General features: G+C 73.9%; 52 protein-coding genes (2 of these 52 running past the window's edge). 23 read left to right on the top strand and 29 right to left on the bottom strand.

All coding sequences use genetic code 11. From position 1 onward, the window contains the following. The 7 genes from nikE to ABD220_RS12340 form a co-directional block, all read right to left on the bottom strand. On the bottom strand, positions 1–1,244 hold the 5' portion of the coding sequence (gene nikE, locus ABD220_RS12370; protein ID WP_344123006.1) for a nickel ABC transporter ATP-binding protein NikE. It extends 385 nt beyond the left edge of the window; the window shows 1,244 of its 1,629 coding nt (coding positions 1–1,244); its start codon is at positions 1,242–1,244; the stop codon falls past the left edge of the window. Beyond that, positions 1,237–2,079 (bottom strand): ABC transporter permease, encoded by an 843-nt coding sequence (locus ABD220_RS12365; protein ID WP_344123004.1) that lies wholly within the window; start codon positions 2,077–2,079, stop codon positions 1,237–1,239. Before ABD220_RS12365 ends, nikE begins: the two co-directional genes overlap by 8 nt. Then, the gene (locus ABD220_RS12360) at positions 2,072–3,013 is read right to left on the bottom strand and encodes an ABC transporter permease (protein WP_344123002.1); all 942 of its coding nucleotides are present in this window, start codon (positions 3,011–3,013) and stop codon (positions 2,072–2,074) included. The genes ABD220_RS12365 and ABD220_RS12360 overlap by 8 nt, the downstream gene beginning before the upstream one ends. Before the next feature lie 43 nt (positions 3,014–3,056). After that, positions 3,057–4,574: an ABC transporter substrate-binding protein gene (locus ABD220_RS12355; protein ID WP_344123115.1), complete on the bottom strand. Its 1,518-nt coding sequence runs from the start codon at positions 4,572–4,574 to the stop codon at positions 3,057–3,059. A gap of 373 nt (positions 4,575–4,947) precedes the next feature. Then, the gene (locus tag ABD220_RS12350; protein WP_344123001.1) at positions 4,948–6,171 is read right to left on the bottom strand and encodes an aminotransferase-like domain-containing protein; all 1,224 of its coding nucleotides are present in this window, start codon (positions 6,169–6,171) and stop codon (positions 4,948–4,950) included. Further along, positions 6,168–7,241 (bottom strand): agmatinase, encoded by a 1,074-nt coding sequence (gene speB, locus ABD220_RS12345; protein ID WP_344123000.1) that lies wholly within the window; start codon positions 7,239–7,241, stop codon positions 6,168–6,170. Before speB ends, ABD220_RS12350 begins: the two co-directional genes overlap by 4 nt. 70 nt (positions 7,242–7,311) lie before the next feature. After that, positions 7,312–7,878: a helix-turn-helix domain-containing protein gene (locus ABD220_RS12340; protein WP_344122998.1), complete on the bottom strand. Its 567-nt coding sequence runs from the start codon at positions 7,876–7,878 to the stop codon at positions 7,312–7,314. A 175-nt stretch (positions 7,879–8,053) separates the two neighbouring features. On the opposite strand from ABD220_RS12340, the gene ABD220_RS12335 reads away from it, so the two are divergent. From ABD220_RS12335 to ABD220_RS12290, 10 genes are all read left to right on the top strand, one after another. Then, complete coding sequence (locus tag ABD220_RS12335) at positions 8,054–9,523, top strand: sodium:solute symporter family protein (protein WP_344123113.1); 1,470 nt, start codon at positions 8,054–8,056, stop codon at positions 9,521–9,523. Beyond that, positions 9,520–11,004, top strand: a complete 1,485-nt coding sequence (locus tag ABD220_RS12330; RefSeq protein ID WP_344122997.1) for a purine-cytosine permease family protein — start codon at positions 9,520–9,522, stop codon at positions 11,002–11,004. Before ABD220_RS12335 ends, ABD220_RS12330 begins: the two co-directional genes overlap by 4 nt. Then, positions 10,991–11,647, top strand: a complete 657-nt coding sequence (locus tag ABD220_RS12325) for a cyclase family protein (protein WP_344122995.1) — start codon at positions 10,991–10,993, stop codon at positions 11,645–11,647. Before ABD220_RS12330 ends, ABD220_RS12325 begins: the two co-directional genes overlap by 14 nt. 92 nt (positions 11,648–11,739) lie before the next feature. Beyond that, on the top strand, positions 11,740–13,161 hold the full coding sequence (locus ABD220_RS12320) for an NAD-dependent succinate-semialdehyde dehydrogenase (protein WP_344122993.1): 1,422 nt from the start codon (positions 11,740–11,742) through the stop codon (positions 13,159–13,161). A 59-nt stretch (positions 13,162–13,220) separates the two neighbouring features. Beyond that, entirely contained in the window at positions 13,221–14,804 is a 1,584-nt protein-coding gene (locus tag ABD220_RS12315) for a thiamine pyrophosphate-binding protein (protein WP_344122991.1), read from the top strand. Positions 14,805–15,226: 422 nt separating this feature from the next. Further along, the gene (locus ABD220_RS12310) at positions 15,227–15,700 is read left to right on the top strand and encodes a hypothetical protein (protein ID WP_344122989.1); all 474 of its coding nucleotides are present in this window, start codon (positions 15,227–15,229) and stop codon (positions 15,698–15,700) included. Positions 15,701–15,806: 106 nt separating this feature from the next. Next, positions 15,807–17,228: a sensor histidine kinase gene (locus ABD220_RS12305; RefSeq protein ID WP_344122987.1), complete on the top strand. Its 1,422-nt coding sequence runs from the start codon at positions 15,807–15,809 to the stop codon at positions 17,226–17,228. Further along, positions 17,228–17,932, top strand: coding sequence for a response regulator transcription factor (locus ABD220_RS12300; RefSeq protein WP_344122985.1), 705 nt, complete (start codon positions 17,228–17,230; stop codon positions 17,930–17,932). Before ABD220_RS12305 ends, ABD220_RS12300 begins: the two co-directional genes overlap by 1 nt. Beyond that, the gene (locus tag ABD220_RS12295; protein ID WP_344122983.1) at positions 17,929–18,819 is read left to right on the top strand and encodes a hypothetical protein; all 891 of its coding nucleotides are present in this window, start codon (positions 17,929–17,931) and stop codon (positions 18,817–18,819) included. Before ABD220_RS12300 ends, ABD220_RS12295 begins: the two co-directional genes overlap by 4 nt. A gap of 69 nt (positions 18,820–18,888) precedes the next feature. After that, a complete protein-coding gene (locus ABD220_RS12290) occupies positions 18,889–20,214 on the top strand; it encodes an MFS transporter (protein WP_344122981.1) in 1,326 nt (441 codons plus the stop codon). Between the two features lie 32 nt (positions 20,215–20,246). On the opposite strand, the gene ABD220_RS12285 is transcribed toward ABD220_RS12290, so the two are convergent. After that, complete coding sequence (locus ABD220_RS12285) at positions 20,247–21,278, bottom strand: NAD-dependent epimerase/dehydratase family protein (RefSeq protein ID WP_344122980.1); 1,032 nt, start codon at positions 21,276–21,278, stop codon at positions 20,247–20,249. Between the two features lie 26 nt (positions 21,279–21,304). Continuing rightward, entirely contained in the window at positions 21,305–21,568 is a 264-nt protein-coding gene (locus ABD220_RS12280) for a DUF3072 domain-containing protein (RefSeq protein WP_344122979.1), read from the bottom strand. Positions 21,569–21,743: 175 nt separating this feature from the next. Between ABD220_RS12280 and ABD220_RS12275 the strand changes: the two genes are divergently transcribed. From ABD220_RS12275 to ABD220_RS12265, 3 genes are all read left to right on the top strand, one after another. Then, positions 21,744–22,280, top strand: a complete 537-nt coding sequence (locus tag ABD220_RS12275; RefSeq protein WP_344122977.1) for a hypothetical protein — start codon at positions 21,744–21,746, stop codon at positions 22,278–22,280. A gap of 4 nt (positions 22,281–22,284) precedes the next feature. After that, positions 22,285–23,085, top strand: a complete 801-nt coding sequence (locus tag ABD220_RS12270; protein ID WP_344122975.1) for a RibD family protein — start codon at positions 22,285–22,287, stop codon at positions 23,083–23,085. Between the two features lie 610 nt (positions 23,086–23,695). Further along, positions 23,696–24,862, top strand: a complete 1,167-nt coding sequence (locus ABD220_RS12265; protein WP_344122973.1) for a glycerate kinase — start codon at positions 23,696–23,698, stop codon at positions 24,860–24,862. A gap of 950 nt (positions 24,863–25,812) precedes the next feature. Here the strand turns inward: ABD220_RS12265 and ABD220_RS12260 are convergent. After that, complete coding sequence (locus ABD220_RS12260) at positions 25,813–28,161, bottom strand: coiled-coil domain-containing protein (RefSeq protein WP_344122971.1); 2,349 nt, start codon at positions 28,159–28,161, stop codon at positions 25,813–25,815. Positions 28,162–28,602: 441 nt separating this feature from the next. Here ABD220_RS12260 and ABD220_RS12255 point away from each other — a divergent pair, with 441 nt between their 5' ends. Both ABD220_RS12255 and ABD220_RS12250 read left to right on the top strand, forming a co-directional pair. Beyond that, on the top strand, positions 28,603–29,106 hold the full coding sequence (locus tag ABD220_RS12255) for a hypothetical protein (RefSeq protein WP_344122969.1): 504 nt from the start codon (positions 28,603–28,605) through the stop codon (positions 29,104–29,106). Between the two features lie 119 nt (positions 29,107–29,225). Continuing rightward, a complete protein-coding gene (locus ABD220_RS12250) occupies positions 29,226–29,531 on the top strand; it encodes a DUF6907 domain-containing protein (RefSeq protein WP_344122968.1) in 306 nt (101 codons plus the stop codon). Here the strand turns inward: ABD220_RS12250 and ABD220_RS12245 are convergent. The 3 genes from ABD220_RS12245 to ABD220_RS12235 all read right to left on the bottom strand — a co-directional run bounded on the left by ABD220_RS12245 (position 29,518) and on the right by ABD220_RS12235 (position 32,623). Then, positions 29,518–30,225, bottom strand: coding sequence for a response regulator (locus ABD220_RS12245; RefSeq protein ID WP_344122966.1), 708 nt, complete (start codon positions 30,223–30,225; stop codon positions 29,518–29,520). The two genes, ABD220_RS12250 and ABD220_RS12245, sit on opposite strands and share 14 nt — an antisense overlap. Beyond that, positions 30,219–31,655, bottom strand: coding sequence for a sensor histidine kinase (locus tag ABD220_RS12240; RefSeq protein WP_344122964.1), 1,437 nt, complete (start codon positions 31,653–31,655; stop codon positions 30,219–30,221). The genes ABD220_RS12245 and ABD220_RS12240 overlap by 7 nt, the downstream gene beginning before the upstream one ends. An 83-nt stretch (positions 31,656–31,738) precedes the next feature. After that, positions 31,739–32,623, bottom strand: coding sequence for a lysylphosphatidylglycerol synthase domain-containing protein (locus ABD220_RS12235; protein WP_344122962.1), 885 nt, complete (start codon positions 32,621–32,623; stop codon positions 31,739–31,741). 93 nt (positions 32,624–32,716) lie between these two features. On the opposite strand from ABD220_RS12235, the gene ABD220_RS12230 reads away from it, so the two are divergent. Next, positions 32,717–33,484, top strand: coding sequence for a CDP-alcohol phosphatidyltransferase family protein (locus ABD220_RS12230; RefSeq protein WP_344122960.1), 768 nt, complete (start codon positions 32,717–32,719; stop codon positions 33,482–33,484). Here the strand turns inward: ABD220_RS12230 and ABD220_RS12225 are convergent. The 5 genes from ABD220_RS12225 to ABD220_RS12205 all read right to left on the bottom strand — a co-directional run bounded on the left by ABD220_RS12225 (position 33,477) and on the right by ABD220_RS12205 (position 37,638). Beyond that, positions 33,477–34,343 (bottom strand): methyltransferase domain-containing protein, encoded by an 867-nt coding sequence (locus ABD220_RS12225; RefSeq protein WP_344122958.1) that lies wholly within the window; start codon positions 34,341–34,343, stop codon positions 33,477–33,479. The two genes, ABD220_RS12230 and ABD220_RS12225, sit on opposite strands and share 8 nt — an antisense overlap. Next, positions 34,340–35,569: a glycosyltransferase family 4 protein gene (locus tag ABD220_RS12220; protein WP_344122956.1), complete on the bottom strand. Its 1,230-nt coding sequence runs from the start codon at positions 35,567–35,569 to the stop codon at positions 34,340–34,342. The genes ABD220_RS12225 and ABD220_RS12220 overlap by 4 nt, the downstream gene beginning before the upstream one ends. A gap of 5 nt (positions 35,570–35,574) precedes the next feature. Beyond that, positions 35,575–35,994: a 6-pyruvoyl trahydropterin synthase family protein gene (locus tag ABD220_RS12215; protein ID WP_344122954.1), complete on the bottom strand. Its 420-nt coding sequence runs from the start codon at positions 35,992–35,994 to the stop codon at positions 35,575–35,577. Positions 35,995–36,023: 29 nt separating this feature from the next. Then, a complete protein-coding gene (locus ABD220_RS12210; protein WP_344122952.1) occupies positions 36,024–37,025 on the bottom strand; it encodes an MDR/zinc-dependent alcohol dehydrogenase-like family protein in 1,002 nt (333 codons plus the stop codon). A gap of 133 nt (positions 37,026–37,158) precedes the next feature. Then, positions 37,159–37,638 (bottom strand): MarR family winged helix-turn-helix transcriptional regulator, encoded by a 480-nt coding sequence (locus ABD220_RS12205; RefSeq protein ID WP_344122949.1) that lies wholly within the window; start codon positions 37,636–37,638, stop codon positions 37,159–37,161. 74 nt (positions 37,639–37,712) lie between these two features. Between ABD220_RS12205 and ABD220_RS12200 the strand changes: the two genes are divergently transcribed. From ABD220_RS12200 to ABD220_RS12190, 3 genes are all read left to right on the top strand, one after another. After that, on the top strand, positions 37,713–38,360 hold the full coding sequence (locus ABD220_RS12200) for a maleylpyruvate isomerase family mycothiol-dependent enzyme (RefSeq protein ID WP_344122947.1): 648 nt from the start codon (positions 37,713–37,715) through the stop codon (positions 38,358–38,360). Positions 38,361–38,432: 72 nt separating this feature from the next. Further along, complete coding sequence (locus ABD220_RS12195) at positions 38,433–38,966, top strand: alpha/beta fold hydrolase (RefSeq protein ID WP_344122945.1); 534 nt, start codon at positions 38,433–38,435, stop codon at positions 38,964–38,966. Positions 38,967–39,351: 385 nt separating this feature from the next. Beyond that, complete coding sequence (locus ABD220_RS12190) at positions 39,352–39,960, top strand: hypothetical protein (protein WP_344122943.1); 609 nt, start codon at positions 39,352–39,354, stop codon at positions 39,958–39,960. Between the two features lie 2 nt (positions 39,961–39,962). Here ABD220_RS12190 and fmdA read toward each other — a convergent pair whose 3' ends face one another. The 7 genes from fmdA to ABD220_RS12160 form a co-directional block, all read right to left on the bottom strand. Then, on the bottom strand, positions 39,963–41,216 hold the full coding sequence (fmdA, locus tag ABD220_RS12185) for a formamidase (protein WP_344122941.1): 1,254 nt from the start codon (positions 41,214–41,216) through the stop codon (positions 39,963–39,965). 33 nt (positions 41,217–41,249) lie between these two features. Further along, on the bottom strand, positions 41,250–41,534 hold the full coding sequence (locus tag ABD220_RS12180; protein WP_344122939.1) for an FmdB family zinc ribbon protein: 285 nt from the start codon (positions 41,532–41,534) through the stop codon (positions 41,250–41,252). A 176-nt stretch (positions 41,535–41,710) separates the two neighbouring features. After that, positions 41,711–43,141 (bottom strand): FAD-binding oxidoreductase, encoded by a 1,431-nt coding sequence (locus tag ABD220_RS12175; protein ID WP_344122937.1) that lies wholly within the window; start codon positions 43,139–43,141, stop codon positions 41,711–41,713. A gap of 110 nt (positions 43,142–43,251) precedes the next feature. Further along, positions 43,252–45,108, bottom strand: a complete 1,857-nt coding sequence (locus ABD220_RS12170; protein WP_344122935.1) for a M23 family metallopeptidase — start codon at positions 45,106–45,108, stop codon at positions 43,252–43,254. 263 nt (positions 45,109–45,371) lie between these two features. Continuing rightward, positions 45,372–46,922 (bottom strand): M23 family metallopeptidase, encoded by a 1,551-nt coding sequence (locus ABD220_RS18095; RefSeq protein ID WP_425552558.1) that lies wholly within the window; start codon positions 46,920–46,922, stop codon positions 45,372–45,374. Between the two features lie 574 nt (positions 46,923–47,496). Beyond that, complete coding sequence (locus ABD220_RS12165) at positions 47,497–48,021, bottom strand: mycothiol transferase (protein ID WP_344122933.1); 525 nt, start codon at positions 48,019–48,021, stop codon at positions 47,497–47,499. Between the two features lie 124 nt (positions 48,022–48,145). After that, positions 48,146–49,663, bottom strand: a complete 1,518-nt coding sequence (locus tag ABD220_RS12160; protein WP_344122931.1) for an MFS transporter — start codon at positions 49,661–49,663, stop codon at positions 48,146–48,148. Positions 49,664–49,785: 122 nt separating this feature from the next. On the opposite strand from ABD220_RS12160, the gene ABD220_RS12155 reads away from it, so the two are divergent. Then, positions 49,786–50,331 carry a TetR/AcrR family transcriptional regulator gene (locus ABD220_RS12155; protein WP_344122929.1) on the top strand — a complete coding sequence of 182 codons (546 nt, stop codon included), beginning with the start codon at positions 49,786–49,788 and terminating at the stop codon, positions 50,329–50,331. Positions 50,332–50,340: 9 nt separating this feature from the next. On the opposite strand, the gene ABD220_RS12150 is transcribed toward ABD220_RS12155, so the two are convergent. Both ABD220_RS12150 and ABD220_RS12145 read right to left on the bottom strand, forming a co-directional pair. Continuing rightward, entirely contained in the window at positions 50,341–50,937 is a 597-nt protein-coding gene (locus ABD220_RS12150; protein WP_344122926.1) for a uracil-DNA glycosylase, read from the bottom strand. After that, entirely contained in the window at positions 50,934–52,181 is a 1,248-nt protein-coding gene (locus ABD220_RS12145; RefSeq protein WP_344122924.1) for an FAD-dependent oxidoreductase, read from the bottom strand. Before ABD220_RS12145 ends, ABD220_RS12150 begins: the two co-directional genes overlap by 4 nt. Positions 52,182–52,396: 215 nt before the next feature. Here ABD220_RS12145 and ABD220_RS12140 point away from each other — a divergent pair, with 215 nt between their 5' ends. Beyond that, a complete protein-coding gene (locus ABD220_RS12140; RefSeq protein ID WP_344122922.1) occupies positions 52,397–52,954 on the top strand; it encodes a dihydrofolate reductase family protein in 558 nt (185 codons plus the stop codon). A 21-nt stretch (positions 52,955–52,975) separates the two neighbouring features. Here the strand turns inward: ABD220_RS12140 and ABD220_RS12135 are convergent, their stop codons facing one another. Beyond that, the gene (locus ABD220_RS12135; protein ID WP_344122920.1) at positions 52,976–54,697 is read right to left on the bottom strand and encodes a RecQ family ATP-dependent DNA helicase; all 1,722 of its coding nucleotides are present in this window, start codon (positions 54,695–54,697) and stop codon (positions 52,976–52,978) included. Positions 54,698–54,713: 16 nt separating this feature from the next. Beyond that, positions 54,714–54,950 carry a hypothetical protein gene (locus ABD220_RS12130; protein WP_344122918.1) on the bottom strand — a complete coding sequence of 79 codons (237 nt, stop codon included), beginning with the start codon at positions 54,948–54,950 and terminating at the stop codon, positions 54,714–54,716. A 132-nt stretch (positions 54,951–55,082) separates the two neighbouring features. Between ABD220_RS12130 and ABD220_RS12125 the strand changes: the two genes are divergently transcribed. Together ABD220_RS12125 and ABD220_RS12120 are read left to right on the top strand one after the other, a co-directional pair. Next, a complete protein-coding gene (locus ABD220_RS12125; protein WP_344122916.1) occupies positions 55,083–55,826 on the top strand; it encodes a TSUP family transporter in 744 nt (247 codons plus the stop codon). A 127-nt stretch (positions 55,827–55,953) separates the two neighbouring features. Beyond that, a protein-coding gene (locus tag ABD220_RS12120; RefSeq protein WP_344122914.1) for an FG-GAP repeat domain-containing protein crosses the window boundary here: on the top strand, positions 55,954–56,253 show its 5' end (the start). It continues 987 nt past the right edge of the window; only the first 300 of its 1,287 coding nucleotides appear in the window; it begins with the start codon at positions 55,954–55,956; its stop codon lies beyond the right edge, outside the window.

Here is a 56,253-nt window from a genome sequence, read left to right as displayed (position 1 = left end):
CCGGGATATCTGTCCAGCAGCCCGGGCTCCAGGCCCACCTCCCGCACGACCTCGTGGATGCGTGCACGCCGTTGCTCGGGCGTGCCGTTCCGGTGCCGCAGCAGCGGGGCCTCCAGACTGGTGCGCAGGCGCATGCGGGGGTCGAAGGAGTCGTGCGGGTCCTGGAAGACGAGCTGCACGTGCGAGCCCGCCGCACCGGTGCCACCGCCGCCCGGGGGGCCGGTGACCCGACCGCTGTCCGGTGTCTCGAGCCCGACGATCAGCCGCGCCAGGGTGCTCTTGCCGGAGCCCGACTGCCCCAGCACCCCGAGGATCTCGCCTTCCCGCACGTCGAGGGACACCCGGTCCACGGCGGGACGGGCCTTCCGCCGGTTCGGGCCGAACCGCTTGGTCAGCTCGTCCAGCACCACGACAGGGCGCGCCCCGTCGGTGGCGCGCGGCCTCTCCCTGGGGGTGAGGGCCGCCGCCTCCAGGAGGGTCTTCGTGCACGGGCTCCGTGGGTCGTTGAGCACGGTGCCGGCCGGCCCGGACTCCTGCACGCGTCCGGCGTCCATCACCACGACCCGGTCGGCGTAGGCGGACACCGTGGCCAGGTTGTGGGTGATGTAGAGGACCCCCAGTCCCCGGTCGCGCCGTTCGCGGTCGATGAGCTCCAGGATCTGCCGCTCGAGCACCGTGTCCAGGGCTGACGTCGGCTCGTCGGCCAGCAGCAGCCCGGGGCGGCCTGCCAGGGCCAGGGCCACCATGGCCCGCTGGGCCATGCCGCCCGAGAGCTGGTGGGGATGGGCCCGGGCGCACCACTCGGGGTCCTCGAACCCCACTTCGGCGAGCAGTTCCAGCGTCCGGGCACGGGCCCGCGCGCCGCGGAGCCCGGCATGGAGCCTCAGCGGTTCCCGGAGGTGGTCGCCGATGGTCCGGCGCGGGTTGAACATCCGCTTGGGCTGCTGGTAGAGCATGCCGATCCGGCCGCCGCGCACGCGGGTCAGCTCGGCCTCGCCGGCCCGGGTGAGGTCCGTCCCGCCCAGCCGGATCGTCCCGGCGTCCCGGTGCACCTGGGCGGGCAGCAGGCCCAGGACGGACATGGCCGTCAGGGTCTTGCCGGACCCGGAGGCGCCCACCAGCGCCACGAACTCGCCCGGGGCCACGGTGAGGTCGACCCCGGACAGGATCGGGCGGCCGCCGGCCCCGGGACCGGCCGGCCGGTGGCTGAGATGCAGGTCCTCGACGACCAGGGGCTCAGTCATCCCGTTCCGTCCGCGCCGACGCCGGCAGCAGCATGCGCGTGCTGCTCATGTGGGCCAGCCGCTGGCCGATCAGGGTCACGCACAGCGCGACGGTGAAGACCACCAGGCCCGGGGCCAGGATCGTCACCGGCGCCCTGGCGGCGTACGGCTGGGACGCGGCCAGCATCGCCCCCCAGTCCGACTGCGGCGGCTGCACCCCCAGCCCCAGGTAGGACAGGGCGCCGACGGTGATGAGGAACTGACCGAACCGCAGTGCGGCCTGCCCGAGCAACGGTCCGGCCAGGTGCGGCAGGATGTGCCGGAGGACGACGAAGGACGGCGAGCACCCCAGCACGCGGGCGGCCTCGATGAAGCCGCGGGCCGAGACGTCGTAGGTCAGCGCCCGGGCCAGCCGGGCGAAGGGCGTCCAGCCGGTCACGGTGAGGGCCAGCAACAGGCTCAGGTGGCCGGGGCCCAGCACGGCGACCAGGAACAGGGCCACCACCATCTCCGGCAGCGCCAGCAGGACGTCGTTGGTGCGCGTGAGCAGCTCGTCGAGCCAGCCCCGCCGCCGGGCGCTCAGCACGCCGATCCCGGTGCCGACCGTGGCGGTCAGCGCGGTGGCCGCCGCGGCGGTCACCAGGGAGAACCGGCCGCCGTCGAGCAGCCGGCTCAGGACGTCGCGGCCCAGGTGGTCCGTGCCCAGCCAGTGGTCCGGGCCGGGCGGGGCGAGCCGGGCACCCAGGTCCTGGTCGGCAGGCGGATACGGTGCGATCCAGGGCGCGACGGCCACGGACAGCACGATCAGGGCCAGGACGGCCGCCGCCGCCCAGACGAGCACGGGCCGCCTACCCAAGGTGGCCCCTGAACCGGGGATTCAGCAGTCCGTGCACCAGGTCCGCCGCGGTCGTCAGCGCGACCGCCAGCCCCACGACCACCACCACGCCTCCTTGGGCCAGCGGGATGTCGCTGTTGAGGACGGCGTCGAACAGCAGCCTCCCCATGCCCGGGATCGCGAAGACGACCTCCACGATGACCGACCCGCCCAGCAGCCCGGCGAACCACACGGCCATCAGCGTGGTCAGGGGCAGCAGACCGTTGGGGATCACGTGACGCCACACGGCCTGCGGGTAGCTGAGCCCCCGGGCCCGGGCGGCGACGACGTGCTCGGCGCCCAGCGCCTCGAGCATGCCCTCGCGCACCGCCGAGGTGAAGTAGCTGATCGGGCGCAGGGCCAGGACCGCCACCGGCAGCACCGCGGATGCCGGGCTCGCCCAGCCGGCGGAGGGCAGCAGGGACAGCTGCAGGGCGAAGACCAGCACGAGCATCGGGGCCAGCCAGTACTCCGGCATCGCGATGAAGGCCTGGGTGACCGTGGTGATCACCCGGTCGGCCGGGCGCCCTTCCTGCAGGGCGGCGACGATCCCCAGCACCACGGACACCGCGGCAGCCACCCCGAGGGCCATGACCACCAGGCTCAAAGTGATCCACAGGGCGGGCAGCACCTGCTCGATCACCGGTGTCCGGCTGGCATAGGACAGGCCCATGTCACCGCCGGCGAGCCTCCCGAGCCATCGCAGGTACTGCACCGCCAGCGGATCCTCGAGTCCCAGCTCGAGCGCCAGCCCCTGTGCGGCGGCGTCGTCGACCACCTCTCCCGCGACCCGCGACCGGATGATCTTGCGCACCGGGTCCCCCGGTGTGACGTAGGGGATGAGGAAGACCACGAAGGATGCCAGGAGGACGGTGACCCCAAGGGTCGCCGTCCTCCTGGCGAAGAACGCCGTCATCGAGGCCCCTGTGCTCTCGGGTCGCGGCTGGTGCGGGTCGTGCTCACGAGCCGGACTTCGCCGTCTCCGCGCGCAGCACGTACCGCGAGAGCGGGTCCTGCACGTAGTCCTGCAGGTCGCTGCGCACCGCGTCGATGGCCTGCTCGTTGACCAGCCAGACGTTCACGGCCTGCTCCTCGAGGATCTGTCCCGCCTCGGCGTACAACTGGTAGCGCTGCTCGGTGTCGGCCGTCTCGGCGGCCCGGGCGATCAGCTCGTCGTAGTCCTCGTCGCAGAAGTGGCTGAGGTTGTAGCTGCCCTCGCAGGTGTAGTCGGCGGTGAGGAACCCGATCGGGTCGGCGATGTCGATCAGGCGGTTGCGCTGGCTGAGCACCATGTCGTAGTCCCCGGCCAGCAGGTCCGGCTCCACCGCGGCATACTCCTTGGTGGTGATGGTGACGGGGACGCCGACGCTCTTCAGGTTCTCCTGGATCACGGTCGCCACGTCGGCGAACTCCGCCCGCTCCACGATCGCGATGATCTCCAGCGGCCGCTCGGCGGTGTAGCCGGCGGCGGCCAGCAGCTCCTTCGCCGCCTCCGTGTCCTGCTGCAGTGTCCCGGCCTCCTCGGCCGCCCAGGGCTCGGACGGGGCGAAGGGCCCGGAGCTCGGCAGGGCCGCGCCCTCGTAGACGCTGCCGGCCAGGGCATCCAGGTCCAGCGCCGAGCGGACGGCCTTGCGGAAGTCGACGTCGTCGAAGGGCGCCCTGCTGTTGTTCATGTACAGCGTCGCGGTCCGCGGGGACTCGGCCTTGAGGACCTCGACCTCGGGGTCGGCCTCCAGCGCGGACAGGTTGGCGACGGGAATGGACAGGGAGACATCGGCCTCGCCGGTCTGCACCTGCGTCGCACGCGTCGCCCCGTCCGTGATGAACCGCACCTCGGCTCCGGCGAGCTGCACCGGACCGCCCCAGTAGTCCTCGTTCCGGTCCAGGGTCAGGGACTGCTTGGGCTGCTCCGAGACGGGGGTGAACGGCCCGGTGCAGTGCCCGAACGGGTCCACCCTCTCGCCCTCGAAGGCGGCGGTGGCCAGGATTCCGGTGTTGACACTGGCCAGGCGGTAAGGCACCAGAGGGCTCTCCGTCGGGGTGGTGACCCGCACCGTGCGCTCGTCGACGGCCTCGACGCCGCTGACGACGGTCGGGCTGAAGGCTCGCGCGGGGACCTCCGCGTCCAGGACGTTCTGCAGCGAGGTCACCACCACATCGGCGGTGAGCTCGGTGCCGTCCTGGAACTGCACGCCGTCCCGCAGGGTGAAGTCCCACTCCGTGGGCGAGACCTGGCGCCACTCCGTGGCCAGGGACGGCACGATCTCGCCCTGGACCTCGTCGTAGCGGGTCAGGGTCTCCAGGCATCCGGACAGGGAGAGGATGTAGGCGGCGTCGCTCTCCAGGGCCCAGTCGGCCACCGGGGCGCGGAAGTTGTCCACCACGATGCGCTGGTCCGGGTCGGCCGTCCGATCGGCCTCCCCGTCCCCGCCGCTGAAGCCGCAGCCTGACAACGTGAGAACGGTGACGACACCCATCGATGCCGATGCCCGGAGCACAGCGCGCACAAAACCACCTCAGTTCGACGTCCCTGGACGGAGCGCCCGCCGAGGACATGTGAATGATCGGGAAATCCCCCGGAGGAGAGGTTAGGCTACCCTCATTCTCCGGTCCACTCGGCTCCCGGGAATCGTCATGAACCGGCGTGAGTTCGGATTCCGCGGCAGATGTGCTAGTGAGCCCTCGGGGCCCGCCCGCCGGGGTCCCGGTCCGCGCCCGTGAGGGCAGGTTCCCGCTCGTGCATCTGCCGCAGCTTCTCCACGACCCGGCCGGAGCGCGCCCGTCGGGGAGACCTCCGCGCAGGCGTCCACCATGGAGTCCGGCACCTCCGGGGCGGCGCAGCTCAGCGGATCAGCGGCGGAGCATCTCCCCCACCCGCCGGACGCCCTCGGTGATGTCCTCCTCCGAGGTCGCGGAGTACGCCAGGCGCAGGCTCGCGGAGGCGCGCCCGTCCGCGTAGCAGGCGCCGCCGGGCACCAGCACCACCCCGTGCTCGACGGCCCGGCCGAGGAGGTCCCCGTGGCCGAGGGCCGGGTCGAGGTCCAGCCACGTGAAGAAGCCGCCGGCGGGACGCGTCCAGCGCACCCCCTCGGGCATCTCCTGCTCGAGGGCGGCCATCATGGCGGCGCAGCGCGAGCGGTACCGCTCCACCGCCCGGTCCAGGGCCGGACGCCAGTGCTCGCTGCCCACGTACTCGGCGGCGAGCTCCTGGCCGAGCACGGACGGGTGGATGGTCACGGCCTCGGCGGCGATCTGCAGCCGGGCCCGCACCGCCGGCGCCGCCGCGATCCAGCCGACCCGCAGCCCGGGCGAGAAGATCTTCGAGAAGCTGCCCAGGTGGATCACGGTGCCGGGGTCCAGCGAGTACAGGGACGGGAGGCGGTGGGCGCGGTCGAAGCCGAGCAGCGCGTACGGGTCGTCCTCGAGGATGAGCACGCCGCGCTCGGCACAGACCTCCACGAGCCGGCGGCGCCGCTCCTCGGTGGTCGTCACGCCCGTGGGGTTGGAGAAGTTCGGCACGGTGTAGACGAACTTCACCCTCCGCCCGGCGGCCCGTAGCCCGTCGATCCGCTCGGCGACCGCCTCGGGGTCCAGCCCGTCCTCGTCGACGTCCACGTGGGCGATCTCGACCTCGTAGCTGCCGAACACGCTTAGGGCACCCACGTAGGTGGGCCCCTCGGCCACGACCACGTCCCCCGGGTCGCAGAACAGCTTGGTCACGAGGTCGAGACCCGCCTGGGACCCGGCGGTGATCTGGATCGTGTCGGGCGCGGTTTCCGTGCCCTGCAGGCGCATGAGCTCCACGACCAGCCCGGGCAGGCGCTCGACCCCGGCCCCGGAGCCGTACTGGAGCACCTCGGTCCCGCGCTCGGCCAGGATCCGCGCCGCCATCGCGGCCACGACGTCGTGCGGGAGCACGCTCATGTCGGGGTTGCCGCCGGCCAGCGAGATGATCCCGGGGCGCATCGCGATCTCGAACACGGCCCGGACCGGGGAGGGCCGGAACTCCTCGGAGCGGTGGGCGAACAGCGCGGTGTGGTCGGGCCGGGGGGTCACGGCCGCGCCCCCGGTCACCGGCTCTCCCCCGCCGGCTGCTGGGCCGGCTCGGGGCCGGCGTCCCCGTAGACGTGCCCGGCCAGCCCGTAGGCGGGTCCGCCCGGGGCCGCGCCGGGGCCCAGGGCGAGCAGGGTGATCAGCTCGTAGGCCACGTGCGCGGCGGCCACCCCGGTGATCTCGGCGTGGTCGTAGACCGGGGCGACCTCGACCACGTCGGCCCCGGCCACGTTCGTCCCGCGCAGGCCGCGCAGGATCTCCAGCACCTCCCGGCTGGTCATTCCCCCGGCCTCGGGGGTCCCCGTACCGGGGGCGTGGGCCGGGTCCAGGACGTCGATGTCCAGCGAGACGTAGAGCGGGCGGTCCCCCACGCGCTCGCGCAGGTGCGCCACGACGGCGTCCACCCCCAGCCGCATGACGTCGGCGGAGGAGACGATGCCGAACCCGAAACGGGCGTCGTCGTCGAGGTCCTGCGTGCCGTAGAGCGGCCCGCGGGTGCCGACGTGGCAGACCGCGTCCGGGTCGAGCAGCCCCTCCTCGAACGCCCGGCGGAAGGGGGTGCCGTGGGTGTACTCGGCGCCGAAGTAGGTGTCCCAGGTGTCCAGGTGGGCGTCGAAGTGCAGCAGCGCGAGCCTGCCGTGGCGGGCGTGGGCGGCGCGCAGCAGCGGCAGGGCGATGGTGTGGTCGCCGCCGATCGCCACCAGCCGGGTGTCCTCGCCCATGAGCTCCTTGGCCTGGGCCTCGATGGAGGTGATCGCCTCTGAGATGTCGAAGGGGTTGGCCACGATGTCCCCGGCGTCGGCGACCTGGGCCCCGGCGAACGGGGAGACGTTCTGCGCGGGGTTGTAGGGGCGCAGCAGGCGCGAGGACTCCCGGACGTGGTTGGCCCCGAAGCGGGCACCGGGCCGGTAGGAGACCCCGGCGTCGAAGGGCACGCCCACCACCGCGATGTCCGTGTGCTCGACCTCGTCCGTGCGCGGCAGGCGCGCGAAGGTGCCCAGCCCGGCCCAGCGGGGGGTCAGGGCGGCATTGACGGGCCCGAGGACGGGGGCGCCGTCCGGGGCAGTACCGGTGATGCGCTCGGGGTTCATGGTGTGCGGTCCTCTCGGTGAGTGATGACAGGGGTGCTGACGGTGCTGGTGGCCGGGACGGGCGGGGCGCTCAGGAGCCGAGGATCCACAGCAGCACCGCCTCCTCGGCCCCGGGGTTCTCCCAGGTGTGCGGTTCGGAGCCGGGGAACGTCACGGTGTCGCCGGCCTCCAGGTCGTAGGTGCGGTCCGGGACGTGGAGCCGGAACCGGCCGCTGATCAGGTGCAGGACCTCGGTCTCGCAGTCCATGCTGTACATCGCGTCCTCTCCCCGCCCGCCGGCGGCCACGCGGGCCCGGATGACCTGGACCTGGCGCTGGGCCGACGGCGTGACGAGCTGCTCCTCGATCCCCTCGCCGCCGAGGTCGATGTGCGGGGCGTCCTCGAGCCGGACGACCTCCACGTCGGCGGGCCCGGCGAAGAGCGCCCCCACGTCGATCCGCAGCACCTGGCACATCCGCACCAGGGAGTCCACGGACGGGGAGGTGATGTCCCGCTCGACCCGGCTGACGAAGCCCTTGGTGAGACCCGCGGCGGAGGCGAGCTGGTCGATGGTCATGTGGCTGCGCCGCCGGTGGTTGCGCAGCCGCGACCCCACGGCGGCGGTGTGCCCGGAGCTCTCGATGGGCAGTGCTTTCACGACGGCGCCTCCTCCCGGACGGTTCTACCCGCCCGTCACGACCTGACCGGTTTCCAAAACATGATCTGCATCATACTATGTGGGACAACTTTTGTTTCTTGCCGAGCAACCCCGTCCCGGGGGAGCTGTCGATCGACCCCGTGGGCGCCCGCGCTCCGAGGAAGAAGTGACCACCATGAACGTGCTGATCATCGTGCTCTACCTGGTCGCCATGGTGGCGGTCGGGCTCTGGGCCAGCCGCCGGGCGCACAACGCCGAGGACTACCGGGTGGCGGGCCGCCGCCTGGGCCCGGGCTTCTACACCGGGACGATGGCCGCCGTGGTCCTCGGCGGCGCCTCCACCGTGGGCGGGGTGGGCCTCGGCTACACCTACGGCATCTCCGGGATGTGGCTGGTCGTGGCGATCGCCACCGGCCTGGCCGTGCTGAGCCTGTTCTTCGCCGGCCGCATCCAGTCCCTGAAGGTGTTCACCGTCTCCCAGATGCTGCAGCTGCGCTACGGCGAGCGCGGCGGGGCCAAGGCGTCCTCGTTCGTGATGCTGGCCTACACCGTGATGCTGTCGGTGACGTCCACCTCCGCGTACGCCGCGATCTTCTCGGTGCTGTTCCCGCTCGACCGGGCCTGGGCGATCCTGCTCGGCGGCGTGGTGGTCGTGGGCTACTCCGTGCTCGGCGGGATGTGGTCGATCACGCTCACCGACATGATGCAGTTCGTGTTCATGACGGTCGGCATCTTCCTGGTCCTGCTGCCGTTCTCCCTCTCGGCCGCGGGCGGCTTGACGGGTCTCGAGGAGCGCCTGGACGCCACGTTCTTCACCTGGGGCGGCATGGGCACGCAGGCGATCATCACCCAGTTCGTGGTCTACGGCTTCGGCATGCTGATCGGCCAGGACATCTGGCAGCGCGTGTTCACCGCCCGCTCCCCGCAGGTCGCCCGCTGGGGCGGGCTCGCCTCCGCGGCCTACGTGGCGCTCTACGGCGTGGCCGGGGCCGTCATCGGGATGACGGCCGCCGCCGTGGCCCCGGACCTCGCCTCCCCGGACGACGCCTTCGCCACGATGGCCCAGCAGTACGTCCCGGCCGGGCTCGGCGGGGTCGTGCTCGCCGCCGGTGTCGCCGCCATGATGTCCACGGCCTCGGGCGCGCTCATCGCCGCGGCCACGGTCGCCCGGGTGGACGTCGTGCCGACCCTGAGGTCCCTGTTCACCCGGCACGCGGTCCCCGCCCCGGAGGGCACCGCCGAGGCGCTGCGCGGGGACCGGGTCTACGTGCTCGTCTTCGGGGTGCTGATCACCGTGATCTCGATCTTCGTCTCCGACACCGTCACTGCTCTGACCATCGCCTACGACATCCTGGTGGGCGGCCTGCTGGTCGCGATCCTCGGCGGGCTGCTGTGGCGGCGGGGCACGAGCCTCGGCGCGGCCCTGTCCATGCTCGTCGGGTCCCTGGTGACCGTGGCGTCCATGGCGGTGTTCGGCGTCCTGGCCAACGCGCCCATCTACCTGGGACTGGCGAGCTCGGCGCTGGTCTACGTGGTGGTCTCGCTGCTGTCCCGCCCCACCCACCCCGGGGTGCTGCGGCAGTGGAACGAGCGCCTCGCGGGCTCCGGCCCGGTCGGCGCCGACCGCACGGAGGCCCGCCCGTGAGCGCCTGGTCCCGGCTCGCCGACCACCTCGACGAGAACTCCGAGGGCTACGGCCCACTGCGGGGCACGCTGGGGGCGGGCCGGATCGGGATGATCTGGCTCGCGGCGAACCTGGTGGTGACCACGCTCCTGACGGGGACGCTGTTCGTGCCGGGGGTGTCCTGGCCCACGGCCCTGGCCCTGATCGTCCTGGGGACGCTGATCGGCGGGGCGGTGCTGGTGCTCGTGGGGAACATGGGCACGCGCACCGGCCTGGCCACCATGTCCCTGACCAAGGGCTCCTTCGGGCTGCGCGGGTCCTTCCTGCCGGTGGCCGCGAACGTGGTCATCCTCATGGGCTGGAGCTGGGTGCAGGCCATGCTCGCCGGTGTCACCGTGAACTTCCTGGTGTCGCAGGCGACCGGCTTCTCCAGTCCGGTGCTGTTCTCGGTGCTCTGCCAGACGCTGGTCGTGGCCCTGGCCGTGTTCGGCCACGAGGGCATCGCGCGCGTGGAGCCGTGGCTGGCTGTGGTGATCCTGGGCATCATGGCCTGGGTCTTCACGGTGGCGTTCACCTCCTACCCGGTGGCGGACTTCGCCGCCCTGCCCGCGGATCCCGAGGCGGGTTGGTCCTCCGTCGCGGTCCTCGACGTCGTCATCGCCACGGCCATCTCCTGGACCGTGCTCTCCGCGGAGTTCAACCGGCTGGCCCGGAGGCAGTCCGCGGGCATGGTCGGATCCGGCACGGGGTACGTCCTGTCCACGGTCGCGGCCATGAGCCTCGGGGCCACCGCCATCGCCTACGTGGTGCTCGACGGCGGGGAGGCGGTCGGTTTCGATCCGACCGTGCTCGTCGCCGCCTTCGGCGCACCCCTGGCCGTGGTGGTCTTCCTGTCGGTGATGGCCACCAACACCATGGTCGTCTACGGCATGGTCTCCTCCGTGGTGAACCTCGCGCCCTCGCGCAGGATCCGGTTCCTGCCCACGGCGCTCGTGCTGGGGGCCGTCTCGATCCTGGGCTCCACCCGGCTGGGCCTGCTGGACCAGTTCACCGAGTTCCTGGTGCTGATCGGCTCACTGTTCATCCCGGTCTTCGCGGTCATGCTGGTGGACTACTACGTGGTCCGGCGCGGCGCCTACACGGCGGACATCCTGCGCGGGCGCGGCGGCCGGTACTGGTACCGGGGCGGGGTCAACCCCGCCGCCGTGGCCGTGTGGGCCGTCGGCGCCGCCACCTCGCTCGTGCTCACCTACGTGCTGCCGAGCCCCGTGGGCGCGACCATTCCCACGTTCCTCGTCTCTGCGGCGCTCTACCTGGTCTGGGCTCTCGCGGCGGGAAGGATCGTGGCCGGCCGGCCGGCGCAGCGCCACCTCTCGGAGGCGGCGGACGGGAGCGAGGCTGCGGACGGGGCCGGTGGATCCGGCGCGGCCGGCCGGGTCGGCGCACTCGGCGCGGCCGGCCGGGTCGGCGAGCCGGAGGAGAACGCCAGTGCGCCTCGTTGACCTGAGCCACCCCGTGGAGGCCGGGATGCAGGTCTTCCCGGGGGACCCGCCCGTGGACTGCCGGCTCGCGGCGTCCGTTCCGCGGGACGGCTTCCAGGTGGCCGAGCTGCACCTGGGCACGCACAGCGGGACGCACGTGGACGCACCCCTGCACACCGTGGACGGGGGCCCGGCCGTGGACGAGCTCGACCTCTCCCTCCTGGTGGGACCGGCGCGCATCGTGCACGTACCGGGCCTCCGGGAGCGGGAGACCGTCCGCTGGGAGCACGTCCGCGCGCAGCTGGAGGACGTCCGGGGCCGCACGATCGTGCTGTTCCGCACCGACTGGTCCCGGCACTTCGGCACCCCGCGCTACCTGGCGCACCCGGTGCTGGACGTGGAGATCGCCGAGCACCTGCTGGCGGCGGGCGTGCGCGTGCTCGGCGTGGACACCCTCAACCCTGACCGCACCCCGGACGCCGCCTCGACCGGCCCGCTCGCGCTGCCGGTGCACGCGGCGGTCCTGGGGGCAGGCGGGGCGATCGTCGAGAACCTGACGAACCTGCACGCCGTCACCTGGCAGGACCCGCTGCTGAGCGCCCTGCCGCTGCGGCTGCGCGGACATGACGGCTCCCCGGTGCGAGCGGTGGCGATGCAGCTGTGAGACCCACCCGGGCCCTGTCCGTTCGCCGCCCCGAGCGCCACGACACCGTCGACGCCGTCGACACCCCCCGACCCCGCAGAGGAGACCCCGCCATGACCGCCGATGCCCGCCCCACCCCCTCGTCCGCCTACCGCTCCGTCAACCCGGCCACCGGCCGAGTGCTGGCCGAGATCCCGACCGCCACCGACGGCGAGGTCGAACAGGCCCTGGCCGCCGCCGACGCCGCCTTCCGCGCGTGGCGGGCCCGTCCCATCCAGGAGCGGGCGGCCGTCGCGACCCGCGCCGGGGAGCTGTTCGCCGAGCGGGCCGGGGAGCTGGCCGCGATCATCACCGAGGAGATGGGCAAGCCGCTCTCCGAGGCCCGGGACGAGGTCGAGTTCTGCGCCGAGATCTTCGGCTACTTCGCCGCCCAGGGCCCGGCCCTGGCCGCCGACGAGTCCATCACGGCCTCGGCCGGGGGCCGGGCGGTGATCCAGAAGCGCCCGGTCGGGGTGCTGCTGGGGATCATGCCGTGGAACTACCCCTACTACCAGGTCGCCCGCTTCGTGGCCCCCAACCTCGTGCTGGGCAACACGATCGTGCTCAAGCACGCCGAGTCCTGCCCGCGGGCGGCCCTGGCCATCCAGCAGCTGCTGGACGACGCCGGGGTCCCGATCGGGGTCTACGCCAACCTCTTCGCCTCCCACGCCCAGGTGGAGCACATCATCGCCGACCCCCGGGTCCAGGGAGTGTCGCTGACCGGGTCGGAGCGCGCCGGGGCGGCCGTGGCCGAGATCGCCGGGCGCAACCTGAAGAAGGTCGTCCTGGAACTGGGCGGCTCCGACCCCTACGTGGTGCTCGACACCGCCGACGTGCAGGAGTCCGCGCGGGCGGCCTTCGCCACCCGGATGGGCAACACCGGCCAGGCGTGCAACTCCAACAAGCGGATGATCGTCATGGCCGACATCTACGACGAGTTCCTGGCCGAGCTGACCCGCCAGGCCGCCGCGCTGACCCCCGGGGATCCGGCCGAGGACGCGCCGGGAACCTTCGCCCCGCTGTCCTCGAGGGCCGCCGCGGAGAACCTGGCCGCCCGGATCCAGGACGCCGTGGACGCCGGTGCGACCCTGCACGCCGGTGGCCGGCTGCTCGAGGGCCCGGGCGCCTACCTGGAGCCGACCGTGCTCTCCGGGATCACCCCGGAGATGGCCGCCCACCACGAGGAGCTCTTCGGCCCCGTGGCCGTGGTCTACCGGGTGGCCGACGACGACGAAGCCCTCGCCCTGGCCAACGACACCCCCTACGGGCTGGGCGGGGCGGTCTTCAGCACCGACCCCGCCCGGGCCCGGAAGATCGCCGAGGGCCTCGAGTGCGGTATGGCCGCCGTCAACGCCGCCGAGGCCGAGGGCGCCGAGATGCCCTTCGGCGGGGTCAAGCGCTCCGGCTACGGCCGGGAGCTGGGGCCGCTGGGCATGGACGAGTTCGTCAACAAGCGCCTGCTCTACGTCAAGGACCGACCCGCCGGCGAGGACTGACCCGCCCGCGCCCCCACCGCAAGAGATCCGCACCCGCCCCACCCCCTGGAGGACCGCTCATGACCGCCCGCAGGACCACCGCCCGTGCCGTGCTGGAGACACTCCGGGGCTACGGCGTCGACACCGTCTTCGGCATTCCCGGGACCCACTCGCTCGAGTTCTACCGCCCGCTGCGCGAGCTGGGCATCCGGGCGGTCACCACCCGCCACGAGCAGGGCGCCGCGTACGGCGCCGACGGGTGGAGCCAGGTCTCCGGGCTGCCGGGCGTCGTCATCACCACGTCCGGTCCGGGCCTGCTCAACTCGCTGTCCGGGGCGGCCACGGCCTACGCCGAGTCCCGTCCGATGATCATCCTGTCCCCCGGGCGTCCCGTGGGCCACGACTTCCGGGACATCGGCTCGCTGCACGAGACGAAGAACCCGTCCGCGGCCGTGGACGCGATCGTGGGCCGCAGCCGCCGGGTCACCAGCGGGGCCGAGGCCGTGACCATGGTCCACGACGCCTTCCGGGACTTCGCCCACTCCCGCCCCCGTCCGGTGCACATCGAGATCCCGCTGGACGTGCTGGAGGCCGAGCTCGACTACACCGACCGGCAGGTGGCCCCGCGCCGGCTCGGGGCCCCGCAGCCGGCACCGGTCGACGACGTGCACCGCGCAGCCCAGGTGCTGCGGGCCGCCGAGCACCCGGTCATCCTGGCGGGCGGCGGCTCGCTGGCCGCCGGCACGCGTCTGCTCGAGCTCGCCGAGCTGCTCGAGGCACCGGTCATCACCACGACCAACGGCAAGGGCGCCATCCCCGAGCAGCACCGCCTCTCGCTGGGCGCGGACCTGCGCCTGAGCACCGCCCACGAGTACCTGCGCTCCGCCGACGCCCTGCTGGTGGTCGGCTCGAAGGTCGGCGAGGCCGAGCTGTGGGGCGGGGACATCACGCCCCGGGGACCGGTCGTGCGCGTGGACATCATGCGGGACCAGATGCTGTGCAACCTCGACCCGGACATCGAGCTGCCCGGCCACTCCGCGGCCGTGGTCCCGCAGCTGATTGAGGCGATCGGCCCGATCGCACCGCGCCCCCCGCGCGACCTCGCCGAGGTCTTCGCCCGGCTCGACGACGAGGGCCGCCGCACCGCCCCCGAGCTCGCGGCGCTCAACGAGACCATCATGGCCGTCGTGCCGGAGGACACGATCATCGGCGGCGACTCCTCCCAGGTCACCTATCTGGGCTCCACCACGTTCTTCCGCGCCCGGCTCCCGCACTCCCTGCTCTACATGGGGACCTACGCGACCCTGGGCTACGGCCTGCCCGCCTCGATCGGGGCGAAGCTCGCCGCGCCGGACCGGCCGGTGGTCTGCCTCGTGGGCGACGGCGCCCTGATGTTCTCCATCCAGGAGCTGATGACCGCCGTGGAGCTGGGCCTGGACCTGCCGATCGTGTGCGTGGACAACGGCGGCTACGGCGAGATCCGGCAGAACATGACCGACCGGGACATCGACCCGCTGGCCGTGGACCTGCGGCAGCCGGACTGGCCGGCGCTCGCGGAGGCCTTCGGCGCGGTCGGGCTCGAGGCCACCCAGGAGAACCTCGCCGAGAAGATCGCCGAGGCGCTCGCGGTGCACGGGCCGAGCCTCGTCCACCTCAGGATCTGAGCCCCCGGCCGGCGCGTCGCGCGAGCGTCACGACCGGCGCAGAGCGCTCCGGAGAGGCCGGGGGAAGATCCGCAGAGTCCGGCGTCACGCCTGGTGAGCGCGCAGAAGTCCTGCTCACGGTGCGGAAGCACGCAGCCGGACAACGGTGCTTCACCGCCGAGGAGGAGCTCGGCGCGGATCTCGAGGAACAGGTCTACACCGACCACGAGGGCGACGTGCCCCGGGACCGGGCCCGGTTCCGGCTCCCGCACCTCCGCCCCGGGGCGGAGCCGGCGGCGGCTGCTGACGGTTCCCTCCGACGGACCGGCCGACGCTCCGCCTGCCGGGGGAGGCCCTGGGGCAGGCCCCGCCGATAGCGTGCTGGGAGCGGCCCCGGCGACGGACGCGGGCGGGCCGCGCCGCCGTCTCCCGGAAGGACACCGATGATCGACGCCCTGCAGGACCTCACCTCTTCCCTGCCGCCGCTGCTCCAGTGGCTGGGAGTGGTGGCGGCGGGAGCGATCCCGTTCGTCGAGTCCTACTTCGGGTCCGTCATCGGTGTCCTGGCCGGCCTCGACCCGGCCATCGCCGTCGGGGCCGCCGTCGTCGGCAACGTCGCCTCCATGCTGGTGCTGGTCCTGGGCGCGCACGGCCTCCGCCGCAGGTTCACCGGCGACGCCCGGGAGCCCTCGCCCAGACGGCAGAGACTGCGCCGAGCCTTCGACAGGTACGGCGTGGCCGGCGTGAGCCTGCTCGGCCAGACCATGCTCCCGAGTCAGATCACGGCGACGGCCATGGTCTCCTTCGGCGCGGACCGCAACACCGTCATTCTGTGGCAGGTCGTCTCCATCGTCCTGTGGGGCGTCGCCTTCGGTGCGCTGGCGGCCATGGGCGTGGGCCTGCTGGACGCCGGATGAGCCGCGCCCGCACCGGGAGCCCCGGGCCCGGGTGCGGAAAACCGCAGGAGCAACAGGTGGAGAACGTCGCAGCGGGACAGGCCCGCGCGACCGTAGCGTGAAGGTCATGAGCACACCGCACGAGACCCGGCCCCTGCCACCCGCCCCGTGGAGCAGACCCGACCACGATCCCCAGGACGGCCCCGGCACCAGGGGCCCCGACGACGCCCACCGCCCCGCAGGCGGTTCCCGACCCGCCGGCCCCGTCACCGGTCCCCGGTTCCGGGAGTGGGGACCGTGGTCCCCCAGGACCCTCTTCTTCGGCACCACCGACCTCGTGGTGGACGCCGCGCTCGGCACGCTGTGGCTGACCGCCCTCGTCTCCCTGGTCTCCGCCGGCTTCGCCTCCCTCGCCGCCCTGGTGGGCGTGGTCCTGCTCGTGGCCGCGATCTACGCGGTCCGCGGGATCGAGTGGGTCGAGCGCCGCCGCGCGCAGGCGGCGTTCGGGCTGCACCTGCCCGCCCCGCGCCGGCGCCGCTCGCCGCGCACCGACGGCTGGCGGATCGCCCACCAGTGGTGGCTGGACGTCTCCGACGCCGCCTTCTGGACGGGGCTGCTGCACCTGCTCCTCACCACGGCCCTGGGCTGGGTCGCCGTGGCGGCCCTGGCCGGCACCGGCGCCGCCGTGGCCCTGGCCTTCGCGCCGCTGTACGCGGCGCCGAACAACCCGTTCTGGCCCTCCGACGTGGTCGGGACGTGGCCGGACTGGGCCGTGGTCCTGGCCGGGCTCGCCCTGGCGCTGCTCGGGCTGCTCGTCGTGGTCCTCGCCGTGGCCGCCCACCGGGGCCTGTCCCGGCTGCTGCTGCGGGTGGACGAGGCCGCGGAGCTGCGCCGCCGGGCCGCCGAGGCCGCGGCCGCCCGCGAGACCGCCGTCCGCGGCGCCCGCACCGAGCGCTCCCGGATCGAGCGGGACCTGCACGACGGCGTGCAGCCCCAGCTCGTGTCCGTGGCCATGAACCTGTCGATGGCCCAGCGTCGGATCGACCACGACCCCGCCGGGGCCAAGGACCTCATCGGGGAGGCGCACGCCACCACGAAGGCCGCGATCGCCGAGCTGCGCCGCCTGGCCAGGGGCTTCCACCCGGCGGTCCTGGAGGACCGGGGCCTCGACGCCGCCCTGTCCGCCGTGGCCGCCCAGTCCCCCGTCCCGGTCGCCGTGGACGTGCGGGTCCCGCGGCTGGCCCCGGAGACCGAGGCCGCCGTGTACTTCGCGGTCTCCGAGGGCATCGCCAACATGGTCAAGCACGCCCAGGCCGGCGCCGCGTCGGTGCGGGTGGGCCTCGAGACCGGCCCTGCGGGAGGCGCCCGCGTGATCGCCCGGATCGCCGACGACGGCCGCGGCGGCGCCGTGGTGGTCCCCGGCGGCGGCCTGTCCGGGATCGCCGACCGGATCCGTTCCGCGGGCGGGCACTTCTTCCTCGACTCGCCCGCGGGCGGGCCGACCGAGCTGACCGTCGAGCTGCCGGTCGCCCGAGGGGCGGGATCCTGATGCGCATCGTCATCGCCGAGGACGCCGTCCTCCTGCGCGCCGGCCTCGTCCGCCTGCTCACCGAGGCCGGCCACGAGGTGGTCGCCGACGTCGACACCGCCGAGGACCTGCTAAAGGCCGTCGAGCGGCACGAACCGGACTTCGCCCTCGTGGACGTGCGGCTGCCGCCGACGTTCACGGACGAGGGCATCCGCGCCGCCGTCCTCGTGCGCTCCCAGCACCCGCGGATCGCGGTGCTCGTGCTCTCGCAGTACGTCGAGGAGCGCTACGCCTCGGAGCTCATCGCGTCCCGCCGGGACGGCCTGGGATACCTGCTCAAGGACCGGGTCGCGGACGTCGACCAGTTCCTCGAGTCCGTGGAGACCGTGGGCGCGGGCGGCACCGTCCTCGACCCGGAGGTCGTCTCCCAGCTGCTCGTGCGCTCGCGGCACCGCCAGGACCTGGACCTCCTCTCCCCGCGGGAGCACGAGGTGCTCGGGCTCATGGCCCAGGGGCTCTCCAACGCCTCGATCGCCGCGAACCTGTTCCTCACCGAGTCCTCGGTGGAGAAGCACATCCGCTCCGTGTTCACCAAGCTGGGCCTCGCCCACGAGGACGGCGGCAACCGCCGCGTCCGCGCAGTCCTGCGCTACCTCGGCTACCCGGACCCCGGGCCCGGCCACACCCCGTCCGCCCACCCGTCCCACCAGGAGCACCGGCCATGAGCACCCACCCCGAGCACCCCGCCGCCCAGGACGTCCCCAGCGACAACGAGCGCACCGCCTGGCTCGTCCCCACCGCCGTGCTCGGCGGCATCGGCGCCCTCCTCCTGCTGGGCGCCGGCGGCGCGACCGCGGCGGCGTCCCTGTCCGTCCAGGAGCACCGGGTGGACACCACCGTGACCGAGACCGTGGACACGGTGGTGGTGGACGGGCGGTCGGCCGTCATCGAGGTCGTGACCGCCGACGTCCCCGACCTGCGGGTGGAGTCCGTGTACGCCGGGTTCCAGCTCGAGAGCGCCCCCGAGCCCCGCGTCGAGGACGGCCGGCTGAGCATCGACGCCCTCCCGTCGGGCTCCTGGCCGGGCGCCGGCAGCGGGATGCACGTGCGGATCACGGTCCCGGCCGAGGACGAGCCCGTGGACCTGCGGCTCTCCGGGGACGCCGGCGCCCTGAGCATCGAGGGCGACTACGGCGACGTCCGGCTCGACACCGAGGCCGGCGTGATCGAGGTGCGCGGCGGCGCGCGTACCCTGTGGGCGGCCTCGGAGGTCGGCGCCGTCGACCTCGACGGGGTCCGGGTGCGCGAGGACCTGGACGTGCACACCGAGGTCGGGGCCACCGAGGTCCGGCTCCTCGGCGAGGCCCCGCAGCGCGTGTCCGTCACGACCCGTGCGGGGGCCGTCGAGGCCGCGGTCCCGGACGCCGCCTGGTGGATCCCCACGGTGCCCGGCGCGGACGAGCGCGACCCCGAGGCCCTGACGGCGGCCACGGTCTGCGCCGACGCCCCCGGCGACCGCCCCTGCCTGTACGTCTCCTCGGCCGTGGGCGCGGCGGAGATCACCTACGGCGGCCGGTCCTCCACCCCTGGCGGCGGGGGGGTCGGGCGGTAGACTGGGCCGCGTTGTCCGGGTCGGGCGCACCGGGAGGGGGGACGGTGCGCACATCCTCCGAGGACCCCTGTGAACCCCCTGACCTCCTCCTCCACGGCTGAGCGCGCCGCCCCGGTCCCCGCCGCGGAGCACCCCGCGGCCGCCCAGCACGGCACCGGCCGCCGGACGGCACCCTCGCCCGGCGGCCGGTACGCCCGGCTGGTGCAGCTCGCCGGGCGCGACTTCCTGCCGGTCGCCTTCGTGGCCCGCCTGCCCCTGGCCATGCTCACCGTCGGGGCGCTCACCCTCGCCACCGCCGTCAACGACTCCTACGTCGTCGGCGGGCTGGCCGCCGGCGCCGTCGGGATCGGATCGGCACTCGGCGGGCCCCTGATGGGCCACCTCGCCGACCGCCTGGGCCAGCGGGCCGTGCTGCTGGTCTCCGCCCTCGCCCACGCCGTGGCCATCGGGCTGCTGCTGGTCACCGCCCACGCCTCCGCGGGGCCGGGCGCACCGGCTGTGCCGCTGCTCGTCGGCGCGTCCCTGCTCGTGGGCGCCACCTGCCCCCAGGTGGGCCCGCTCGCCCGGGTGCGGTGGCGGGGACTGGTCGGCGGGAACCGGCGCGAGCTGGACACCGCCCTGTCCTACGAGTCCACCGCCGACGAGCTGACGTTCGTGCTCGGCCCGGCCCTGGTGGGTCTGCTGGCCTCCGTGGTCGCCCCCTGGTCCCCCTTCGTCCTCGCGGCGATCCTGACGCTCACGATGGTCACGACGTTCGCCGTGCACCCCACGCGGCTGGCGGTCCCGTCCGTCTCCCGCGAGGACCGGCGGCGGGCGGCGGCCCGTCCCGTCACCGGCCGCGAACGGCTCCTCGTGCTGCTCCCCGTCCTGGGGATGGTGGCCATGGGCGCGTTCTTCGGCGCCGTGCAGAACGGCCTCAACGCCTTCGGCGGCGAGTTCGGCATCCAGAGCGCGACCGGCCTGCTCTACGCCGTGCTCGGCATCAGCTCGGCGGCCGCGGCGCTGTCCGTGGCGTGGTGGCCGCCGAGCTTCCGGCCCGCCTCCCGCTGGGTGGTCAGCTCCGGCGCCATGGCCGCCCTGAGCATGCTGTTCCTGCTGCCGGGCGGGATCGGGCCGATGCTCGTGGTGCTGCTGCTCGCCGGGCTGCCCCTGGGGCCCGCCATGGTGACGATCTACACCATCGGCGGGGACGTCGCCCGGCCGGAGCGGCTGGGCACGGTCATGACGATGCTCGCGAGCGGCGTGGTCCTCGGCTCCGCCGTGGGCGCGGCACTGGCCGGCCTGCTGGCCGAGACCGCCGGGCACCGGGGCGCGTTCACCGCCGCGGTCGGCGCGGCCTGCGCCATGGTCCTGATCAGCGCGGCGCTGGCGCTGCTCCGGCACCGGGAGCGCTGACCCCCGGCGCCCGTCCGGGGACGCCGGGACGGCTAGACCAGCGGCGACCTGGTCCGGTGCTCCCGGTTGCCGAGGCCCTCGCCGCCGTCGAGGTTGTCCACGAGCTGCCGGAGCGCCTCGAGCGAGCTCACGGTCTCCGACCAGCCGGTTGCCTCACGGATGCGCGTGGTGTCCATGATGGGCACGGCGTCGGCGAGGTCGATCCAGCCGGGGTCGGTGGGCTGCAGGCGCAACCGGTAGGTGATCGCCACGAGCGCACGGACGAGCGCCGGCGGCACGGGCAGGACGCGCCGGGCGCCGAGCACATGGGCCACGCCGTCGGCGCCGATCACCGGTTCGGCCGCGACGTTGAACGCCCCGCCGGCACGGTGCTGGATGACCCGCCAGAACGCGTCCGCGACGTCGTCGGTGTGCAGCGTCTGGAAGCGGAACTTCTCGGGGAACGGCAGCACGGGCAGGCGCAGCCGGGCGATGAGCCTCTTGGGCACGAGGGCGCCGAAGAAGTAGTCCCCGATCTCGGGGGCCGCGTCCGCCTGGAACAGGAAGCCGGGCCGCAACCGGGTCACCACGACCCCGGGATGGGCCTCCTCGAACCGGTTGAGCACCGCCTCCGTCTCGGCCTTCTGCACGTTGTAGTGCGAGGTCTCGACCCCGCCGACGGGCCAGGACTCGTCCACGGCCCGGTCCTTGGGCCCGCGGCTGTAGGCCCCGAGCGAGGAGGGGTAGACGATCTGGGGCACACCGGCGAGCACCACGGCGTCGAGCACGTGGACGAGGCCGTCCACGTTGGTCTCGTGCATCAGCGCGAAGTCCCGGTTGGGGCGGATGAGCCACACCAGGTGGATCACGGCGTCCGCGCCGGCCAGGATCTCCGCGAGCGCGGCGGTGGACTCCTTGGCGGCGACGTCGACGGTGTGCCACTCCACGCCCTCGTAGGGCTCCCCCTCCCGCTCGGGCCCCTCGCGGGAGACCCCGACGATGTGCGTGACCTCCGGCGCGGCGTGCAGCCGGCGGAGCACCGCGGTGCCCACGTTGCCCGTGGCTCCCAGGACGACGATCTTCACGGTGCTCCCCCTCCGCCGGAACGGACCTACTGGTCCTGGACCCGGCCGCTCTCGCCCTGCAGGCGGTCGATGTGCTTGGACGCCTCGGCCTTGGTCAGGTCCGCCGGCAGCTCCTCGCCGGCCTCGCGGGCCAGGGTGTCGAGGTAGCTGCGCTGCGCACTGGTCATCGGCTCCTCGCCGGTGGCCCAGTCGTCCGGGTCGCGGTCGAGCCCGCTGCCCGGCTCGGGGCTGGAGGCGCCGATGGTCTGCTGCTCGTCGGGATCCGGGGATCCGCTCGCGTTCTCAGTCATGCGCCCATGATAGTCATACCCCTTATGGTTCCGCCCCGGCCGGGCGGTCCGCACCGTTCCTGCCGCGGCGGGGGCGGAATCAGTAGGCTGGAGGACCGAGGAGCTCCGCGCGGGGTGCCGGGAGCCCCCTGGCGCGCGCCCCGGCGAGGTCCTACCCACGAGCGAGGAGAAGCAGATGAGCGAGCAGCCGCGCACCGGCCCGAACGGCACCGCGGGCCCAGGAGTCCAGTCCGACAAGCTCGAGGCGTACATGCTGGGGCACTACATGGGCGCTCTCTCCGGGGTGCGGCTCTTCGACGAGGCGGCCACCACGTGGGCCGGCACCCCGTACGAGGAGCGGTTCACCACGTTCGTGGACGAGATCAAGAACGACATCGACCACCTCGAGGCGATGATCGACCGCCTGGGCTCCGGCCGGCGCAAGGTGGCCAAGGGGCTCGGGACCGTCACGGGCATCGCCTCCCGGCTCAATCCGCTGAGCCGGATCCGGGAGCGGGCCGGCATCGCCGCCCACGGGGAGCTCGAGATGCTGCAGTCCCTCGTGGTCGCCAAGCGCAGCATGTGGGTCACGCTCCTGGAGCTCGCGCCCGCAGAACCGCGTCTCGACACCGAGGAGCTGAGGAAGCTCGAGGCCGACGCGGCCGAGCAGTACGACCGCCTGCGGACCATCGCCGAGGAGACGGCACGGGACCGGTTCCTCGCCCGGGACTGATCTCGTGACCGGCCCCGTCACCGGCAATCCCGCGCCCGGTGCCGCCGGCTCCGCAGCCGTTGCTTCCACGGCCGCCGCCTGGGAGGCCCTGCTGGCCGGCCGGGCCCGCCCCGTCCCGCCCTCGGGGGCGGAGCTCGTCGAGCGCTACGGACCCCTCGTGGCGCACCGGGGCGCCCTCGTCCTCGCCCAGCTGGGCCAGAGCCTGGACGGGTTCATCGCCTCCCACACCGGCCACGCCGAGTTCGTGACCGGCCCGGAGGACCGGGAGCACCTGCACCGGCTGCGCGCGCTGGTGGACGCCGTGATCGTGGGCGTCGGCACGGTCGTCGCCGACGACTGCCTGCTGACCGTCCGCGCCGTGCCCGGCCCGCACCCCACGCGAGTGGTCCTGGACCCCTCGGCGCGGGCTCCGCTGGCCTCGGCCCTGTTCACGGACGGCGCCGCGCCCACGCTGTGGGTGGTCGGTGAGCACGTGAACGTGCTGCCGGCGCCGGCGCCGCACGTCACGGTGCTGCGGGTGCCCGTGGGCGAGGACGGGCTGGCCCCTTCGGCGGTGCTCGAGGTGCTGGCCCGGCGGGGCCTGCGGCGCGTGCTCGTCGAGGGCGGCGGGCGCACCGTCTCCCGGTTTCTGGCCGCGGGAACGCTGCACCGGCTCTACCTCACCACCGCGCCCATGCTCATCGGGGACGGCGTGCCCGGCATCCGGTTCGCCGGCGCCGAGCACCTCTCCGGGGCCCTGCGCGCCCCGGTGCGCCGCTTCGTGCTCGGCGACGACCTCTGCACCGAGCTGACCTTCCGCGCCTGAGCTGCGCCGTCGCCTTCTCCGTGCCTCTGCCACGCCTCCGCTCACCTCTCGGCGGCCTTCCCTGTCCCGCGTGGATCTCATCCGACCGAGTTCCGACGACGTCCCACGAACTCGACGTCGTCATCATCATCGCCAGTTCGGTCTCCACCGCCCATGCGCCCTTCTTCGCCTGCACCGGCACCGGCGGTGATCCTGCGGCACTGTGCGGGTTCGCCATCAAGAGCACCGCCCACCTCACCCCCTCGACGGGAAAGCCGGGCTCCGGGCGGTGCGAGACGTCGGGCTGCAACGCGCCGCGGACCGTGCTCAGCCCCGCCGGCAGCTCCGTGGCCCTGTACATTTTCGAGAACAAGGACGTCCACCGGCTCGACCAGGACCGGGGCGGGGTCGAGGCCGGCGACTCCATGGGGCTGCGGGCCTTCTGCCTCCGAGGCCTGCTGTGCGGGCGGCCCGGACCGGTTGCGGCACCTGCTCCACAAGGACGCCGACCCGCAGACGGAGCTGCACTGACCCCGCGGGCGGGTCGCGGCTGGGACACCCCACCGCGATCCACCCCGCTCGACCAATCCGCCGGCCCGGCGCCGGCACCGACCAGGACAGGAGGACGGAGATGCGCATCGTCGTCGCACCGGACAAGTTCAAGGGGTCCCTCGAGGCCTCCGACGTGGCTGCGGCCCTCGAGGCGGGGATCCGCTCGGCGGACCCCTCGGCCGAGGTGCTCCGGCTGCCCGTGGCCGACGGCGGGGAGGGCACCCTCGAGGCCGCCCTCGGTGCCGGGTTCACCGCCCGGCCCGTGACGGTGACCGGGCCCGTGGGGCAGCCGGTCGACGCGGCGTTCGCCCTGCGGGACCGCACCGCGGTGGTGGAGATGGCCCTCGCCTCCGGGCTCGCGGCCCTGCCCGTGGACGAGCACGGGGAGCCGGTGCTCGACGCCGGCGGTGCGACCAGCCGCGGCACGGGCGAGCTCGTCCGCGCCGCCCTCGACGCCGGGGCCGAGCACGTGGTCCTCGGCGTCGGGGGCAGCGCCTGCACCGACGGCGGGGCCGGGCTGCTCCAGGCCCTGGGTGCCCGGCTGCTGGACGCCGCCGGCGACGAGCTCGGCAGGGGCGGGGCCGCCCTGGCCGAGCTCGACCGGGTGGACCTCACCCGCCTCGATCCACGGCTGGGACGCACGGAGTTCGTCCTGGCCGCCGATGTGGACCATCCGCTGCTGGGCGAGCGCGGTGCCGCGGCGGTCTTCGGCCCGCAGAAGGGCGCGGACCCCGGGCAGGTGCGCGTTCTCGATGCCGCGCTGACGGTCTTCCGGGACCGGCTCGCGGACGCCCTCGGCGAGTCTGCGCTGCAGGCGGCCGAGGCCCCCGGCGCCGGGGCCGCCGGCGGCGTGGGCTATGCCGCGCTCGCCGTGCTCGGCGCCCGCCGCCGCCCGGGGGTCGAGGTGGTCCTGGAGTTCGTGGGCCTCGCCGAACAGCTCGCCGGCGCGGATCTCGTGGTCACCGGCGAGGGCAGCCTGGACGAGCAGTCCCTGGGTGGGAAGACCCCTCTGGGGGTGCTCGACACCGCCCGCGACGTGGACGTGCCCGCGGTGGCGGTGTGCGGGCGGACCACCCTGGAGCCGCGTGTGTTGCGCGAGGCCGGCTTCCTGCGGACCTACGCCCTGACCGAGCTCGAGCCGGACCCGCGTACGTGCATGCGGGAGGCCGCACGGCTGCTGGAGTCCGTGGGGGCTCAGCTCGCCCACGACCTGCCCGCGCTGCTCGACGCAGCGCACCCCCGCTGACCGACCCGGCGCTCGGTGCCGGCACGCCCGGCCCGAAGGCGCGTCCATGACGCTGCCGCAGCACTCGGAGCACGGCTGTCCCAAGGACGCCGCAGACGCCCCGCGCACCGGAACCGACGACGACGCTCGCGGCCACCGCGAGTTCGATCGCGGTGCTCCCGGGCAGGAACGTCTCCTGCGGCGACCGCTCCGCGGTCCGCGAGATCGGCGTGCTCGACGGCAGAGTCGTCGCCGTCGCGCCCCTGGGGCCGCCCTGCGCGGCCGTGAGGTCCCGCAGCTGACCGACGACGAGCACCTGCTGCCTCGCCGACGTCGGCTTCCGGGACGGGGCGGTCCCCGGCAACACGCCCCACGCCCGCGAGCTGCACGGCGACGACGTCTTCGGCTACAAGCGCTTCCTATTGCACTCCGGCGCGGCGCGCGCTAGCACCGGCCCCGCGGCGCGCCCTGCCGCGCGGCCCGCTCCGCCACGCGGCAGGTCACGAGCACTTCGGCGAGGCCGTTTCCGGCCGGCGGCGGCCGGGCCCGCGGTGATCGGGAATCCGCACGGGCCGCCGGCGCGGTCAGGGACCGCCCCAGGACAACCGCGCGGTGGGGTGTACTCGTTCGTGCCGATGAGGACGTAGAAACCGTCCTGCTCGCCGCTGTCCGGGACGTGGGACATGCACAACCGCGCGGTGACGCCCTCCTCGACGACGGTCCGTGGCTCGCCCACGTGGATCCGGCCCTCCTCGCCGGGGAGTGCGCCGTGCCGGACGACGCACCCTGCGGGGCAGTTCCGGCTCGAGCTGGTCACATCGTCGCCAGGGTGACGGCTCTCGGTGGTCTCGTGCACGGCGTATCTCCTTCCGCGCTGCTCGCAGCCCGGATCCGGTACCGGACGAGCCCCGGATCGTTGGATCCGGGGCCTGTCTGGTGCCCATTCGGTGAGCGCCCCTGGTCGCCTGGGGTCAGGCGATGCAGCCGCCGAGCGCGATCATGCCGTCGATGGCGTTGATCTCCTTCTGGACCGACCCGAGCTGGTCCTGCAGGCCCTTCACGACGGACGTCTGGGCGGCAATCGCGCCCTGGCTCTGCTTCTTGACCGCCTTCAGCTCATTGAGCTTCTGCTGCGCCGCGGTGACCTGTCCGTCCAGCGTCACGACCTGTTCCTGCAGCGTCGTCAGCCGGTACTCCGCGGCAGTGATCTCGCCGTTGGCCTCGTTCAGCTGGTCCAGGAGCGGAGCCACGCGTCCCTGCAGGTCCAGGACCTCGGCCTCCTTGGCCGCGACCTGCGTGTTGAGCTTGGTCACCGTGACCACGAGAGCGTCCATCTCACTGTTGAGCGCGGTGATCTCGCCCTGCTTCGTGACCACGGCCGCGGCGGCGTCCTCCGCGGCCGCCTGGAGCGCGGGCAGCTCTGCCCGGAGCGTCCGGAGCTCCGCCTCCTGGGCGGCGACGGCCGCTTGCGCGGCCTCGAGAGCCGCCGTGGCCTCGGCCAGCCGGTCCTGCTGGTCCTGCAGCATCGACTGCTGGGCGGCGACCTCCCGCTGGGCGGCCTCGACGCCCTCCGTGAGACCCGGCAGGGCGGTCTCGAGTTCAGCGACGATCTGTTCCTGCGCCGTGACGCTGTCGCCCGCGGCGGTGACCGCGTCCTGCAGCGCCGGCAGCTGACCCTGCAACCCGGTCAGCTCGGCCTGTCCCGCGGTCACCGCCGTGTTCGCCTCGGTCACGGCGGTCTCGAGCGCGGGCAGCTCGGCCCGCTGGGCGGCGAGCTCGGCCTGCTTCGTGGCCACCGCGGTGTTGGCGGCGGTCAGCGAGGCCTGCAGCGGAGCGGCCTGCTGCTGCAGGCCGGCGCTCTCCTGCTGCTTGGTGGTCAGCTGCTGGGACAGGACGTTCACCTGCGTCTGCAGGGTGGTGAGGTCTCCCTGCAGACCGGAGATCAGAGTGGTCTTGTCGCCGATCTGGGTGGTCAGCGTGGTGAGCTCGGCCTTGTGGGCGGCGATCTGCGCCTCCCGGGCCTCCCGCTCCTCCTTCTTGCCGCCGTTGGTCTTCTCCAGCCGGGCGATCTCCTGGTCCAGGAACGTCGTCCGCTCCTGCAGGGTCGTCAGATCGTTCCGGGCCTGCGTGAGGGCCGCCTGCTTGGCAGCGATGGCCGTGTTCTGCTCGTCGATCTGCTGCTGGAGAGCGGCGATCTCGGCACCGGTCGCGGCGATCTGCGTGTCGTTCGCGGCGGCGGCATCCGCGGCGGTTTTCGCCGTGTTCCCCAGAGCGGCCAGCTCGGCCTCCGCCTCGGCGATCTCCGCCTGCTGGGCGGCCAGCGCGCCGGCGGCGCGCTCCGCGGTGGCCTGGGCCACGACGAGGGCCTCCTTCGCCTCGGCGATCTCCGCCTGCTGGGCGGCCAGCGCGTCGGCGGCGCGCTCCGCGGTGGCCTGGGCCACGACGAGGGCCTCCTTCGCCTCGGCGATCTCCGCCTGCTGGGCGTCGAGCTCGGACTGGGCGGCAGCGCCGCTGTCCTGCAGCCGCTGGAGCTCCGACTCGGCCGCGGTGACGGCTCCTTCGGCGGCGGTGCGGGCGTCCCCGGCCGTGGCGGCGGCGCGCTCCAGAGCGGCGAGCTCGGCCTCGGCCCCGGTGACCTGCTCGTTCTGCGCGGTGAGGGCACTCTGGGCCGCTGCGGCGGCGGCCTCCAGCGTCGTCAGCTCGGCCTGGGCGGCGTCGATCTGCTCCTGCTTCACCACGGCGTCCGCGGTCGCCCCGGCGGCCTGGTCCTCCAGGGCGGCGAGCGCTTGCTTCCCGGCCTCCAGGTCCGCTTCCAGCGGCGCCAGGCGTTCGCGCAGGCTGGTCTGCTGCGACTGCAGCGCGGCGAGAGCCTCCTCGGCGGCGGCCACGGCCTCCACCGTCTCGGCCCGCTGCTCGACCAGGCCGGCGTGCTCGTTCTCGGCCGCCTCGATGTCGAGGTCGGTCTGCGCTTCCTCGCTCTCGAGGGCGACGATGGCCTTCTGGCCCGCACTGATATCGGCCGTGAGATCCTCGGCCTTCTTCGTCAGCGCCGCCTTCTCTGCCTGCAGCTTGGTGATCTGGTCCGCGTTCTTCTTCGCGGCCGCCTTCAGCAGGCCCTGCTGCACCGTACCCCGGTGCGCCGTCTGGTTGACGACGCCGTTGCACACCCCGCCGGCGGTGGACGGCGGCGCCGCGTGCGCCGGTGCAGCCACGGCGATCCCGCCGAAAACGGCTGAGATGGCCAGGGCCGCGACAGCGCGACCGGACGCCCGCTTGAAAGATGCACCGGACGTGGCGTTGGACGTGCGTGAGTAAGGCATGGAATTCCCCCCGAATCATTCGGCCCACCCCCTGTGGGCCGATCCCCAGGGTGAGTCTGCAGTATTGCCATAGCAAATTCCAGTGCCTCGGTGTTCAACCACCTAAACGTGTTGACATGTCGTTGCCCTCTTTCGAAGCAAGCCCGGGAACGTCCCCGGGGCGACGCCCGAGGCCAGTAGGAGCCGGCCGCGTGACCGAGTTCCCCGCGTCGTTGTATCCGTTCAGGGGTTTGAACGCCTCAGGGGCCGGTGTTCAGGCGTTTGAACGCCGCACCGTCTTCTTCCGGTTCCACCCCGGCCATAGCCTCGAAGTACACGGCGAGCCGGGGGGGCTCACCAAACAGCAGGGGCCACTTCAAGTGGACGCGTCGACGGAAACGCCGACATCCCTGCGGCATCGGAGAAGCTCCGTCACGGGGGCAAGAACTTTGGGGGAACACCATGAACAAGCACCTTCTGTCCGGCATCGCGGCGACCACGTTCGCCGCGTCCCTGGCATTCGCAGCACCCGCCTCCGCGGCGGTCACACTCAACACGGACGGCACCGGATTCGTCGGCAAGGGCGACGTCCAGCTGGCGCTCAACCTGAACAACGCACAGGTACAAAACGGCAGTTTTGTCTTTGCTGCGGTGAGCACCACCGTCTCGGAGTACTCATGGGAGTGCACCAACTCGAATAACGAGAAGGTCCAGCCGAGGGAGTCGACCACCACGACTTCCACGAGCGGCTTGGTCTCCGCCGACGCCCGAGTGAAGAACCAAATCACTGGATGGGACCTCAAAGGCTACACCGGGACACTGACGGAGAGTTCGACCAGCGAGGGACCGAAGCTGAACTCCTGCCCGAACAGCGCCGGCTCCTGGACGCTGACGACGCCCGCCGGCGAGCCTGAGGTGGTGTCCTCCAGCAGTTCCCTGACCGTGAACGGCGTGCCTCTCTCCTAGGGGACGTCGATCACAGGTTCTGACAGAGGAGGGTTCCAGGCCGACGGGGCCTGGAACCCTCCTCGTCGATCCGGCGGCGACGCCGCACCCCAGGTCCCTGCCGCCAGAGGGGAGGATTCATGACCGACACCGAGCGCGCCCGGGAACGCCCCGGGGGCAGGGTCCGCCGTTCCTGCCCGCACTGGTGCGTGTCCGGCCACGGCGTCCACCGCGGGGAGGAGGACTGGTTGCACCAGGGGGAACCGCTCATGGTGGCTCGCGGCGTCGTGGCCCGCCTGTGCATGTCGGTCAACCCGGACACGGGCGCCGTGGACGGGCCGTACGTGCTGGTCGGAACCACGGAGCACACGCTGTCCGAAGCTGAGGCCCTCGGCGCTGCGCTGGTCGCGCTCGCCCGGACCGGGACGGGCCCTACTCCCCCTTGAGCACTCGGAAGGCGCTCTCCCGGTCCTTGACCCGCAGCTTGCGCAGCACCGTCGAGACGTGGACCCGCACGGTCGTCGGCGAGACGAAGAGCTTGGCCGCCACCTCCTCGGTGGACCGCCCTTCCGCGAGCAGCTCCATGACCTCCCACTCCCGCGGGCTGAGCTTGCCCGCGGCGTCGGACCTGCGACGGAACATCCGCCGGCCCGGGGCCCGGAACTCCTGCAGGACACGCGTGACGAGCGCCGGGGACATCGCGGCCTCCCCGGCCAGGACGCCGCGCAGCGCCCCGGGCAGGGTCGCCGGGTCGGCACCCTTGAGCAGGTATCCGGCCGCGCCCGCCCGCAGTGCGTCGAAGAGGTCCTCGTCGTCGTCCGATCGGGTGAGCATCACCACCGCCGTCTGGGGCAGGCTGCGGCTGATCTGCTCGGCGGCCCTGATCCCGTTGCCGGGCATGTGGATGTCGAGCAGTGCCACGTCCGGACGGTGCTCGGCGGCCAGGCGCACGGCGTCGTCGGCGCTCGCACCCTCGGCGCACACCTCGCACCCGCCGGCTTCGAGAGCGTGTCGGACCGCTGCCCGCATCCGCGCGTGGTCGTCGGCGAGCACGACCCGGATCCGTTCCTCGCCCGCCGAGCAGCCGTCCGCCCGGCCTCCGCTCGCGGCGCCGCCGTTCCCCGTATTCCCGTCTACCACGTGACCGTCACCTCGCTCCCCCTGCCCGGTTCCGAGCACACCTCCAGCGCTCCGGGCAATGACCCCGCCCGTTCCCGCATGCTGATCAGACCGTACCCGGCGTCCGTCCCGGTGGCACGACGGACGTCGAAACCGGCGCCGTCGTCTTTGACCACCAGGCGACGGCCGTCGCCGTTCCGGGCCAGCCGCAGACACAGCTTCTCGGCCCGGCCGTGGCGCACCGCGTTGGACACCGCCTCCTGAACGATGCGCAGCAGCGCGTGCTGCTGCTCCGGACCGGCGTCGATGGAGTCGTCGACGTCCACCTCGAGGTGGACCCGGTACCTCTGGGCCAGCTCCCGCGCGGCGCGGTGCAGCACGAAGCCCAGTGGTTCGTCGGCGGCGGTTCCGAGCGCCTGCACGGCGACCCGGACCTCGTCCAGGGCACGGTCGCAGGCCCCCAGGATGCGCCCCCGGGTCGGCTCGTCCGCAGGCAGGGCGTGGCCTTCCATCCGGATCAGGGCGAGCTCCTGAATGACGCTGTCGTGCAGCTCGCGAGCGAGCCGGCGCCGGTCCTCGAGCACGGCGGCCCGGGAGCGCGCGTCCCAGTACTGCTCGATCTCACGACTCGCCCCAATGAGCAGGAAGAGGTAGAAACCGGTCCGGAGGATGTCGCCCGTGTAGATCCAGTCCGTGTACAGCGAGGGGAACAGTGCGTAGTTCACGCGGGCGAAGGCCGCCAGAGCGCAGGCCGGTCCCAGCCAGTGGAGGAGGGGATCGGCACGGCTCAGCGCCCGCGAGGTGAAAGCGATGGACGCGACGAAGAAGCACGCCGCTGCCGCTCCTTGGGCCGTCAGCAGCAGCGGATGGCCGCTGAGGATCGGCGGCTGGAGCGCCCCGTTGCCATCGGTCGGGCCGAGGGGCGTGGGCAGCAGGGGACCACCGGCCCACAGTGCCAATGAGATGACCACGACGAACGCCACGGGAACGACCACCGCCCACCACCATGACGCCACCGGGACCTCGCGCGCTGGGCTCACCAGCGCCGCGCCGGCGATGAAGGCAGCCCCTGCCGTGCGCACGGCCAACGGCAACCAGACGTCCAACGACCCCCCGTGGGAACCGTCCAACGACTCCGCCGCGTAGGTCAATCCGATCCCGGCCACCGCCAGAAGGATGAGCCCCTGGGCGAGCAGCAGATCCTGCAACCGTCTGCGGCGGGTGAATCGGCCGTGCAGGAGATAGGCCACGAGAAGAGCCACGCAGGCGTCGACGGTGTCCAGCACGAGGTGCATGGACGGGCCGTAATACCCGAACAGCACGTGAGGACTCCACACCACGAGTGCCGTCACCACCAAGCCGATCGCCCAGCCCACCAGCATGAGCGAGGGGACCAGCGTGGAGTTCCCCAAGCCGCGGTGATCGTCCACCGAGACAACTGGAGCTCTCATGCCCTTGATGCTACGGTCCACGGCCCGGTCAGCTCGGCAAGAACATGGAACTTCATTGATGTGACGAACCTGCGTTCAGGAGCCTAGAGCGAAGGTGCGGCCACCGCCGGCCGGAGCCATCCAATCAGCACGACGATCCCTGGCAGGGCCGAGATCAGGGCGAGCAGCCCGTAGCCGATGGAGATCGCGAAGCCGGTCCCGGCCGGCAGTGAGTGGGCCATCGCGGCCAGGGTGGTGATGCCCTCGCGCGGGCCCCAGCCGCCCACCCCGACGGGCACGGACATCCCGGCCAGGCCCAGCACGGTGGTCCCCCACAGATTGGCCAGGGTCTCCTGCGGGGCGGTACGCACGGCGGCCAGCAGGAACAGGCCCTGGTAGCAGGCCCAGGCGAGCACGGACAGCACCCACACCGCGGCCCGGTCCCGCGCCGGGGCGCCGCTCGTCGAGCGCCAGGCGACGGCCCCCACGGCGAGCGCCCCGAGGCCGAGGGCCGCGGCGAGCCAGCCGCCGACCGCCAGGGCGGGGACGACCCCCGCCGCGAGCAGCACGGACGTCCCGGCCAGCCGCTCGCCCAGCACGGAGCTGCCGGCCCCGGGCCAGCTGTCGCCGCGCCGTCGACGGCGGAGCACCCGCACTACGTCCCCGGCCACGCCCCCGGGCAGCAGCAGGTTGACGAGCCCGGACGCCCAGCACTCGCCCAGGGCCTCCCGGAACCCGATCGGCGTGCCACGGCTGCGGGCCACGAGCCGCCAGCGCTGGGCCTGGGTCGCGGTGGCCACGACCCCGGCGCCCAGCGCGAGCACCACGGTCGCGGGGGTCAGGATTCCGACGGCGCTGCGCACCGCGTCCGTGCCCAAGGTGCGGAACAGCAGGGCGAGGAGCACCAGTCCGGCCGCCGCCTGCCCGGCGGCGAGCAGCGCGCGGAGAACGCGCCGCCGGCTGAGGGCGGGCGGGGTCTCGGCGGGCATGGGCGCAGTCTAGCCACCGCCCGTCCCCACCCGGATTGACGCGACGGGCCGCGCCCGCTCACGATGAAGGCCCCCGACGCGGAAGGCGACCGCATGCCCCTGGCCCGTTCCACCGGCCCTCGTGCCTCGGCTCGCCGGGACGGTCTCCTGGCGTTCGTGGGTCTGGGGGGAGCGCTCGCGGCGCTCGTCCTCCTGGCGGACGTGGAGCCGCCGGTGCTGGTGGCCTCCGGGCTGCTGGGCCTCGCCGTCCTCGGCGCGGTGGTGCGCAGCACCGTGGGCCGCCGCGGCGAGCCGTACGGCCCCGCGGATCGGGTCACCGTGGGCCGTTCCGTGCTCGTCGCCCTGACCGCCGCGCTCCTGCCCGTGGGCCTGGTCCCCGTGCTGGGACAGGACGCGGGGCGGCCCGTCGACGCCTGGTGCTGGACCGTCTTCGCCGTCGCGCTGCCCGCCTGGCTGCTCGACGGGGTCGACGGGTGGGTGGCGCGCCGCACCGGCAGCGCCACGCGCGCCGGGGCACGGTTCGACCAGGAGGTCGACGCCGTGCTGCTGCTGTTCCTCTCCGTGGCCGTCGCCGCCCGGATCGGGCTGCCGGCGGCCTGGTGGGTGGCCGTGATCGGCGCCCTGCGCTATCTCTTCCTGCTGGGCCTGCGGGTGCGGCCCGCGTGGCGGCGCCCGTTGCCCTACTCGTCCTACCGCCGCGTGGTGGCGGGGATCCAGGGCGGGGTCCTGCTCGGCGCGCTGGTGCCCCTGATCCCGCTGCCGCTGGCCGTCGCCGCCACCGTCGTCGCGCTGGTCCTGCTGCTGATCTCCTTCGGCCGGGACGTGCTGTGGCTGGAGCGCGGCGCCCGCGGCCTCAGCTGACGGGTGGCAGGCCGAGCACGTCCGCGTGCCCAACCGTGGCCCGGAGCCGGCCGCGGGCGCAGTCCACCAGACGGGTCCGCAACCAGGCGTGGGCCTCGGCCGTGAGGTCCGGGCGGTGCTCCACGGCCGCGTCCGCCCGGTCGGCGAGGAACCGCTCCAGGAGGGGCCGGGCCCACGCCTGGTCGGAGATCCACCAGGGGGTGGGCGTCACGTCCACGACCATGCCGCGCTCTCGGAGGGACTCCGCGACCAGGCGCACGGCGTCGGTGCCGACGAGCTCACCGCGGTGCTGGTGGTCCTCGAAGGCCCCCAGCACCGAGGGGTCCAGGTGGTGGGGCGGGTCGAGCAGGACCTCGCCGTCGACGGTCAGGGCGAGGAGCGCCGGGACGGTCTCCTCGGACAGCACGCGGGCCAGGTCCCGGATCTGCTCCCGCGTCAGCAGGTCGAGCAGGGCCGAGCACGTCACGAGCCGCCGGGGGGCCGGGTGCTCCGAGAGCACCCGGCCGAGCTCCTCGACCCCGGCGAGGACGGGCACCACGTCGGCCCCGTCGGCCCGGGCGGCGGCCACGGCGCGGTCGAGCAGCTCTCGGTCGTGGTCGAGCAGGATCCAGCGCTGGGGGCCGGGCAGGTGCCGGGCCAGCCAGGCCCGGTTCGCGCCCGTCCCGGCGCCGAGGTCCACGACCACGACGGGCTCGGCGCCCGAGGAGCTAGGGTCCCCGGCCGGCGCCAGTTCTTCCCAGTGCCGGACGAGACGGGCGATCAGCGGCAGGGAGTCCTCGCGGGCCGCGGCGTCGGCCGGCTCGCGCAGGGCCAGCCAGTCACCGGCGACGGGTCGGTCGGGGGCGGCGTGGTTCGTCATGACGGTCTCCTGGTTCGGTCGGTGTCGTGGCAGATGTCGCAGTCGGGCGCGGTGCCGTGGCCGGGTGCGGTGTCGCGGTCGGGTGCGGTGCCGTGGCCGGGCGGGTCCGAGGGGCCGGGCGGTGGCCCGATCGCCGCGAGGACGTCGCGGGCGGTGTCCGCCCAGCTGCGGAGACGCTCGCGGCGGGCCAGCGCCGCCGCCCGCCACTGCGCGCGCAGGGCGGGGTCGGTCAGCCACTCGCGCAGCACCTCCGTCCAGGCGGACGGGTCGGTGGGGTCGAGGGCGGCACCGGCCCGGGTGCCTGCGCCGGCCGGGGTTCCGGCACCGGCCGGAGTGCGCGCACCGGCCGCGTCCCGGGCTTCCGGCGTGCCGTCGAGGGCCTCGACCGCCCCGGTGCCGGCCGCGACCACCGCGGGCACGCCGTGGGCGAGCGCCTCGGTGACGACCATGCCGTAGGTCTCGGCCGTGGAGGGCAGCAGCAGCAGGTCCGTGCGCGCCCACTGCCGGGCCAGCGCGAGGCCCTCGAGGGGGCCGGGGCAGCGCACCCGCCCCGGCCCGAGGAGCTCCCGGACCGCCGCCCGCAGCTCGCCGACGTGCTCGGGGGCACCCTCGGGGCCCACGAGGTCGAGGGTCCAGCCGAGGCCGGTCAACGGCGCGAGGGCCTCCAGCAGCAGACGCTGGTTCTTGCGCGGAGTCAGGGACGCCAGGCAGGTCAGCCGCGGCGGGCACGATCCCGCGGCCACCGGTCCGCGCTCGGCGCCGGGCTCGGCCACGACGGCGTCCGCGGTGCCGTAGCGGCGGCGGAGGTCGCGGGCCGCCCAGGCACTGGGTGCGAGCACGCCGCTGGCGGCGGCGAGGGCCGCTGCCTCCCGCCGGGCGAGCTCCGTGGCGGCCGCGGGGTCCAGCCCGGTCTCGGCGGGCAGGGGCAGGTGCACGAGCAGGTGCACGGGCACGCCGGAGCGCACGGCGTCGTCGACGGCCTCCGGGTCTGCGCACCCCACGAGGCCGTCGAGGACGACCGCCCGTCCGGGGGCCGGTGCCCCGAGCGCCCGGCGCAGCCGCGCCCGGGCGGCGCCGTCCGGCGCGGGCCAGTCCCCGGCCACCGGCACGAGGCGGGCCGGGCGGCCCAGGGCGCCCAGGGCCGCCACGAGCCGGCGGTCGTAGAGCGAGCCGCCGGTGGGCCGCCCGCCGTCGTCGGGCGCCACCACGTCGATGCCCGCGCACATGGTGCTCACCGGACGGGGGCGGGCCCGCCGCGCTCGCTCAGCACGGGCAGCTCGAGGGTGTAGGAGGCCCAGGCGTCAGGGGTCTCCCGGAGGGTCACGGTCAGCCGTTCGAGCCCCTCGACGAACGCCGCGCCCGCCGCGAGCCGCTCGGCGACGTACTGGGCGAGGACCTCCGTGGTGGAGAGCCGGCCCGCGAAGTCCGGATGCTCGTCGAGATTGCGGTAGCGCAGCCCGTCGAGGACGCCCGCGAGCAGGTCGTTGGCCACGCCGATGTCCATGACCACCCCGTGCTCGTCGAGGACCGGCCGGGACCAGGTGGTCTCGACCTGGTAGGTGGCCCCGTGCAGGTTCTGGGCCGGGCCGAAGAAGGGGTCCGGCAGGCTGTGGGCGATCATCATGTGGTCTCGGACGGTCAGGGTGAACACAGCACTCCTCGGGTCGGTGGGGGGGGTGGTCAGTCGTAGCGCACCACGTGGCACAGCACGTCCGGGGCTCCTGCGGCGAGCCGCGCCATGGTGGCGGGCAGCTCCTCGAAGGAGGAGGTCTCTGAGAGCAGGGCGTCGAAGCGGGGGTCCCGGAGGGCGTCCAGCGCGGTGGTGAGCCGGTCGGCGGTCGTGCGGCGGGCCCGGCGGGCGGGGGCGACGGCGCCGACCTGGCTGGCGCGGATCTGCAGCCGGCGGGCGTGGAAGTCGGCGCCGAGCGGGACGGCCGGGTCCTCGTCGCCGTACCAGGACAGCTCGATCAGCTCGCCCTCGTCGCCGAGCAGCTCGAGTCCCCGCGCCAGGCCGGCGGCGGTGGAGGAGGCGTGCAGGACGATGTCGCACTCCTCCGCCGCGTCCTCAGGCAGCACGTGCTCCAGGCCGAGCCGGGCCGCGAGCTCCCCGCGGGACGGCTGCGGGTCCACGAGCTGCAGCCGGGCCAGCGGGAAGCGGGCCAGCAGTGCGGCCGCGCACGCCCCGATCATCCCGGCGCCGACCACGGCCACGCGGTCCCCGAAGCGGGGGGCGGCCTCCCACAGCGCGTTGACGGCCGTCTCCACCGACCCGGCGAGCACCGCGCGCCCGGAGGGCACGTCGTCGGGCACCGGGGTCACGGCGGAGGCAGGGACCACGTAGCGGTCCTGGTGGGGGTGGAGGCTGAAGACCCGCCGGCCCAGCAGCCCCTCGGGCCCCTGCTCCACGACGCCCACGGACAGGTAGCCGTACTTCACCGGGCCCGGGAGGTCCCCCTCCTGGAACGGGGCGCGCATCCGCTGGTGCACCCGCGCCGGGACCAGGCCGCGGTGGACGAGGGACTCGGTGCCGCGGCTGATCCCGGAGCGCAGCGCCCGCACCAGGACCTCCTCAGGGCCCGGGGCGGGCAGCTCCGCGGTGCGCAGTTCCCCCCGGCCCGGCTCCGCGGTCCAGTAGGCGCGGCAGGTGCGGGGCTCCTCCGGGGCGGCGGCGGTGTCGGTCATGGTCCCATTGTGGCCCGGCGGCGGCGTCGCGCCACCGGACGACCACGGCGCGCCCCCGTGACCACCCCGGGCCCGGCCGGACCGGGACCGCGCGGTCGGCCGGGCTCTGCCGGACCGGCCGAGCGGTGCGTGGTCAGCCGGGCGGTCCGTGGTCAGCCGGGCGGTCCGTGGTCGGCCGGGCGTCACCGGGCTCCTCGTGCAGCTCGGCGAGCGCCCTGCGCAGCGCGGCATAGCGCCGCGACCCGAGCTTGCGCCGCCACTGCTCCTCCACCTCCGCGACCACGCCGGCCGCCACTGCCTGGGCGGCCCGGCCGCGCTCGGCAATCGTCACGAGCCGCGCCCGGGCGTCGGCGGGGTCGGGGCGCCGCTCCACGTACCCCTCCTCCTCCATGGCCTGCACGAGCAGGCTGGCCGTCTGCTTGGTGACACGGGCCTGCTCCGCCAGCTGCACCGTGCGGGTGCCGTCCGGGCCGATCCGCTGGAAGATCCGCGCCTGGGCGTAGGAGAGGTCCGCGAAGCCCGCGGCGTGCAGGGCCTCGAGCACCCGGATCTCCATGTCCCGATACGGGTAGTACAGCAACAGCCCCGTGTTCGTCCCCGCGTCCTCGTGCACTTCCACCCCTTGACACCGTGGCGTCCCCGCCGGATTATTTAGTCAGGAAACCTGACCACTAGAGGGAGATTATCATGGACCGCACCGCCATCTGGGACACCGTCCACCGGGAGCGGTCCGCGCTGGCGGACCTGCTGGAGACGCTGACCCCCGCGGAGTGGGACCACCCCACCCTGTGCCCGGGATGGGCGGTGCGGGACGTCGCGGCCCACGTCATCTCCTCGCCCCAGTTCGGTCTCGCCGACCTCGCCCGCGCCCTGTGGCAGGGCCGGGGGGACTACAACCGCGCCGTGTTCCTGGATGCCCGGAAGCGCGGCCGGAAGCCGGTCGAGCAGATCGTCGCGGACTACCGCCGCCTCGACGGGTCGCGGCGTCACCCCCCGGGCACGGGCGTCCGGGATCCACTCCTCGACATCCTGGTCCACACCCAGGACATCGCCCTGCCCCTGGGCCGGCACCATGCCATGCCCCCGGAGGCCGCCCGCACGGCCGCCGAGCGCGTGTGGTCCATCTCGTTCCCGTTCCGGGCGCGCCGCCGGCTGCGCGGGGTGACGCTCACCGCGACCGACGTCGACTGGCGCGCCGGCAGCGGGCCCGAGGTCCGCGGCACCATGGAGGCGCTGTTGCTGCTGCTCACCGGTCGCACGGCGGCCCTCGACCGGCTCGAAGGACCCGGCCTCGACCTCGTGCGACCAGGGGCGGGAGCCGCCCGCGGCTCTTGACACCCTGCCGCGGCGGCGGGGACGCTGGAACCGGCGGCGTCCGCCGTCACCTCCCCGTCCCCGAGGTGACCCATGGTCCAGCGCATCCTCTTCCTGCACGGCGCCGGGACCCAGCCCGGCCCCGGCGAGAACCCGGTGCTCGAGGCCCTGAGGCGGCAATGGCCCGACGCCGACCTCGTCGCCCCGGACCTCCCGAGCCCGGAGGACCCCGACCCGGAGCAGTGGCAGGAGGCGATCGGCCGGGCCGTCCGCGCCATCCCGGACGAGCCCTGGGTGATCGTGGGCCACTCCCTCGGCGGGTCCGAGGCCCTGCGCTTCCTCTGCCACCGGATCCCCACGCTGCTGCAGCGAGTCGTGACCGTGGCGGCCCCGTGCTGGTGCCCGGAGCACCCGGACTGGAACGAGCAGGGCTTCGCCCTGCCCCCCACCGTGGGCCGGAAGCTCGCGGACCTCGAGATCGTCGTGGTCCACGCCGAGGACGACGACGTCGTGCCGCCCACCCACGCGCACTGCCTCAGCGAGCGGCTGCCCTCGGCCCAGCTCGTGCTGCTCCCCGCCGGAGGGCACCTGCCGACATCCTGGACGGACCGGGGACTCATTGCGTGAGCAGGACCCGCACGGATCGGCAGAGCGGACGCCGCGCAGGAGCACGGGAGGCCGGAGTCGGGCACGCCTGCGGCACCGGAGTACCACCCGCGCCCTGGGGGCCGGCGCCCTCCTCCTGGGGCTCTCCGCCCCGGCGTCGGCGGACGCGCTCCCGGCCGCCCCGAGCGGCGAGGTCGCTGCGACCGCTTCGGTCGTCGTCCCCGCCTCGTGCGGCCCTGCCGCCGGAGCGCTGCCCGTCGCGACCGGACGCCCTGTGCAGGACGATCGGCGCGCACTGACGGCAGCGCTGGACGGACTGAGCGGGGCCGTGGGCGCCGAGCTAGGGCTGCTGGTGCAGGACGCGGACGGCCGAACCCTCTTCGCCCATCACCCGGAGGTGTCCGGAATGGAGGCCAGTCTCTCGAAGGTCCCGCTTGCACTCACCACCATGCGCCTCGCCGCGGAGCGGGACGGGCGGCTCACGGAGCAGCAGCGCGCGCTGATCCGTGACAGCGTCCACGAGAGCGGCAACGAGTCCACCACCTCCCTCTACGGCGCGCTCGGGCCCACGGTCTCCGCCATGGAGGACGAGCTCAACGAGACCTACGGCCTCATGGGTGCCGTCTCCACCCGCTCCTCGGGCGGCTGGGGCCACAACCTGACCACGGCCTCCGACCAGCTGGCCGTGCTGCGCACGGTCGTCCACGGGGCGGACTGGCTGCCCGAGGAGGACCTCGCCTGGCTGCGGGAGCAGATGCGGCCCAGCCACCCGTCCCAGACCTGGGGCGTGGGGGCTCCGCGCGCGGACGGGTCCGGGGCGGCGGGCTCCCTCGTCAAGAACGGGTGGCTGCCGGACGCCGCCGGCGCATGGGACACCCACAGCGTGGGGCGGACGGTGACGGGCGGGACGGCTCACCACATCGCGGTGCTGGGCTCCGGATATCCCACTGCGGCGTGCGGCCAGGACGTGGCCACCGCCGTGGTCGGCCTGTACTTCGCCCTCGGGACCGCCTGAGCTCATGCGGCCGCGTGCGGCGCCCCCGCGCCCGGATCCACCTGGTGAGGACCGGCCGCGGAGGGCCGGACGTCGAAGTCGAAGATCGCGGTGGGCAGGTAGACCGTGGCGCAGGAGTTGGGGATGTCCACCACCCCCGAGAACCGGCCCTCGATCGGCGCCGCGCCCAGCAGCAGGTACGCCTGCTCCGGGGAGTACCCGAACTTCGTGAGGTAGTCGACCGCGTGCAGGCACGCCCGCTGGTAGGACAGCTGCGAGTCGAGGTAGCGCTGCTCGCCGTCGAGGGTCACCGAGGTGCCGGAGAACGCGATCCACTCGCTGTACTGCGGGTCCGTGTTCCCCGGCAGGAAGATCGCGTTCTCCGCGACCCCGTAGGTCTCCATGCCGTTCTTGATGACGTCCACGTGGAAGTCGACGAATCCGCCCATCTCGATGGCGCCGCAGAACGTGATCTCGCCGTCGCCCTGGGAGAAGTGCAGGTCTCCCACGGAGAAGTTCGCGCCGTCCACGAAGACGGGGTAGAAGACGCGGGTGCCCTTGGTGAGGTTCTTGATGTCCTGGTTGCCGCCGTTCTCCCGGGGCGGGGCGGTGCGCGCGGCCTCCCCGGCGACCCGCTCGAGGTCAGCGTCGGGAACCGCGCCGAGCAGGGCGTTCTCGGGCTCGGGCGGCAGCGCCAGGGGCGGGACCTGGTCCGGGTCGGTGGCGATGAGCGCGCTCTCCCGCGCGTTCCACCGCGCCAGGAGCTCCGCGGAGGGCGCCGTGCCCATCAGACCGGGGTGCACGATGCCGGTGAACGAGACCTCCGGGACGTGGCGGGAGGTGGCCGTCTGGCCACGGAAGTCCCAGATCGCCTTGTAGGCGTCCGGGAACCGGTCGGTGAGGAAGCCTCCGCCGTTGGACCGCGCGAAGACGCCGGTGTACCCCCAGCCCTGACCGGCCAGCGGGCCCGAGTCCTCCTGCGGGATGGGGCCGACGTCGAGGATGTCGACGACCAGCAGGTCCCCCGGCTGCGCGCCCTCCACCGCGAACGGACCGGAGAGCTTGTGCACGGTCGTCAGGGGCGCGTTGAGGACGTCCTCGGCGGAGTCGTCGTTGACGATCGCGCCGTCGAACCACTCCCGGCAGTGCACCCGGAACGTGTCCCCCGGCCGCACGGTGGCCACCGGGGGGATCTCCGGGTGCCACCGGTTGTGCCCCACCAGCTGCTGGTCTTCGAACGGCCGTGACGAGTCCAGGGGAAAGATGAGCTCCGGCATGACGTGCCTCCTTGACTGCGGTGCGGGTGCCTCTCAGGGCCGGGGAAGTCTGCGGCGCAGGGGGTTGCCGGTGGTTCGGGGCGCTCGGCGGGGGCCGGGTGGGGGCGCGGCGACGACGTCGGGCTCAGCGGCGGTGCGCTCGGTGCGCTCGATCAGCCGGGCCGCAGGGGTACCACTGCGGGAGAGCCCGGGCGCGCTCATCAACCGGCGCGCCGGGGTCCCGCAGCCGGGGCAGCCGCTCTCGCGGGCGGCCGCGCCCATGCTGAGCAGGACCTCGAAGTCGCCGCACTCCGGGCACCGGTACTCGTAGATCGGCATGCGGGGTGCCTCCCGGGATCGCGGCGTCTCTGGACTGACGACCATAGTGCGGGGCCGGCGGCCAGGGAAGGGCGGCCACCGGTCCGGACCGGACATGACGGGGCGGACACGTCGGCACGGGGCGGGCACGTCGGCGCCGCGGGCCGTGAGCCCGCGCGCCGAGGCGCTGCCCACCGCTATCGGAGCCGGCCGGGCAGCACGTTGAGGTTGTGCCGGAAGAGGTTCCCGGGATCGTAGCGGTCCTTGAGGACGGCCAGCCGCTGGTGCTTCTCCCGTCCGTAGGCCAGGCGGGCCGCATCCGCCGGAGCGCCTCCGAGCTCGGTCTCCGGGCCCATGAGGCCGACGTACTCGCCGTGCTCCGCGAACGGCTGCATCGCGTCACGGACGGTCCGCACGAAGGCGGCGAGGTGCTCGTCGCCGGAGGGGTCGTGCCGGACGCCGTGCACCATCAGCCAGTACCGCGCGGACCGGTTGGGGAAGGCGGTGGCCTCCTCGGGCACCCGGCCGAAAGCGCCCTCGAGGTGGTGGACGTCGATGCCGGTGCCCCGGCTGGTGATCCCGGAGGCCAGCTCGACGAGGACGTCGATGACCTCGTCGTCCAGCCGGGAGAAGGGCAGGTTCCGCCAGTGGCCGTGCGAGCCCTTGGGGAAGAGACCGTCCCTCGTCCCCTGCCACGCGAGCCAGGGCGTCGGTCCCATCTCCTCGGAATCGGGTGGGGCGTCCTCCCTCAGTCCGTCGACGACGTCCAGGCCGGCGGCGTGGTCCGCGGAGGCCCAGCTGAACCCCACGGTCAGCACCGGCTCGTCGCCCATCCCGGCCCCGGGGGGCGGGATCGCGAACATGAGGACCGGGTTCATCTCGTCCGGCAGACCGTGGGACCACGCGGCGAAGGCGGTCAGGGCCCCCCGCCACTGCGGCCTGCGGTAGTGGAGGTTCCCGGCGAGCACCGTGGACGGCAGCCGGCGGGCCCTGAAGGTGAAGGACGTGACGACCCCGAGATTGCCCCCGCCGCCGCGCAGTCCCCAGAACAGCCCGGCGTTCTCCTCCTCGCTCGCGTGCAGGTGGTCACCGACGGCGGTGACGACGTCGGCGGAGTCCAGGTTGTCGAGGGTCAGCCCGTTGCTGCGGATCAGCCAGCCCATGCCTCCGCACAGGGTGAGCCCCGCCACGCCGGCCGTCCCCACGAGGCCGCCGGGAACGGCGAGGCCGTACCGGGCCGTGGCGCGGTCGAGCGCGGCGAAGGTGGTGCCGGGATCCACGCTCACGAGCTGGTTCGCCGGATCGACGACGACGCCCCGCAGACGCCCGAGGTCCAGCACCAGGCCACCCTCGACCGTGCCGTGACCTGCGACACCGTGCCCGCCGCTCCGCACCGCCAGCGGCAGCCGTGTGCGCTGGGCCGCAGCCAGGGTCAGGTCGATGTCCTCGAGGCCTCCGGCCCGCACGACAGCCCGGGGACGTGCGTCGATGAGTCCGTTCCAGACGCGGCGGGCCCGGTCGTAGTCCGGGTCCCCGGGCTCGATCAGCCCCCCGGTGAGACGGGCCCGGAGTTCCTGGAGCGCCCTGGCCGTCCCGTTGCCCGGCGCCCCGTGGTCGGTGGTGCTCATGGCTCCCGCTCCCGCGCGAAATAACTGTCAGCCCGGGGGCAAATTCTAGTCCGCTACGCTGCGGACTCGGCGAATGCCCTCGTCACACCTGCATAACTCCGCGCCGGGCCTCAGCGGCGGACCGTCCCATCCGCTCGTGCGCCCGGCGCGGGCTCGGCCGCCGCAGCCGTCCCGGCGGCGTCACCGCCCTCCGCGGGGCCGGCCGGACGGGCCGGGTCGGTGGTCTCGGCCGGGTCGGTGGCGTCACCGCCCTCCGCGGGGCCGGCCGGACGGGCCGGGTCGGTGGTCTCGGCCGGGTCGGTGGCGTCACCGCCCTTCGCGGGGCCGGCCGGGCGGGCCGGGTCGGTGGCCGGCTTGGACGCCGCCTTGGGGGCAGGACGATAGGGCTCGTCGTCCTCGTCGTTGGGGATGCCGTCCCCGTCGATGTCGTCGTCCAGCTCGTTGCGCAGGCCGTCGCCGTCCATGTCGGGGTCGATGTCGTTGGGGACCCCGTCCCCGTCGATGTCGTCGTCCAGCTCGTTGGGTGTGCCGTCGTTGTCGATGTCGGGATCCTCGACGTCGAGGGTTCCGTCCCCGTCGGAGTCTCGCACTGCGTCGGGGACGACGACGGGAGCGACTCCCCGCTCGGGCTCGGGCTCCGCAGGCTTGGGCTCCGCAGGCTTGGGCGCCGTCGGCTTGGGCGCCGTCGGCTTGGGCGCCACGGGGTCGGGCGCCGCCGGCTCGGGCGCCGCCGGCTCGGGCACCACCGGCTCGGGCACCACCGGCTCGGGCACCACCGGATCCGTCGGCGGTGGCACGGCCTCCACCTGCCGCCCGGGCTGCTCGATGGTCCCGGTCTTCCCGGGTTCGGCCTTCTTCGCGGCGTCCGCCTTCTTCGTGGCCTCGGCCTTCTTCGCCGCCTCGGCCTTCTTCGCCGCCTCGGCCTTCTCCGCCGCCTCGGCCTTCTCCGCCGCCTCAGCCTTCTCCGCCGCCTCAGCCTTCTCCGCCGCCTCAGCCTTCTCCGCCGCCTCAGCCTTCTCCGCCGCCTCAGCCTTCTTCGCCGTCTCGGCCTTCTTCGCCGTCTCAGCCTTCTTCGCGGCCGGGTCCTCGACCGCGTCCGGGACGGGGACCTCGAGGGAGTACTTGCTGCGGGAGGCGGGAATGACGCGCATGCCGTCGACCCAGTCGAAGGACTGCGGGTCGACCGCCTGCCCGTCCACCCAGGTCTCGAAGTGCAGGTGCGGGCCCGTGACGCGGATGCCGGTGGCCCCGACCGTGCCGAGCTGCTCCGAGGCGGCGAGCCGGTCGCCGGTTCGGACCCGGACGTCCTCGAGGTGGTTGTACGTGGTCCTCATCCCGTCCGCATGGGTGACCTCCACCCGGTTGCCGCCCCAGACGTCCCAGAACACGGCCGTCACCACGCCGTCGAGGGCAGCGACGACGGGCAGGCCCGCCGCGGCGGAGACGTCGGTCCCGTTGTGGAACTCCCGCCCGCCGCGGTCAGGGGCGATCCGCCAGCCGAACTGGCCACCGGGCAGGACAGCACCGGGCCGGGTCGGCGCGATGATCGTGTTGATGGGCAGCTCGCCCTGGTACAGCTTCGGCGCCTGCTGCCCCGGGCGCACCGTGGAGGCCGCCTGGCGACCACCGTCACCGCGCCCGGCTCCTTCCCTCCAGGAGCCCGTCCCCGCACCGCCGTCCCGCACGGGCGAAGCAGCACGGTCGTCCCGCAGCGGGCCGACCGGAGGGGTGGTCTGTTCCTGTCCGGCCGCGAGCAGGCTCCACCCGCCGTCCGGCTGTTCGGCGGAGGCTGCCGGAGCGCCGAAGGCCGAGGTGCCCCGCTCGCCGCCGGCTCCGGGTGCGATGCCCGCACTGACGGCCACGCTCACGGCCACGAGGGCCGAGAACGCGGTGAGGGCGGTCACCGGTGAGGAGGCGCGGTGACGCAGATCGATGTGAGCGGGACGGCGAGAGGAGTCGCGGGGCATGACAGTGTTTCCCCCAGGAAGTCGCGACGAGCGACGAGAAGAACGTGCAGACGGTCGGGGCGCTCTCGCCCCGCGGCCTCAGCTTAAGCGAACAGCAGGCTCGGACCGAGAGATCCACCGTCCCCTCATCGGTGCCTTGTCATGCGGCGACTTGATGCAGATGCAACAGATTCTCCGACCGCGGTCGGGACCTGACCAGATACAAGATTCTCGGGCCTGCTGGTCCGATGACCGCCGTCACGCTCATCAGACTTCACCCGTCGTCAAGGCAACACCGGCCCCTTGTCGAAAGGTGTCTCACCGAAAGCAGCTCCACCACCGGCGGAGCCCCCACCCTCGGGAACCGCCCCACCACCCCCGGGAACCGTCCCACCGTCGGGAGCCGCCCCACCACCGGAGGTCCCCCCACCGTCGGGCACTGCCTCACCACCCCCGGGAGCCGTCCCACCCTCGGGAGCCGTCCCACCCTCGGGAGCCGCCCCACCACCGGAGGTCCCTCCACCGTCGGGCACTGCCTCACCACCCCCGGGAGCCGTCCCACCGTCGGGAGCCGTCCCACCGTCGGGAGCCGCCCCACCACCGGAGGTCCCCCCACCGTCGGGCGCTGCCCCACCACCCCCGGGAGCCGTCCCACCGTCGGGAGCCGCCCCACCGGAGGCCCCCCCACCGTCGGGCACTGCCCCACCACCCCCGGGAGCCGTCCCACCCTCGGGAGCCGTCCCACCCTCGGGAGCCGTCCCACCCTCGGGAGCCGCCCCACCCTCGGGAGCCGCCCCACCCTCGGGAGCCGCCCCACCCTCGGGAGCCGCCCCACCACCGGAGGTCCCCCCGCCCTCGGAGGACCTCCCACCTTCGGAAGACCCCTCGGCCTCGGCCGCGCGGACCACCAATTTCGTGGACTGCTGGCCCCATGATCTGACGATCTTCGCGGAGTCCCGCTTGGACGGTGGAAGCGCTTCCTTCTTTTTGGCGGGGATTTGTTCCTGGGTCTTGGCCTCCCGCACTGCCGGGATGATCCGCTCCCCTTCGAGCCAGTCGAAGGACTGCGGATTCACGACCTTCCCGTCGACCCACGTCTCGAAGTGCAGGTGCGGGCCAGTGACACGCGCCCCAGTCTGGCCCACCGTGCCGAGCTGCTGGGAGGCTTCCAGCTTGTCGTCGACCTCCACCTGCACGCGCTGAAGATGGTTGTACGTGGTGGTCAGGCCGCTCACATGGGCGACTTCCACCCGATTGCCCCCCCACTCGTCCCAAAAGACGTCCGTCACCACGCCTTCCATCGCCGCAACCACCGGCAGCCCCTCGGAAGCCGAGAGATCGGTACCGGTGTGCACCTCCGCCTTACCGGTATCGGGACCGCTCCGGGGGCCGAACTGCCCCAAGGGCAGGATTTGAGCGGGGCGAGTCGGCTGGATGAGTGTGTTCAGAGGCAGTTTCCCCTTGAACTTCTCGGGCGGCTCGGCCCCGGGACGCAGGGCGATCACCTTGGGGTCCTGCGCTTCCCAGGGGGCCTGGGCCCGTTGCTGGCCGGCGACCACATCCTGCCGTGCAGAGGCAGCCTCCCACGCGCTCCACCCGACGATCGGTCCGTCGCCCACTCGTTCATCTTCCGGGTCCGGATTTCCACAGGACGTGACGAGACCGACGACGGCTACCGCGAGCACCACGGGAACGACGATGATCGAGGAGAACCGGCGACGGCGCGACGCGGCCGGCCGACCACTGGGATGCCGGCCGGGTATGACACCATCTGCCCCGGAGCCGCGGCGACGGGTGGAGCACGACACCTGCCTGTCGGGGTCCGGATGGTGCATGGGATGTTCGACTGACCGGAATGACCGCACGGTGAGCTCCATGGCCTCCCCCTCCACGTGAGCGGACGTGCGCAGGCAGGGTGGGAACTCACCGGACGACACCGACCATGCCCTGGCCGCCGTCGGACGACAAGCACTGAGGAGCCGACAACGCTTCGGACCAGTCCGCGCGTCCACCCTCCACCGGCGGGCCATCCTCGAACCGGACCTCGACAAGCCGGCAGTCCAAGCCTTCAGAGGGGCAAACAGCCCACTCCGCCCACCCTGACTGCATGAGGAAGCAGTCGAGCCGCCGGGCCCGGTCGGAGACTGCGCGCTGGTCCGGACCATGCAACCACTGAGCACGAGCAGCACGGTGAAGGCCAGGGCGGCCAGCGATGAGAGGTACCGGCGACCCGAGCCCGTCAGGGCACGGTGGTGGAAGCGGTCGTGAGGCATGACGTCACCCACTCCGGGAGATCGCAACAGCGCGGCGGTGGTGGTTCCGAGCACTCCCACGCTAGATGTCGGACACTTCGTCCGAGGATCTGCCCGTGCACCTCGCACGGGCAGATCTGCTCGCCCCTTGGGGCAGTCAGTAGGGCCCTGCCCACCCGTCCTCGAGCAGGCCGCGGACGTAGGCCGCTTGGCCGAGGTGCTGCGCGGCGTCGTCGACCGTGCTGACCAGGCGCACCCCGCGGGTGACCGGAGGGGTCCAGGACCGGTCCACCACGTCGTCGAGCTGGTCGGCCGTGAGCCCGTGCACGTAGGCGACCGTGCGCTCGACGACCGCGTCGAGGTAGCCGCGCAACAGGTCGGGGGACGTCACGCGGATCTTCGCGACGTCCTCCGGGCCGTGGCCGAAGCCCGTGGCGGAGTCGGGGACGCCGAGACCGAACCGCCCGCTCCACCCCTCCGCGGTCCACACCTCCTCGGCGCCGGCGAGCTGGGCCACCTGCGCGTCCTGCTGCCGGGCCGCGTGCCACACCAACCAGACCACGGGGTTCGCGGTACCGCCCGGCATGGTGTTCAGCACCTCCGCGGGGATGCCCTCGAGCACGTGCGCCGCAGCCTCGGACGGTCGGCGGGCGGCGTCCTCGAACAGTTCCTGCGGCGTCATCGTGACCACTCCTCCCGTGCGGACGGGGGCGGGGCCGGCCCCCTGCCGCCGAGCCTACGTCCACCCGGGGCCCGTGGAGCCGCGCCGCCGTCCGGTGACGTGGCCGGTCCCCAGGGCGGACAGGTCAGCGCACGGCCGGCCGCAGCATGCGGGCGACCGTGAACGCCGCCAGGACCACCACGGCCGTCATCACCAGCGCCGTCCAGTGCATGCCCGCGGTGAACGCGGCGACCGCCGCCTCCCGGACGGCGGGGCCGAGCACGCCGGCACCCTCCGCGATCTCGACGGCCCCGCCGAGGGTCTCGTGCGCCGCGGCCGACGAGCCCGCGCCCAGGGCCGCGGGCAGGTCGAGGTGGCGCTGGTAGAACGCGGTCAGCAGGCCGCCGAGCACGGCCGTGCCCAGCACCGCACCGACCTCGTAGCCGGTCTCCGAGATCGCCGAGGCCGCTCCGGCCTTGTGCGGCGGGGCCGCCGTGAGCACGAGGTCGTTGGACAGCGTCTCGGCGAGCCCGATGCCGGTGCCGACCAGGCAGAAGGCCACGAGGACCACCACGGCGCCGGCAGTCGCGGAGAGGTCGGCGAGGGCGACCACGAGGAAGCCGACCGAGGACAGGAGCATCCCCGCCGTGATCACGGTCCTGGGGGTCAACCAGCGCACGGCGCGCACGGCCGCGAAGCCGGCGAGGACCGTGAGGACGAGGCCCGGGACCATGGTCAGGCCCGCGGTCATCGGGTCCAGGCCGACCACGAGCTGCAGGTACTGGGTCAGCATGAACAGGAATCCGTAGAGCCCCACGTTGCCGAGGACGTTGACGGTCACCCCGCCCCGGAAGCCCGGGTGCCGGAACAGGGCGAGGTCGAGCATCGGGTGCGCCAGGACCGCCTGGCGCCGCACGAACAGCACCCCGGCCAGCACGCCGAAGGCCGCGCTGAGCAGGCCGTGGAAGAGTTCCCCGGAGGCCGTGGCGGCCTTGATGCCGTAGACCACGGGGGTCATGGCGAGCATGGCGAGCAGCACGGACGGGACGTCCACGGGTCCGGGCCGGGGGTCGCGCGACTCGGGCACGAGCACGGGACCGAGCACGAGCAGGGGCAGCAGCACCGGCACGGACATCAGGAACACCGAGCCCCACCAGAAGTGGTTGAGCAGGAAGCCGCCGACGATCGGGCCCAGTGCGGCGCCCCCGCTGAAGCCTCCGGCCCACACCGCGATCGCGATCCGGCGCTGGCCCGGGTCCAGGAAGATGTTGCGCAGCAGGGACAAGGTCGCGGGCATCAGCATCGCGCCGAAGAACCCCATGGCGGCCCGCCCGGCCACGAGCAGCTCGGCGGTGGGGGCGAAGGCCGACGCCGCGGAGACGGCGGCGAAGCCCGTCCCGCCGATCAGCAGCAGCCGCCGTCGGCCGATCCGGTCCCCGAGGGACCCCATGGGGATGAGCAGGCCGGCGAGCACGAGAGGGTAGACGTCCACGATCCACAGCAGCTGCGCCCCGGTGGGATGCAGCGCCTGGGAGATGGTGGGCAGCGCGAAGCTCAGCGCCGTGTTGTCGACCGACACGAGCAGGACGGGCATCATCAGGACCGCGAGCGCGGCCCATTCGCGCGCACCGGCCGTGGGGCGGGGCGTCAGCAGAGTGGTCATGGTTCACCTCCGGGGAGCGGATCGGGGTCGGACAGCCTGACAAACTGTACCGTCTAGACGGTACAGTTATGAGCGAGCTGACACAATGGGCACCACGTCCGATCCAGGGAGGTCTTCCTCACATGCCGCGCCCACCCGTGGCCCGGGACAAGCTCCTGGCCGCCTTCGAGCAGATCGTCCTCGACGACGGCGAGCGCGCCGCGACCCTCGACGCCGTCGCCACCGCCGCCGGAGTGTCCAAAGGGGGCCTGCTCTACCACTTCCCGCACCGCCAGGCCCTCGTGGACGCGACCCTGCAGCGGCTCGAGGAGCTCATGCAGCAGGACCTCGAGGGCATGGCGGCGGCGCCGGACGGGGCCGCGCGCTACTTCCTCGTCACGTCCCTGTTCGAGGACAGCCAGCTGGACCGGGCCCTGATCGTGGCCTCCCGCCTGGTCCAGGCCGGGGACGAGAACGCTCGGGCCGCCCTCAAGCGGCTGGAGGAGGCGTGGTACGAGCTGATCCTCGCGGACGTGGGGGACCCGGTCGTCGCGACCTCGGTCCAGCAGATGGGCGACGGGCTCTACCACAACGCGTCGATCGGGCTGCTGCCCGACGGCAGCGCGCAGCGGCACACCATCCTGGAGCACCTCCTGGCCGCGGTCGACCGGCTCAGCCCACGCCTCTGAGCGCCGGGCTCAGGCCCGCGCCGCGGCGGCGGCCGTGCGCAGCGCGACGAGGATCCGCTGCCGGGTCTCGGCCCGGCGGTGGCCGTTGCGCAGCGACGGGTGGGGGACGCCCAGCACGGGCAGCAGCCGCGGCGGCTCCTCCACGGTGAGCAGGCGCATCATCCCCGTGAGCGCCGGAGCCCCGAGGGTCACGACGACGCGCAGCTCCGGCAGCGCCCGGGCCAGGTCCCGCAGGGCCGGTTGCGCCTCGGCGAGGTCCTCCACCCGGGGTGGCCGGTGCCGCCCGTCCGTGTCCCGCAGCGCCCAGGGCACCACGTTCCAGCGCAGGTAGTCGGCGCGGGCCAGCCCGGACTCCTCCCGCAGCGCCTTGAAGACCCGGGCGGTGGGATCCGGGTTGTCCTCGGAGCTGAAGCCCAGCTCCCCGGCCGCCACGGTGGCCGGCCCGGGTGCCTCCATCAGCACGAGCACCCGGGCCGCGGTGCCCCCGCCGTCGGGATCGACCCACGGCACGAAACGACCGCCGTGGCGCCAGGAGCGCACGAGGGCGTTGAGCGGGGCCACGTGGGGCTCGTCCACCCGGGCGCGCCGGTCCGCGGCGGAGGTCATGCGCGTGCCGCGCCGTCCGCCGAGCGCAGCCCGGCGGGGACGTGCTCGGGCCGGAGGCCGATGCCGATGGCCCGCCCGGTGAGGTGGGGCAGGAACGGCAGCGCCCGGACGAGGCCCAGCGGCACCGGGGGCCTCGGCCGGGCCCCGCCCCGGGCCGGCACGAGTCGGCGGGCCAGCACGAGCTGGAACAGCTGGGTGGCGCGCGCCGGCCACGCCCGCCGGCGCTGCACCCGCGCGAGGTCCCGCGCCCGCACCCCGCCGCGCAGCAGGCGCGGCCCGAGAAGATTCGTCGCCGCCACCGCGTCCTGGATCGCGAGGTTGATGCCCACGCCGCCGGCCGGGGACATGGCGTGCGCGGCGTCGCCGAGGAACAGCACCCCGGGCCGCCACCACCGGCGCAGGTGGCCCACGCGCACGCGCAGCAGCTTCACCTGCTCCCAGTCCTCGATCGCCGCGAGCCCCTCCCCCAGCCCGGGGGCCAGCGCGCGCACCCGGTCCCGGAAGGCCTCCAGCCCCTGGGCGCGCAGCGTGTCGTGCTCACCGGCCCGCACGATGAGAGCGGCCTGCCAGTAGCCCGTGCGCGGCAGGGCGACGACCGCGCCGTCGCCGGCGTTGAACAGCGGCTGCTCCTGGCCCTCGCGGCGGGGCACGCGGAACCACAGCACGTCCATCCGGGAGGGCGAGGCCACCGGGGTCAGGCCGGCGGCGGCCCGCAGCACGGAGTCGCGGCCGTCGGCGGCCAGCACCAGCTCGGCCCGGATCCGCACCGGCGCCCCGGCGTCGTCGAGCGCCGTGACCCCGGTGCACCGGCCGGCCTCGACGAGCAGGCCGTCGGCGGCCGTGGAGCGCAGCAGCCGGAACCCGGGCAGCGCCTCCCCCTTCTCGGCGAGCAGGTCCAGGAAGTCCCACTGCGGCAGGAACGCGATGAACGGGCAGCGCACGGGCAGCCGGTCGAACCGCCCGACCACGACCGTCTCCCCGCCGAGGGAGACCGTGGCGCGCTCCACCCGGGTGTGCGGCAGGGCCAGGACGTCCTCGAGCCAGCCGAGCTCGGCCATCAGTTCCAGGGTGGAGGGGTGCAGGGTGTCGCCGCGGAAGTCCCGCAGGAAGTCCGCGTGCTTCTCCAGCACGACCACGTCCACGCCCTGCTTCGCCAGCAGCACCCCGGCCATCAGCCCGGCCGGGCCCCCGCCCACCACGCAGCACGTGGTCCGCACCTGCACCGTCGTCTGCTCCGCCGCCACGGGTGCCTCCCGGACCCTCGCCGAACCGCCGTCCCTGCCGAGGGTCCCACCGGGGTGCCGACCGCGCAAGAGGGCGGCACTCCGGGGCGGGGGTTCGGCACGGTCCGGATGCCGACGGAGCGCGTCATGGCGTGCCGAGCCCTTCCCACCGCCGCGCGGGCGCACCAGAGTGGGAACCGCAGGCACGAGCACCACCGCACCGACAGGAGATTCCCGTGGGCCAGCTGATCGTCACCGAGTTCATCACCATCGACGGCGTCGTCGACTCCCCCGGCGGCGGCCCGCACCCGCACGCGGGCTGGACCTTCCAGCACGTCGCCTTCGAGGAAGCCGCCTACGAGATCAAGGACCGGGAGCAGAAGGAGGCGGCGGCGATGCTGATGGGCCGGGTCAGCTACGACGAGTTCGCCCCCGTCTGGCCGTCGATGGAGGAGTTCGCGGAGTACAACGCCATGCCCAAGTACGTGGTCTCCTCCACCCTCGAGGACCCGCAGTGGCACAACACGTCGGTGCTGCGCTCCCTCGACGAGGTCGCGCAGCTGAAGGCCACCGTCGACGGCACCGTCCTCGTGCACGGCAGCGCCACCCTGGCCAAGGGCCTCGCCGCCGCGGATCTCGTGGACCGCTACCACCTGCTGGTGTTCCCCGTGCTGCTCGGCGCGGGCCGGCGGCTCTTCGACGACAGCACGGACACGTTCCGCACCCTGGAGCTGGTGGAGCACGAGGCCTACGCCAACGGCGTCCTCAAGTGCGTCTACGACGTCGTCCGCTGACCGGTGCCGGGTCCCGGGCGGTCAGGACCCTCCTTCCTGCCGCGGCCCCGGGCCGCGCTCCAGCAGGCCCTCGTGCTCCTCGATCAGGCGCAGGGACAGCTCCTTGTAGCCGACCGAGTCGAACAGGACGGTGATCCGGTCCGGCTCCGCGCCCATCACGATCCCGTGGCCCCACTCGCGGTGGGTGACCGGGGTCTGGATTCCCCAGCCGTGCGGGGTGGCGGCGGCGCGCTCCGCGGCCTCGGCGGCGGAGCCGGCCTCCGCGCAGGTGTCGCAGTTGCCGCACCAGCCGTCGGTCTCCTCGCCGAAGTAGTTGAGCAGCCAGTCCCGCCGGCACCCGTCCGTCTCGGCGTAGCCGCGCATCATGTCGATCCGCGACCGGTCGATCCGGTGCTCGGCCTCCGCCTCCGCGAGCGCGGCGGCGACGGCGGCCTGCGGCGTCGCCCCGTTCGCGGCACGGTAGCCCTGGGTCCGGGCGAGCACGCCGCCGCTGTGCTCGAGGAGGTGCAGGGCCCGGGCCTGGGCACGGTGGCCCAGCCCGGTGTGCTCGCGCAGCTCCCGGGCCCGGACCGGCCCGTGCCGGCGGACCGCGCGGAAGACCTCCTCGAGGTCCTCCTGCTCGGGGGCGGCGCCGGCGAAGTACTGCTGGAGCCCCAGGTCCTCGGAGCGGTAGTGCAGCACGGCGAGGGCCGGTCTGCCGTCCCGGCCGGCCCGGCCGATCTCCTGGTAGTAGCTGTCCAGGGAGTCGGGAATGTCCACGTGCACCACGAAGCGCACGTCGGGCTTGTCGATGCCCATCCCGAAGGCGGTGGTGGCCACCACCACGTCCAGCTCGTCGGCGAGGAACCGGGCGTGCACCTCGTTGCGCTCGGACCGCTTGCGCCCCGCGTGGTAGGCCTCGGCGCGCACGCCGCGCCGGAGCAGCTCGGCTGCGTAGGCCTCCGTCTCCTTGCGGGTCGCGACGTAGACCAGCCCCGGGTCCACGAGCTCGGCGACCTCGTCGAGCACCGCCCGGCGCTTGTCGGAGGCCTGGTGGTGGCGCACCACCCGCAGCTCGATGTTGGGCCGGTCGAAGCTGTGCACCAGGACCAGGGGGTCGCGCAGGCCCAGCCGGTCGACGATCTCGGCACGGGTGTGCGGGGACGCGGTGGCCGTCAGGGCGACGACGGCCGGGCGCCCCAGCCGTTCGACCGCCTCCCCGAGCACGAGGTAGTCGGGGCGGAAGTCGTGACCCCACGAGGAGATGCAGTGCGCCTCGTCCACGACGAACAGGGACGGCGGATGCGCGGCGAGCCGCTGCGTGGTCTCCTCCCGGGCCAGTTGCTCGGGGGCGAGGAACAGGAACTTCGCGTCCCCGCGCTCCACGGCCTCCCAGGCGGCACGCTCACGGCGCGCTCCCACCACGGAGTTCACCGCGAAGGCGACCTCCGCCCCGAGGGCCTCGTTGATCGCCTCGACCTGGTCGTGCTGGAGGGCGATCAGCGGGGACACGACCACGGCGGTCCCCGGCAGGGCGGCGCCCGGGACCTGGTAGATCGCGGACTTGCCGTGGCCGGTGGGCATCACCGCCAGGACGTCACGGCCGCCGGCCGCCGCCGCCATCGCCTCGAGCTGCCCCTCCCGGAACTCGTCGATGCCGAAGCGGGACGCGGCGACCTCCCGGAGCCGTTCCACGGAGATCTTCGCGGAGATCCCCGTGGAGGTCTCCGCCGGGACCCGTGCGGTGCGCTGGTGCGTGCTCATTCCGGTGCCCACCGGATCAGAACGGGAACCGGGCGTCGACCGCGGGGCCGATGACGCCGGCCGGACCGGCAGGGTCCCCGGTGAGCAGGTCCTCGACCTCCTCGGCGGGCTCGCGGTGCTGCGCCGCGAGCAGCTCCCCCCGGGGCAGCGTGGTGGCCCCGGCGGCCTCGCGGAGGATGTTCGCGGCGAGGTGGGTGCTGAACTCCGCCCAGCCGCGGACGCCGCCGATGACCAGGTCCCGGCTGATGCTCATGGTGCTCCTCTCGTCCGATGTCGTCCCGCGGGGGGCCTCTCCGACTGCAAGGGTACTTACTGATTGCGGGAATCACCACGGCGGAATCGTGTGCGGACCGGGATGGGGCCGGCGGAGGCGCAGAATGGGCCCGTGGAGATCATCGTCGTCGCCGCCCTCGCGATCCTGGTGGGCTCGGTCCTGCAGCGCGTCTCGGGCACCGGGGTCGGCCTCGTCGTGGCCCCGACCCTCGCGCTGCTGCTCGGCCCCGCCACGGGCGTGCTCGTGACCAACGCGACGACGACCGTCTCCGGCTTCCTCATCATGCTCTCGGTGTGGCGGCACGTGGACTGGCGGCGCTTCGCCCTCATCGCCCCGGCCGCGGCGGTGGGCGCCGTGCCGGCCGCGCTCGTGGTGCGCGAGCTGCCCGCCGCCTGGCTGCAGGTGCTGGTGGGCGGCGTGGTGCTGCTGGCCCTGACCACCATGTTCGGGCTCCCCCGCCTGCCCGAGTGGCCGGGACGGCTGCCCACGGTGCTCGCCGGGACGATCGGGGGGTTCTTCAACACCACGGCGGGGGTGGCCGGCCCCGTCATGGTGATCCATTCCCGGCTGGCCCGGTGGGAGCAGCGTTCCTTCGCCGCGACCCTGCAACCGGTGTTCATGACGATGGGCGCCCTGTCGGTGCTCACCAAGACCCTGCTCGGGGCGGCCGGGACGGGCGGGATGCCGCCGTGGTGGGTGGCGCCCGGGGTGGTCCTCACGGTGGTGCTGGGCGTGCGGATCGGCGGCGTCCTCGCCCGCCGCGTGCCCCTGAGCGCCGCGCGCACGACCGCCCTCGTGCTGGCCGGCCTGGGCGGGGCGATCACGCTGGTGCGCGGGCTGCTCGGCGTGCTCTGAGCCCCCGGAGGACGCGGGGAGCCCGGGTCCTCCGGGGGCGGAAGTAGCAATCAGAAACGTGTGCGCCCCGGAGGCGCGGCGTCAGGGTCCGGCCCTACGCTGTGCGCACCGACATCGGAGGGACGCCATGGGACGCCGGATCCACACTCTTCTGCTCGCCGGGACCACCGCTGCGGCACTGGCGGCCGGCCCGGCCGCCGTGGCGCCCGCCGCCGCGGACCAGCACACGCCGGCGGACCGGGACCGGGCCCCCCGCACCCACCTCGACTTCGGCTGGGCGCAGGGCTGGCGCACCGATCGCCATGTCCGGGGAACGGGGGACGTCAACGGTGACGGGCACGCCGACGTCGTCGGCATCGGCGACGGCGGGGTGCACCTGGCCTTCGGCGGCGAGACCGCCGAGCTGACGGGCGCGGGCCTGGTGCTG

Source organism: Kocuria aegyptia (assembly GCF_039530085.1).
GTDB lineage: Bacteria > Actinomycetota > Actinomycetes > Actinomycetales > Micrococcaceae > Kocuria > Kocuria aegyptia.
The sequence above is the reverse complement of the archived record's forward strand: the minus strand, read 5'-3'. Positions and strand labels throughout refer to the sequence as shown.

Bases quoted from the DNA above. Each gene is read 5' to 3' on its own strand.
- ABD220_RS12225 (WP_344122958.1), bottom strand. From the start codon at position 34,343: ATGACGAACCACGCCGCCCCCGACCGACCCGTCGCCGGTGACTGGCTG.
- ABD220_RS12160 (WP_344122931.1), bottom strand. From the start codon at position 49,663: ATGACCACTCTGCTGACGCCCCGCCCCACGGCCGGTGCGCGCGAATGG.
- ABD220_RS12155 (WP_344122929.1), top strand. From the start codon at position 49,786: ATGCCGCGCCCACCCGTGGCCCGGGACAAGCTCCTGGCCGCCTTCGAG.
- ABD220_RS12130 (WP_344122918.1), bottom strand. From the start codon at position 54,950: ATGAGCATCAGCCGGGACCTGGTCATCGGCGGCGTCCGCGGCTGGGCG.
- ABD220_RS18095 (WP_425552558.1), bottom strand. From the start codon at position 46,922: ATGCACCATCCGGACCCCGACAGGCAGGTGTCGTGCTCCACCCGTCGC.
- fmdA (WP_344122941.1), bottom strand. From the start codon at position 41,216: ATGCCGGAGCTCATCTTTCCCCTGGACTCGTCACGGCCGTTCGAAGAC.
- ABD220_RS12240 (WP_344122964.1), bottom strand. From the start codon at position 31,655: ATGAGAGCTCCAGTTGTCTCGGTGGACGATCACCGCGGCTTGGGGAAC.
- ABD220_RS12220 (WP_344122956.1), bottom strand. From the start codon at position 35,569: ATGTGCGCGGGCATCGACGTGGTGGCGCCCGACGACGGCGGGCGGCCC.
- ABD220_RS12310 (WP_344122989.1), top strand. From the start codon at position 15,227: ATGATCGACGCCCTGCAGGACCTCACCTCTTCCCTGCCGCCGCTGCTC.
- ABD220_RS12320 (WP_344122993.1), top strand. From the start codon at position 11,740: ATGACCGCCGATGCCCGCCCCACCCCCTCGTCCGCCTACCGCTCCGTC.
- ABD220_RS12300 (WP_344122985.1), top strand. From the start codon at position 17,228: ATGCGCATCGTCATCGCCGAGGACGCCGTCCTCCTGCGCGCCGGCCTC.
- ABD220_RS12165 (WP_344122933.1), bottom strand. From the start codon at position 48,021: ATGACGCCGCAGGAACTGTTCGAGGACGCCGCCCGCCGACCGTCCGAG.
- speB (WP_344123000.1), bottom strand. From the start codon at position 7,241: ATGAACCCCGAGCGCATCACCGGTACTGCCCCGGACGGCGCCCCCGTC.
- ABD220_RS12195 (WP_344122945.1), top strand. From the start codon at position 38,433: ATGGTCCAGCGCATCCTCTTCCTGCACGGCGCCGGGACCCAGCCCGGC.
- ABD220_RS12200 (WP_344122947.1), top strand. From the start codon at position 37,713: ATGGACCGCACCGCCATCTGGGACACCGTCCACCGGGAGCGGTCCGCG.
- ABD220_RS12190 (WP_344122943.1), top strand. From the start codon at position 39,352: ATGGAGGCCAGTCTCTCGAAGGTCCCGCTTGCACTCACCACCATGCGC.
- ABD220_RS12260 (WP_344122971.1), bottom strand. From the start codon at position 28,161: ATGCCTTACTCACGCACGTCCAACGCCACGTCCGGTGCATCTTTCAAG.
- ABD220_RS12135 (WP_344122920.1), bottom strand. From the start codon at position 54,697: ATGAGCACGCACCAGCGCACCGCACGGGTCCCGGCGGAGACCTCCACG.
- ABD220_RS12305 (WP_344122987.1), top strand. From the start codon at position 15,807: ATGAGCACACCGCACGAGACCCGGCCCCTGCCACCCGCCCCGTGGAGC.
- ABD220_RS12150 (WP_344122926.1), bottom strand. From the start codon at position 50,937: ATGACCTCCGCCGCGGACCGGCGCGCCCGGGTGGACGAGCCCCACGTG.
- ABD220_RS12210 (WP_344122952.1), bottom strand. From the start codon at position 37,025: ATGACCGACACCGCCGCCGCCCCGGAGGAGCCCCGCACCTGCCGCGCC.
- ABD220_RS12250 (WP_344122968.1), top strand. From the start codon at position 29,226: ATGACCGACACCGAGCGCGCCCGGGAACGCCCCGGGGGCAGGGTCCGC.
- ABD220_RS12355 (WP_344123115.1), bottom strand. From the start codon at position 4,574: ATGGGTGTCGTCACCGTTCTCACGTTGTCAGGCTGCGGCTTCAGCGGC.
- ABD220_RS12335 (WP_344123113.1), top strand. From the start codon at position 8,054: ATGAACGTGCTGATCATCGTGCTCTACCTGGTCGCCATGGTGGCGGTC.
- ABD220_RS12235 (WP_344122962.1), bottom strand. From the start codon at position 32,623: ATGCCCGCCGAGACCCCGCCCGCCCTCAGCCGGCGGCGCGTTCTCCGC.
- ABD220_RS12170 (WP_344122935.1), bottom strand. From the start codon at position 45,108: ATGCCCCGCGACTCCTCTCGCCGTCCCGCTCACATCGATCTGCGTCAC.
- ABD220_RS12275 (WP_344122977.1), top strand. From the start codon at position 21,744: ATGAGCGAGCAGCCGCGCACCGGCCCGAACGGCACCGCGGGCCCAGGA.
- ABD220_RS12175 (WP_344122937.1), bottom strand. From the start codon at position 43,141: ATGAGCACCACCGACCACGGGGCGCCGGGCAACGGGACGGCCAGGGCG.
- ABD220_RS12230 (WP_344122960.1), top strand. From the start codon at position 32,717: ATGCCCCTGGCCCGTTCCACCGGCCCTCGTGCCTCGGCTCGCCGGGAC.
- ABD220_RS12180 (WP_344122939.1), bottom strand. From the start codon at position 41,534: ATGCCGATCTACGAGTACCGGTGCCCGGAGTGCGGCGACTTCGAGGTC.
- ABD220_RS12295 (WP_344122983.1), top strand. From the start codon at position 17,929: ATGAGCACCCACCCCGAGCACCCCGCCGCCCAGGACGTCCCCAGCGAC.
- ABD220_RS12280 (WP_344122979.1), bottom strand. From the start codon at position 21,568: ATGACTGAGAACGCGAGCGGATCCCCGGATCCCGACGAGCAGCAGACC.
- ABD220_RS12360 (WP_344123002.1), bottom strand. From the start codon at position 3,013: ATGACGGCGTTCTTCGCCAGGAGGACGGCGACCCTTGGGGTCACCGTC.
- ABD220_RS12255 (WP_344122969.1), top strand. From the start codon at position 28,603: ATGAACAAGCACCTTCTGTCCGGCATCGCGGCGACCACGTTCGCCGCG.
- ABD220_RS12315 (WP_344122991.1), top strand. From the start codon at position 13,221: ATGACCGCCCGCAGGACCACCGCCCGTGCCGTGCTGGAGACACTCCGG.
- ABD220_RS12265 (WP_344122973.1), top strand. From the start codon at position 23,696: ATGCGCATCGTCGTCGCACCGGACAAGTTCAAGGGGTCCCTCGAGGCC.